Consider the following 54935-nt stretch of genomic DNA (forward strand, 5'->3'; position numbering starts at 1 on the left):
GCCTCATCCGGGAGTACCTGCCCAAAGGCATCGAGATCACCAGCCACCAGCCCTACCTCGACGCCATCGCCGACGAACTCAACGACCGACCCCGCGCCACCCTGGGCTACCTCACACCACGAGAAGTATTCACCAAACTACTCAACGACAATGTTGCTACCACCGCTTGACACCAAGCGAGCCTTTTGTTGGTTGACCCCTATGGGGAGCTGCGGGTGGTCGCTTCGACGAGCGAGGCAAGCCAACTGGTGGGGATCCTGCAACTCGAAGCCGACGCGGGTCCGTGCATTGAATGCTTCAGGACGGGAAAAGAGGTCGCCGTCGAGAACATTGACTCCCTCGCCGGGCGGTGGCCAGTGTTCAGGACTGCGGCGGCAAGCCAGGGGTTCCACTCCGTCCATGCAATTCCGTTGCGGGTGCGCGATCAGACTGTTGGCGCGATGGGGTTGTTTGGCCGGACGGCTCGCGTGCTGACCGAAGGAGAATCGGTCATCGGGCAGGCTCTGGCGGACGTTGCAACAGTAGGTCTGCTCCAGGCGCGCACCCTCCGCGAAAGCGCCGAAATCAATAGCCAGTTGCAGCGAGCGCTGCACAGTCGCGTCGTGATTGAGCAGGCGAAAGATGTCATCTCCCAGACGGCCGGCCTAAACATGAATGAGGCCTTCGTTCGTTTGCGCGGGTACTCAAGATCAAATCGGCTGAGTCTCCAGGAGACGGCCTGTAGGGTCGTCGACAGATCCCTCACTCTGTAGGATTGCCGGCACTCTGCAGCAGATTGGGGTTCGCCGCTTAGTTCTTGCGCAGGACGAAGAAGATAAAGCTAAGGAACGAGTCCCGCTCCTTCAACGGTGAAGGGATGAGCTCCGGAGGCGTGTCAGCGGCGTAGGGCGGCTCGCTTATTGCTTCGATGTGGAATCCGGCGCTGGTGAAAGCATCAGTCATTGCGTGCAGTGGTCGGTGCCAATACGTCAGGACAGCCGGTTTTCCGTTGAACACAAATTCATCCGAGTATCTCGTGGGCTTGAAGTAGTCGGTGCCTGGGTTATTCCATGGAAAGAGGATCGGATGGTTGACCGACATGATGAGTCTGCCACCTGGCCGTAGCACGCGTCGGACTTCCCTCAGCGGGCCCGCCCAATCTTCCAGATAGTGGAAGACCAAGGATGCGACAACATCGTCGAACGCGTTATCGTCGAAGGGTAAAGGCTGACCCAGATCGGCCACAACTAGGTCAGTTGTTTCGCCGAGTCTGTCTTTGGCCAGACTGACCATCGCATGACTGGCGTCAAATCCGGTCACCGCGGCACCGCGATCGACGAGGGCTTTGGCTAATGCTCCGGAGCCACACCCGGCGTCAAGAATGCGACGGTTACGAACATCGCCTGCGAGCTGTAGCGTCGCCGGTCGTTCATAGAATGCGTTGAGCAAACTGGTTTCATTCTCGGCCGAGTATGCCTCGGCAAAGGTGTCGTAATTGGTGTCCTGCGACATGGATTCCTCATACTTTCGGAAGGGGGATCACGATCGTAGATTACTTCCCGTCGGTCACGGCTCAGGCTCGTAACCGACAAGCCAGTGGAGGCCATGACGGTCGATGACCTGGCCATCTGAAGCGCCCCACGGCTTCGGAGCAAGCGGGTCAATCACCTTGCCGCCGTCGGCAAGTTTGTTGAACCACCCATGGAGTATGTCAGGTTGAGCTGTCCCCAACAAGGACAGCATGAGTCCTTCGAACCGCACACTCGTTCCTCCCTCTGGGGCGTCGGATCCCGCGAGAACGACGACGCCGTCAAGGACCCCGTGAGCTATCGCCCCAGGCGGGCCGTCCAGCCGGCCGAAATCCTCAAGGGTATGGAGCGATAGTTCACCGCCGAAGACACCCGCGTAGAAGGTGAGGGCTTCACGGGCGGTACCGGGGAAATTGATGTAGATCTGCGGGCCGGTCATGGACCCATCCTAAGGACGACCTCGGTGTGAACAGGCAGGCACGCCGTGCCACCCATTCCTTGCTCTAACTGTTCAGGGTAGCGAGCAGCGGACTCATCCGGTAGGGGATCGGCTGGCGGAGAAACATGCTGGTTCTGGTTCGCAAGATCCCTGGGCAGAGACGGATCTCCTCTGACACCCGGTACAGGTCGTCCGGGTCGCGTGCAACCACACGACACAGGAGGTCGGTCTCTCCCGCAGGTGCTAGACACTCGATGATCTCTGGAATAGCACGGAGGCCTTCCACCGCGACATCGATCCTGTGCTGATCGAGCTCTGCGGCTACATGCGCCGATATGAAGAGGCCGAGGGCCTCGGGAACGATACGCACACTGTGATCCCTGAGGGCCCCCTGCCGCTCATACCGCTCCAGACGGGCCTGGACGGTGCCACGTGCTAGGCCTGTACGGTGGGCGATGGCCAGCACGGTCATTCTGGAATCAGCGTCGAGCGCCTCCAGGACAGCACGATCAATTGCGTCCCGGATGGGGCGCTGGTCTTTGAGGCTGACCATTGGTTCTCCTTCCTTCGATGCAGTCAGGATGACTAGGGTTATCGGACCTGTGGTTCCTATCTTAGTCAAATTGACTACTGAAAACTTCGACTGTTGCTCAGACAGATGGACTTGGTGCTCAATAGAAGACAGAACGGTCAAGGAGGACATCCCCTTCCTCGGCTGAGGAGCAACCAGCGAGTACACCCCTCAAGGTTGCGGGAAACGTGCTCCCATAAAGAGCGCATCCAGTCTGCCGCGACATCCCTGCTGCGGACTCTTTGTAACGGGGCAGCAACAGCACCACGGATTAGATGGGCAGGGTGGTGCTGGCGGGCGTGCGGGAACCCCGCGTGAAGTGGGTCACAACGGGCAGTACCATCAGTACAGCGGCCTGTCGGTCGGGTGTCTCTTCTGAAACTGGGGTAACGGATTGAATTCGAGTCTTGATGCATTAACGAGCGGTTGGATGTGATGCTGGAGCCCCGTTTCACCCTGACAAGGGAGCCAACCTTTCTTCGCCTACGGTGGGCACCAGGCATCACCATGTATGGCCGTGATGTCAGGTCGACCATCAGTGCGGTGGATGCTGTGTCGACGATGCAGAAACAGCCACTCCTGGTGCACATCGGGTCGATGACCCGGATCACCCCAGCAGCCCGCCAGCTACTCATCGACGACACCTGCTCGACCCGCACCGCCGTTCTGGGCATAGACCCCATTGCCATGGTCATCACCGCGTTCGCCTACACCTCCGCGACACCGACCCAGTACTTCACCTCGGAGGACGAGGCGGTCGCCTGGCTTCAGGAGGCAGCCCACTAGTGGCGGGCGGCGTTCCCAACCTATTGGCCCGAAGGGCCGGATAATCCTGGCGGAGAAAGCAGCCACTGGACGGCGGCGGCGGAACTTTCGAAGTACTGGGTTGGGTAGTTGGGTTCGTGCACCGCGGTAAAGAAAGTAGTGATCGCGCGGTCCACGGCGGTGAGACCGACAATGGCCAACGCAGACACCTTGAGTTCAGTTGCGAAAGCCTGCAGGGCCGGTCTGCTCAGCGAGACCATATTGTTGAGGTGGACCAGCATCGGCGGGCGCACCGATGGCGACAGCTGTGCAACACGGTCCATGAGACTGCGGGCGTCCTGTTCGGTCACAGTGTGTCCCTCAGCCCACTCCACATGCAGGTAACCGCCGTCACGAAAACTTAGTGAAAACGGCTGAGGGCCCTCTTCTTCGGTCATCACATGTCCTGTCTGCTGTCTCGCGGCCTCGCCGATAGTGAAATGCTACGTTGAATCCGGTCGAATGAGGCGGCTGCGGGGTCTACCCATCGAACGTACCGGCTGACATGCTTGACCCGTCATCCTAGGGAGAGGTGCATGGCAAAACTTATCTACTCGATGATCACTTCTCTAGACGGCTATGCCGAAGCGGCCGACGGTAACCTTGGCCGGGGGGCCGAGGACGAGGAGGTACACACCTTCATCGGCGACCTTTTTCGCCCCGTCCGCACCTTCCTCTACGGCCGTCGCATCTACGAGACGATGGTCTTTTGGGAGACCGCGCACACCGAGCCCGACGCTCCACCGCACATTGTTCAGTACGCCCACGACTGGCAGGCCGCGGAAAAGGTCGTGTATTCAACCACCCTGGAGTCGGTGTCCAGCGCGAAGACCAGGATCGAGCGGACGTTCGACCCGGACGTGGTGCGCACGCTCAAAGCCGAGTCTGATCACGACCTGAGTGTTGACGGCCCCCATCTGGCTGCCCAGGCCATCACAGCCGGCCTCGTCGACGAATATCACCTGTTCATCACCACGAGCGTCGTCGGCGGTGGCAAACGGTTCTTTCCCGACGGCGTGCGCCTCGATCTCGATCTGGTCGAAGAACGCGCATTCGACAGCGGGCTGATCTACGCGCGCTACGTGGCACGCTAGGCAGGACGGGCCAGCGACACAGCGGGGGATGTCGAGACGTGTCCTTCGCGGTCATCCCATAGACTGCGGCTATCGTCCGTCCCGATGGAAGGAGCCGCGTGCTCGTCACCGTCACCTCGACCGCGCCCAACGCCTCCACTTTGAGCCACCTCCTCCACAAGCACCCTGACCGGGCGCAGGAGTTTGCGCTCAGCGTGGGCACGGCACACGTGTTCTACCCGGAGGCATCTGACAAGCGCTGCACCGTCGCCATGCTCCTTGAGGTCGATCCCATAGGTCTGGTCCGCAACAAGCGTTTCCGTGGACGGGACTCCGCAACTCTCGCCCGGTACGTCAATGACCGGCCCTATGCCTCGTCGTCGATGGTTGCTGTTGCGATTGGCCGGGTGTTCCGCACGGCGATGAACGGCACGAGCGAATCGTTCCCTGAACTCGCCTCCTCCCCGTTGCCCCTGGAGATCACGGTCGCCGCACTACCGGCGCGTGGTCGTGAAACCGAAGGTCTTGTGGCACAACTGTTCGAGCCCCTCGGCTGGCAGGTTGACGAGACGGCGGTACCGCTGGACCCCGATTTTCCCCAGTGGGGTGCTTCACCGTACGTCGACCTCGTCTTGCGCGGCAACGTGAGGGTCAGCGAAGCGCTCCGACACCTGTATGTTCTCCTTCCAGTACTCGACGACGCCAAGCACTACTGGGTGTCCGAGGACGAGGTTGGCAAGCTGCTTCGCGCCGGAGACGGCTGGCTGTCCGATCACCCGCTGCGCGAGCTCATCACGCACCGGTATCTGGCACACCAGCGTTCGATGATTGATGAGGCGGGGGAGTTGCTGGCCGCGCAGTCCAGGCTCAGCGCGCTCGATGACATCCCGGCCATTGCTGCCACCGTCGCGGCAGATGACCCGCGCCCGGCCCCGCTGGCACTGCAGCGCGCAGACGCGGTGGTCACTGCGCTGCGCGACGTCGGAGCGCGGACAGTCGCAGACGTGGGGTGCGGGGAGGGGACGCTGCTCAAACGACTGGTCGCTGACCCCGTTCTCACGGCGGTGATCGGCGCTGATGTCTCCTCGACCGCGCTCGCCCGGGCCGAACGGACGCTCAACCTCCGGGAGGCGAGTGATCGTCAGCGGGCGAGGGTGCGGTTGATCCAGTCCTCGGTTACCTATCAGGACGACCGCATCGCAGGCCTCGATGCCCTGATTCTGATGGAGGTCGTCGAGCACCTGGACCCGGAACGCCTGCCCGCCCTGGAATCCTCGGTGTTTGCCGCCGCTGCCCCACAGACGGTGATCGTCACAACACCGAACAGCGAATACAACACGCTGTTCGACTCACTACCCGCCGGAACGTTTCGGCACGCCGACCATCGGTTCGAATGGTCGCGGGCCGAGTTTTCGGCGTGGGCGGAGGAAATAGGGGCAAGGAACGGGTATGGAGTCGAGTACCGCACTGTTGGCCATGTCCACCCCACCCTTGGCGCAGCCACCCAGCTCGCGCTCTTCCGAAAGGTGACAGACCGATGACCACCCTACCCATCCCCGCGATGTCGCTCATCCTGCTCATCGGCACCTCCGGTTCCGGAAAGTCCACGTTTGCTGCCGCGCACTTCGAACCCTTCGAGACAGTGTCGAGTGACTTTTTCCGTGGGCTAGTCTCCAACGACCCGAATGACCAGGCGTCGACGTCTGCCGCTTTCGAAGCGCTCCACTTTGTGATTGGGAAACGGCTTGACGCAGGACTGCTGACCGTGGTCGACGCCACAAACGTCCAGCCCGAAGCGCGACGGTCCCTCATCAGGCTCGCCCGCGAGCATGATGTGCTGCCCGTCGCCGTCGTCCTCGATGTGCCGCAGGCGGTGTGTGTCGAACGGAACGCTGCACGCCCCGACCGATCCTTCGGCGCCGCAGTGGTGAAGCGCCAGCACGACCAGCTCCGGCGGTCCCTGAAGCACCTCGGTAAGGAGGGATTCCGGCGGGTTCACGTCTTGTCGGGCGCCGACGAGGTTGCTGCAGCGAGGTTCGTCCGTGAATCCCTGCTCAACAACCGCAGCGAGGAGCACGGTCCGTTCGATGCCATCGGTGATGTCCACGGCTGCCGGTCCGAACTCGAGAGTCTGCTGGGGAAGCTCGGATATGGTGTTATCCGCGACGTAGCGGGACGCCCCATCGACGCCTCCCATCCGGAGGGGCGCCGTGCCATTTTCCTCGGTGACCTTGTTGACCGTGGCCCGGATTCTCCCGGCGTGCTCCGGCTGGTGATGGGAATGGTCGACGCCGGGCACGCTTTGGCCGTACCCGGCAATCACGAAGCGAAACTGGTCCGCGCCCTGGAAGGCAAAAAGGTTCAAGTCAGCCATGGGCTGGCCGAGACGCTGGCCCAGCTGGCTCAGGAATCGGAGGAGTTCCGGCGCGAGGTGCTGCGCTTCTGTCGGGATCTCGTGTCGCATCTGGTGCTCGACGACGGGCGCCTGGTGGTGGCCCATGCCGGCCTGATTGAGAAGTATCACGGGCGGGCGTCGGGCCGCGTGCGGGCCTTTGCGCTGTTCGGCGATACCACGGGGGAGACCGACGAGTATGGGCTGCCTGTCCGGCTGCCTTGGGCGGACGCGTACCGGGGGCGCGCGACCGTCCTCTACGGTCACGTTCCCACCCTTGAAGCCGAATGGGTGAACGGCACCATGTGCCTCGACACTGGCTGCGTTTTCGGGGGAAAACTCAGTGCACTGCGCTATCCCGAAAAAGAAGTCGTCGACGTGCCGGCTGACCAAATCTGGTATGAGCCGACGGTGCCCTTGGTGCGACGCGAAACTGCCGGTGACGGTTCAGGCAGCGGTGGGCGGCAACGCGAACCTGGTCTCCTGCGGATTGACGACGTCCTCGGCAAGCAGATCATCGAGACGAGAGCGTTCGGGAAGGTGGGCATCCGCGAGGAGAATGCCGCCGGCGCGCTGGAAGTTATGAGCCGGTTCGCCACCGATCCTCGCCGTCTCGTATACCTCCCCCCGACGATGAGCCCACCGAACGTGTCGGCCCGCGGCAACGTCCTGGAGCATCCGGCTGAGGCTTTCGCCGCGTACCGAAGCGAAGGTCTCACCCAACTGATCTGCGAGGAGAAGCACATGGGATCCCGTGCGGTGGTGCTACTGACCCGCGATCCCAAGCGGTTTGGCGGACCAGAGGGTTGGCGCGGTGCGGTCCACACACGCACGGGCCGTCCATTCTTCGACGAGCCAACCACTGAAGAGTTCCTGTCCCGGCTCGATCGCGCGGTCGAGAGTGCCGGCCTGTGGGCCACTCTGGAGGCGTCGTGGCTCCTGTTCGATGCGGAGTTGCTGCCATGGTCGTTCAAGGCCGAGGGCATGATCCGGGAACAATACGCGAGTGTTGCGGCGGCCGCCACGGCCGCGCTTCCCGCTGCCGTGCAGGTCCTTGAGGTCGCTGCCCGGCGCGGTGTGGACGTTGGCGACCTGTTGGCCCGGACCCGGCGTCGCGCTGCGAATGCTGAGGCTTACTGGGAGGCGTACCGGCGGTACAGCCAGCCCGTGTCCGGTCTGGACGGTGTGCAGCTCGCGCCGTTCCAGTTGCTCGCATCCGAGGGTGCAAGCCATCTCGGCCGCGACCATCTGTGGCACCTCGCCGTCGCCGAGAAGCTAGCTGTGGCCGACGGGAGGCTGATTCGCCGCACCCGCCATATCGCCGTCGATCTGGACTCGCCCGGTTCCGAAGAGGCCGCAACAGCCTGGTGGGAGGAGCTCACCACCGCCGGTGGCGAGGGAATGGTCGTCAAACCCGCCGCTGGTCTTGCCCGCGGAACCCGGTCACTCGCGCAGCCGGGCATCAAGGTGCGCGGCGCCGAGTACCTGCGGATCATCTATGGACCCGACTACCTCGAGCCCGCAAACCTCGCCCGGCTCCGCGACCGCGACGTCGGGCACAAGCGATCCATGGCGCTCCGGGAGTACGCGCTGGGAGTGGAAGCAATCGAAAGGTTTGTTGCCGACGAACCGCTCTGGCGGGTGCATCAGGCAGTATTCGGGGTTCTTGCCATGGAGTCAGAATCTGTGGATCCACGCCTCTGATCCCTTCACCACCCTCCGCGCGTCGGCGTATGCCCCGCCCGTGCATCGTCGGGCATTGCCATGTCGGCACGGATGCCGAGGAGCCGGATCGGGCGGTCGGCGTCGAGTGCGCCGGCGAGCTCCAGCGCCCGGGCAAGGACTTCGTTGTGGTTGGAGGTTTGTGGGATCTTCTTCGCGTGGGTCTTCGTGAAGAACGGAGCGTACCGAACCTTCAGAGTCAGCCCAACGACAGGCCGGCCTTCGGATTCAACATCCTCAAGGACCCGGGCCGTCAGAACCCTCGCGGCATCAGCCACCTGACTCTGCTCCGTCAGGTCCTCTTGGAAGGTCGTCTCCCGGCTATGACCGCGGGCAACCCACGGAGTGTCGTCGACGACGTCGTCGCCGTCCCCGCGGCCCAGCTCCGCATACCAGGGACCCATCCTGGGACCGAACTCCGGGACGAGGGCTGTCGGATCGGACGCCGCGAGCTCAGCGACCGTGGTGATGCCGAGGGTGGCCAGCCGGCCTGAGACCCTGGATCCAACGCCCCAGAGGTCCTTGGTAGGCCTGCCACCCATGACAGCGAGCCAGTTCACTGCAGTAAGACGGAAGACCCCTGCCGGTTTGCCAAAGTTGGTGGCAACCTTGGCGCGGACCAGTGTGTCACCGATACCGACACTGCAATGCAGTTGTGTTCGCTCGAGGACCGCTGACTGGATCTGGCGGGCGTAGGCTTCCGGGTCCCCAGTGGTAACACCGACAAAGGCTTCATCCCAACCCAATACCTGCACGGTGGCGCCCGCCTGGTCGCGCAGGGTGGCCATAACTGTCTCGGACGCTGCGAGGTAGGCGACCTGGTCGACGGGCAGGAGCACGGCGTCGGGCACCTTCCGGGCAGCTATCCGCAAAGGCATTCCGGATCCTACGCCGAACGCCCTGGCTTCGTAGGAGGCGGTCGACACCACCGCCCGTTCCGTGGGGTCGCCCCGCCCACCCACAATGATCGGCCTGCCTGCCAGCTCCGGGCGGCGGAGCACTTCGACCGCGGCGACGAACTGGTCGAGATCAACGTGCAGGACCCACGGGATTCCGCTCACGTCACCAGTGTGCCCCAGCTTCGACGGACGAGCACCAGCTTTCAGCGAGAACTTGGCGGACCCGGAGCCGCGTTACCCTCCGAGGTTGCTGATGGTGAAAGCCGTGAGGAACCCGACGGCGGTGATGAGGCCAGTCAGGAGGTGGTGTTCCTCGAATGCCTCAGGAATCATGGTGTCAGCGATCATCGCCAGTATGGCTCCGGCGGCGATGCCGGTGATTGCCGCGACCAGTCCGTCCGGGGCGTTCTGTAGCGCCGCAAAACCAATCAGCGCAGAGATGCCGGAAAGTACTGCGATCCCTCCCCAGACACCGAAAACGTATCCCGCGCTGCGTCCGGCCTTCTTCATGCCGGCAGCGCTGGACAGGCCTTCTGGAAAGTTTGAAATGAAAACCGCAGCGAGCATGGCCGGATTGACTGCGCCCACGGTGGCAACACCGACACCAAGAACCACCGATTCGGGGACCCCGTCAAGGAGCGCGCCAATGGCGATGGCAGTCCCGCTCCCGGTCTGTTCATCCTCAGAGGGTTGGTGGCCGCCGGATCGTTTGCGATGTTTCGCTCCTGCTCGTGCAAGGAGAGCGTTCGCCCCCACATAGGCCAGGGCCCCAACCAGGAATCCCGTCAGTGTCGGCAGCAGACCGCCGAGCCTCACTGCTTCATCCATGAGATCAAACGCCAGGGCGGAAATCAGTACCCCAGCGCCGAAGGCCATGATGGACGAGATGATTTTCGCCTGAATGGTCCACTTCCATGCCACGGCGCAACCAAACACCAGGGCGGCCCCTCCCGCCAGGCCCCAGATCAGGGCCATCAACCACGTTGGCATTTTTGCTTCCTTCTCCTGAGGACAACGACGAGCTTCAAGCCCACACTATGCGCATCCCAGACCAGCAGAAGCTGCCTGCTCCGCTAGACGGCGCTAGGGCCGAGCGGACCCCTTGACCCGGGTGGGGATGCGGGTGCTGACTCCTTCAGCTCAACAAAGAAGGTATGCGTGTTGGTTTCCCCGATATTTGATCCGACATGGTCTTGGGCAGGCAACCAGCGGACGGCTCCGGACGGAAGTTCAACTTCGATGGACCTCCCCTGAGTGGAGATACGGCGCCTGAAATCGCTTGCAGTGATCATCACGCTGTCGGGGTGACTGTGCTCCGTGGTGACGTTTCCGGGGAAGTCCATGTATTCGAGGACACGGACCCGCTCATTCTCGAAGACAACGCGATAATTGTCAGGATTTGTTTCGACGGGATCCTTTGCCATGGACGGCAACTTACGCTCGTCGGAGAAGAGTGGCAAGACGGCGCCTGAACGACATCGGCACGGGCCGTAAACCCGTGAAGACGAAACTGACCCGGCAGAACACGCCGTCGAACCCCGCCCCCATCCAACGACAGAACTAGGCACTCAGAGCCGAACTGCTCACCCTCAGGACCGGCAAACAGGGACCAAAACCAAAGTGTCCACGCGCGCACTTTCAAAGGATTCCCCGGGATGGTGGCCCGCAACACCAAGACGAACGGCCCCCGCCTACCCAACAGATTCTGGGATCGGGCTGCACATCGTGCTGTAGCGCTCTTGCACGGCAGCGTAGGCACCTTTGATCCCCCTGACCCATTCAGGGCATCCCAGTCTCTTTGTCAACAGGGGGTGTCGCGGCTGGGAGGACGAGTATTTCTGCGATGCGTCGTCGATCGATGCCAGTGACCTGAAGGGTTACGCCGTCGACTTCGACGGTGTCGCCTTGTTGGGCGAGCCGACCGAGGCGGTCGAGGACGAAACCGGCGACCGTGTCCCACGTTCCGCGGGGCAGCTCGATGCCGGTTGCCTCGGCGAAGTCCTGCAGATTGAGTCGACCGTCGACGGAGCCGCCGTCTTCTGCGAGCTTCATCGGCGCGGTATCGGTGTCGTATTCGTCGAAGATCTCACCTACGACTTCCTCGACGAGGTCTTCGAGGGTGACGATGCCGTCCGTGCCGCCGTACTCGTCGATGACAACCGCGATGTGGGTGTTCTGTGCGCGGAGTTTTGTCAGGGTCGGAAGGACCCGAGCAGTGGCGGGCAGAAACGGAATAGGCCTGATGACCTGGGTCACTGGCGTGTTCAGGCCTTGCGATGCAACGTCATAAAGGTCGCGGACGTGCACGAAGCCGACGATGTCGTCCAGGGACTGGTCGACGACCGGGTACCGGGAGAACGGCAGCTCCTGGATGCGTGCGATGGCTTCTCCGACAGAACCACCACTGCTCACGGCGACTACTTCGGGTCGGGGACGCATCACCTCGCTAATCTGTCGGTCACGGAGCGAGAGCACGTCGTCGAGGATGCGGCGTTCGTCCTCGGGTAACCCTTCATGATTGGTCACGATGTCGCGGAGCTCCTTCTCGGACATACCTTTGCTGGTCTGGTTTGGATCGCCGCCGAGCAGTCGGACGACCGCGTCCGTCGACACGGACAGCAACCAGATCACCGGCTGCATGAGCTGGGCGAAACTGTTCAGCACCGGCGCTACTGCATATGCGAACTGTGCGTTGCGTTGGATCGCGATCCGTTTCGGGACCAATTCGCCGAGCACGAGCGACAGGTAAGCGACTAGCAAGGTGAGTAGGATCGTGGCGAGCGTGAGTGCTGTCGGCTCATTCAACCCGAGCATCACCATCAGTGGCGCGATCGACGGCGCGATGGACGACGCACCATAAGCGGCGGACGCGAATCCGGCGACCGTAACGCCGATCTGCACCGCAGACAGGAACGTGTTGGGATTACGAGCAAGCGTGGCAACCTTCTCTCCTCGCTTGCCCCGCCTGGCTATCGCGTTGACCTGGCTCTCACGCAGCGTCACTAACGCCATCTCGGTAGCCGCGAACACGCCGCCGGTCAACACGAAAACCACGACCAAGGCGATGTTAAGCAGCAACTCTGCGCTCATCGAACCCCTCCGGCAGTCCTGGCCACGTCATTCATGTCCGGCGGGTCGACGCGGCACCGCCGTCTCCGCTGAAGGGTATTGGCTGCCAATGACACACTGGGTGCGCTCAGAATGTACTTCGTCTGTGCAGAACGGGGCATCTTCATCACTATTGGCCTGACGTTTCCGGTCCGTCCGGGCACCATTCGGGCAGTGCTTCGGTGGAAGCCCCGATGGGGCAGGGGTCAAAGGTAAAGATGATGAGCGTTCCAAGGACAAGGATGGTTGCTGAGCAGGTAACCAGCACGGTTTTCAGCATGAGGCGCGTCTGGGCGGTGTCGGCGTAGTCGTTGATGATGACTCGGAGGCCGTTGGTGCCGTGCAGCATGGCGAGCCAGAGCATGGTGAGGTCGAACCACTGCCAGAAAGGATTGGCCCATTTCCCGGCGACGAAGGCGAAGTCAATTTGTTGGATACCGTCGCCGAGGACGAGGTTGACGAAAAGGTGGACGAAAATCAGGACCAGAAGGAGTGCCCCGGACCATCGCATGAACAGCCATGCCAGAAGCTCAAAGTTGCTACTTGTGACCGGTTGGCGGCGGTCGGAGTTGATGGGGGTGCCTGGAGGGGAGCTCACGACTGAAGGCCCAGACCGCACACGCCGAGTTCTTGGAGGATGTCATCGACGACCTGCCCGGGGGAGTGGCTGGCGTCGATGACGATGAAGGACGGAAAGGTTTGAAGCGCTCGGTAGGCGTTGTCGAACATAGTGAGGTGCTCGAGCGTTTCGGTGTCCGCGGCCCGGCTACTCACCCTGGCGTGCGCGGTGTCCGCGTGGACGTCGAAGTAGAAAACAACATCTGGGGTGGGGAGGAATCTGAGGAGTGTGGGCAGTAGCCAGCCCGGGCGTAGGCCTCTTACACGCCTCAGCGCGAGCTGACAGTAAAGGTACCGGTCCATGATGACTACCCGAGAGTTGTTCCTTGCGCGCAAGTGTGAAATCACCACGTTTACGCAGCGGATACCGGTTTCTATCGCGTCAAGCAGTACCTCTGGCGGGTGGATGTTGTTTCGGTAGCACCACTCGGTGATGCTTCGGCGGCCTGATTGGTTGGTTGTGAAGATCGCTGGATATGTTGCCGCAGTGAGTCGTTCGGCAAGTAGTTTCCCTGCCGTTGTTTTACCTGCCCCATCAACCCCGGTGAGGACAATGATCATCGCTGATGGCTTTCTTGTCTGGCGCACCTAGTGACCGATTTCGTCTTGGTTCTCGGCGTGGTTTTGTTTCTCCACGCTTGGCATTTGTGGAAGCAGCGCGTCGTCGCAACCAGTAAGGAACACGGTCCCGATCAGGAGAAGAATAGTGCCAAGAAGGGCTGCCGTCCGTGGTTTCATGGTGTTCCCTTGTGGAAGCGCCCGTCGTTAGGAGCGAAAAAGTTGAGCAGCGCACCAATCTCTTGGTGTGCAAGGGAGGGGTGGCGGAAGTGTTGATGTTTTTCCACTGTGTAGTGGGTCCGTCGGCCTGACTTGATGCGGTGGATATAGCCGCCCTCTTCAAGTTCCCCCAGGATGTGGAGCGTTCCGCGCGGGGTAATCCCGACCGTTTCGGCGATGTCTTGCACCAGCATGTCGGGGTTTCTGGCCACGGTGATCAGGACGTGACCGTGATTGGTCAGAAAGGTCCAAGGCGGACGGCGGGTGGGGGCAACGCCTTGGTCAACTGCCTCACGGGCCGGTCTTTCCTCAGCGGGATTCGTTGCCCTAGTAGGTGACATTCGAGAGGTCCTTTCCGTGGACGCCGGTGTATCATTCCCCGTCCAGTGTGTGCTGTTGTACTGGGCATCATCTCTCAGGCACAGGATTCTCATCCCGCGTGTCAGCGCCGCGGGCAGGTCGATCGGCGTGACGACGACGGCGGCATGTGCCCGGTGAGCGGCACGGGCCAAGGCCGTAGCTCTGGCTGGCCGGGAGCGTCTGAAGGAGCTGGCGCTGTGCCACACCACACGTGGGGGACCGGAGAATCCTGCCGCTTCAAGTATTTGCTGTGCTTGGGCGACGAGGGTTTCAGCGTCGCGGAGTGCTCGGTGATACATTCTGGCCACGATCGCTGGGTCGGTGGTGAACGCCGGCCGTTGGATGGGCACTAGAAGAAGTAGAGGCCAGTCTTGCTCTGAAGCTATTCCGACCGAAGTATGAGCCACGCTTGTTGCATGCGATTTATGGGTGATGATGGCGACGATGGGGCGACGCGGGTGGAGCACGACCGTAGTCATCGTGGACCTCCGTCCTTGGTTGAGGGTTCGCGGTCCTCTTCGACCTCGCTGTCCATTTCTGTAGCATCTGTAGCGCCGGCTCTGGTGTCGGTGCGCTCGTCGGCGTGCGCTCTGGTGCGGCGCCGCTGCCATACCGGTTCCAAAGCGGCGTTCTCTTTTTTGGTGGCCACCCGGAACGGAGGGTCGGCGGGCTGGGGGAAAGCTTGCCTGCCCTGCCCGCGGGTGGCGCGGAGGCTAGCCACGATGGAGACCGTGAGGATGGTTGCAACCACAGCCAGCGAGATGGTCGTGGGGATGTAGAACAGATCGATCTTGAGGAGCATCTTGATGCCGACCCAGATCAGCACCAGGGCCAACCCGATTTTAAGATAAATGAAACGGTGGATCAGGTCGGCCAGCAGGAAGTACATGGCGCGAAGACCCAGTATCGCGAAGGCGTTGGCGGTGAAGACCAGGAACACCTCGTCAGTCACTGCGAAAATCGCAGGAATCGAGTCGACGGCAAATACCACGTCGGTGACCTCAATCAACACCAAAACCGCCAGAAGCGGTGTGGCCAGCAGGACACCGTTACGGCGCACCAGCAGTTTCTGTCCGTGATAGGCCTCGGTCATGGGAATCCACCGGCGGAATAGTCGCAGGACAGCAGACTTCTCAGGATCAAGGTGTTCATTGCGCTGTCGGATCATCCGGTACCCGGTGTAGAGCAGGAAGGCGGCAAAGATATAGAGGATCCACGCGAAGTTCTGGATGAGTACGGCGCCGGCGGCGATGAAGACTGCTCGGAAGATCAGGGCGCCCAGCACGCCCAAGAACAACACTCGGTGCTGAAACTCCCGTGGGACGGCAAAGTAGCTGAAAATGATGGCCCACACGAAGACGTTATCTACCGAGAGGGACTTCTCGATGAGGTAACCCGCAAAATACTGTTGGCCGAACTCGGCGCCCCAGTTCATCCACACCAGCACACCAAACGCTACCCCGAACGCCACCCATACACCGGACCAGACGGCTGCCTCCCGCACGCCAATGACATGGGCTTTGCGGTGAGCAAAAAGGTCAACGGCAAGCATGACGACGATGAAGCCAAGTACCGCGGCCCATACCCAGAATGGGACATCCATTAAAAATCCTCCGATCGATTCGATCGGAGGTCTTTCCCAGCCTGTAAAGGGCTTTGCGCGCCGGGCCGTTGAGAGCCGTAATGACGACGGGGCAACTAGGGGATACTCCCCTCCGTGTACTGAATAAGTGAACCACGCTTCATCTATCAGCGTCAAGGATCAGCTTTGAATCGTGAAACATGCGCGCGTGGCGGTGCGTCTGCGGTGACCGCGTTCCCTGGTGGTGGTGGTAGGCCTGCGGTTCTGGAGCTAACGATGGGCCAACGCGAGGCTGTGACGAGGGCGATGGCGACCCGGTATGGGCGTTCGGGGCGGGCTGGGAAGAAGAACAATCTGGCTCCGTTGTGCTGGGCGGTGCAGGGCACGACGTGCGGACGGCTGCTGCCGGATCTGCTGCCGGATCTGGTGCCGCAGCTGTGACGGCACGGTTGATTCGATGTCAACGACGACACCGCCACTGCGTCGGTGCGGATTTCACCCGCAACGATCGACCGTCGGTAGCGGACGGTCGGCGAGAGCGGTGGGGCTCATCCGATGGTCTGGCCCGCAGGGGACCGAAATGACAGCGTCGAATCCCCGCCGAGGATCGAAGCGGACTTCTGAATGCTGAAGTGGCTGTCAGCAGAGGCGAAAACGGGGTGCTGGCTCGCAGTTGGGAGGCAAGCACGTTGAGAGCGCGGATCCCGCTCTCAAAGGCATCCAGACGGGCTGCAGGGGGGATGGATCTTCCACCTGGCACACCATCTATTCATCACCCGTGGGCCAGGGGACTTCAGGCGAAAGATCACCGGATCCCCAACGCCAGCAAGACGCCGGGCGAGAACCCGTCCAGCAGTGGTTTTGCCGGCACCATCAATACCCCGCGAAGACTAGGCTCAATGCTATGGACCACTCAATGAGCCTCTCCCAGCACGTGAACGCCCCTGCAGATAAGGTTTGGGCTGTTATCTCTGACATTCCCAACTCGGCCGCGACCCTGTCCGGCATCGACTCGGTTCAGATGCTCAGCGACGGCCCGTACGGCGAGGGGACGCGTTGGAAAGAAACCCGCACCATGATGGGCAAGTCCGAAACCGTTGAACTGTGGGTTTCGCAGGCCGACCCACCGCGGAGCACCACGGTCAAGGGGCTGCAGAGCGGCGCGGACTACACCTCACGCATGACCCTGGTGGATCGCGACGGCGGCACGGACCTCACCATGACGTTCGGCGCTGACCTGATTAATCCATCCCGGATGAACAAGTTGGCGATGGCTGTCTTCGGGAAACTTGGCATGACCATGACGCGTAAGGCCCTTGCCAGGGATCTGGCGGAGATTGCGGCGAAGGCCGAGTCTCTCTAATCCCCGCCTCCCTGGGTTGAGTCAACACGAATGACCTGTTTCCGGGCGGAAAACAGTCATTCGTGTTGACTCAACCCAGGTGTGTGGGAGGCGGGTGGGATGGTGTCCCTAGTCGTGCAGGATGGTCTGGTACAGATTGTGGTCTTGCCATTGTCCGGCGATCTTGAGGTATCGAGGCGCCATCCCGATGAGGTTGAATCCCGCTTTCAGGAGCACTCTCTGGGACCCGACGTTGTGGAGCAGCGTACTGGCTTCGATGCGGTGCATCTGAAAATCCTCACGAGCAAGCTGCACAATTGCCTGTACTGCGGCCGACGCCAGTCCGCGGCCTGCGTAGTCGCGATCGACCCAGTAACCGAGCCCACCGCTTTGGAAGGGGCCGCGAACAATCCCGGCCAAGGTGAAACGACCTACCAGTGTGTCGCCGGCAAAGATGCCAAACGGGTACGATTCGCCGGTGTCATGGGCCGCGAGCCGACTGGCAATGTCGGCGGCCTGCCACCACTCGGTGAAATAGTCCTCGGAGCGCTCAGGCTCCCACTGCACAAGGTACTGGCGGTTACGCACGTACGCTAACGCAAGAGCAGAGGCATCGTCGGGGCGCAGGAGCCGCAGGCTGACATTTTCACCGAGTTGGCGCGGTTCAATCATCGGTCAACCCTAATCCAGCTGAGCAGGGGAATCAGTCGATCGAGAACTCCCGTGCCATCATCCGTGTCGGTTCAGTGAGCCCCACGAAACCGAACTGCGCATAGAGTCCGTGCGCATCGCCAGTCGAGAGGAGAATGCGTTTCACCTGGACCGAATCGAGGTCCGCGACGATGCCTGCAGCCAGCATTTTTCCGATACCCAGTCCTCTCGCCTCGGCAGCCACGAAGACGTCGCATAACCAGGCGAACGTGACGCCGTCAGTCACCGCGCGACCGTAGGCAACCTGGGCGCCGGTCTCGTCGTCGTACACGCCGTAGTTCCGCGAGGCCGCGATTGCCGCTTCCTGAGTTGCGCGGCTCCGACCCACCGCCCAGTAGGACTGTTCGCTAAGCCAACGGTGGACGAGGGCCCGATCAATTCGGTCGGTCGAGGTGGAGAAAGTGTGCCGAACGGTCATGGCAACACTGTAGCGGGGCTCCGCCCTCGGACGAGAGCTTACTGGGGCCGACTCTGATGCTTGAGGGCGATCCGCGTTCGACGCCGGAAGGAATGACCGCACTCGGCAAGACACCCGAGGGGAGACAATTCCTCGTGGACTCGACTGTGGCGTGGTCCTAGTCCACGTCGCCGCTGGCGCAGACCCGCAGGGGGCCGGACTGGCAGCGCACCGCGCCAGGGAGGCCCACAGCGACGCCGGCTGACCCTCCGGCGGCCGGGCCGCTTAGCTCAACGTCAATCCGTGCTCACCCAACGCCTGCTCGATGATGTGAAGTGCCTTGGGCCCGACGCCGTGCAGACGGGCAAGTTCGGCTCGTGGGACTGCGGCGACTTCTCGGAGTGAGTCGTATCCGGCCTCGTGCAACGCGCGCGTTGCCGGCATTCCGATCGTGGGCAGGCCGTCAAGTGGTGTAGTCATTTACCCAGGCCCCGGCACCTAACGGCGTTTCTGGCTGAGCCGCGCCAGAAGGTGCTCCTCAGCATCGGCTCCGGGCCGGATGCCGGTGGGAATCCTGAACAGGAAGAACAGTCCCAGCACCCACCACAGCCCGAAGAGGATCCACGGTGGAGGGGTAAGGGCGGCAGGCATACCCGGCAGGTACAGACTCAAGAGGCCAACACAGAGAATCACCGCGGCGAACCCGATCAGGATGCCACCGTTGCCAGCTCCACCGACCCGCAACGGCCGATCCATGGCCGGTTCCCTGCGGCGCAGAATGATGAACACGATGGCAACCAGCAGGTAGGCAATGACAATGCTTGGAGCGCCGGAGTCCACCAGCCAGACCAGCATCGCTTCACCGAAGAAGGGGGCCAGGAAGGACAGGCCGCCGATGAACAGCAGCGCGTTGGAGGGCGTGCGGTACTTCGGATGCAGTTTCCCGAACCAGGCCGGCAACATCCCGGAGCGGGCCATCGAGTACATCAACCGGGACGCCCCCAGGAGCAGCGAGTTCCATGATGTGAGGATGCCCGCGATGCCGCCAGCGATGAGCACTTTCGCCATCACGTCGCTGCCGAACAAGGCACCCATCGCGTCCGCCGTCGCAATGTCTGCCTGGGCGATGTCAGCGGCGGGCATCGCCGACGACGTCGTCAACACCGTCATGACGTACCAGATGGTTGCCAGGACTACTGCGATAACCACTAACCGGCCGATCTGCCGTGGTGGAATGTTCACTTCCTCTGCCGACTGCGGGATCACATCGAAGCCAACAAACAGGAAGGGCACCACCACCAGGACAGCGAAGTAGCCGCCCATCCCACCAGTGAAGAACGGCTCCATGTTCTCCGCGGACCCGCCGGTAAAGGATCCGAAAACGAGCATCAGGCCGATGATCAGTAGCAACAGCACCACGAAGGTCTGCGCCACGCCGGCCAGCTTCACGCCACGGATGTTGACCCCGGTGATGACGACGGCGGCGACGGCGCCAACCAGCGCCCAGGTCAGATGCACCTGGCTACCGGCGATCTCCCACAGCGGCACCTGGTTGAGGTTGGGGAAAAGATAGAGTGCGGTGCGGGGGAGCGCCACTGCCTCAAAGGCAACAATGGTGACATACCCGCCGGTGATGGCCCACGACCCGATGAAGGACCAGCGGGGTCCCATCCCGCGGAGCAGGAAGTTGTGTTCGCCGCCAGCTTTGGGCATTGCCGCAGTGAGCTCCGCGTAGGTCAGACCGACGACCGCCATGATGACGCCACCGGTGATCATGGCGAGCGTGGCGCCCATGGTGCCGGCGTCGGCAATCCAACCGCCGGTCAGCACCACCCAACCAAACCTGATCATCGCACCAAACCCCAGCGCCAAGGCGTCCCAGTTGCCGAGGACTTTCAGGAGGGAGGTGTCAGTCGGTGCGGTACTAATAGGGCCTCTTCTTGGTGCTTGTCCATTGGCGGTTAGGAATACACTAATCCCCGCGGGTCCAACGACCTGCAGCGTGCTCAAACATTACCGCGAGGGAGGTCCGCGGAGCCCGGCCGGCGAGGCAACCCATCCGGTGTTGTCACGCCGAATAGCCAATAAGTCTCTCCAAGCTGCGGCACCCTCAGTGAAAATGTCTGAGGGGGATGGCATTATTTTCAGTAAAGGCGGCGGTACCCTCCGCCAACCGTTTAACCATGGGGGAAACATGGCCAACAGTCTCGCTTCAACTACGCCCGGGGATGCCTCCGAGCGGACGGCGCACCAGGACGCACTGCCAACAAACGCGGACGTCAGCAACGACCGGGTTCCGCACCTGCCGCCCTATGCACTGGAGTTCCATCCCGATCACTGGCCCTGAACCGACCGGCCAGCACCGAGGCTTTCCTCACGATCATGAATGTGGGAGAGTTCGATCTACGATCCAGACCGGGGGGACGATCGATGAAACGGACCATTCGAATGGCGGCGGCTATCGCCGTGGGTAGCTCCATGGCGCTGACGGGTTGTGGCCAGCAGACTGTCAGCCCCAATCTGCCGGCCTTTGCGACGATCGACGACGCGTACGACGCCGTCGATCGGGTTCTTGACTGTGAGCCGGACCCCGCAGGCCTGCCGATCGTCCCGATGGGGGACGGGGTCGAGCTGACATCCGACCAGATACTGTGCGCCGAACACCTGCAAATCGATCTCTATCCCGACGGCGACTCCCTGCAGCAAAGTCATGACATCTGGGCCACCTCGCACCAGGGGGCAGTTCACCTCGTGCGGGGCGGCAACTGGATGGTCGTCGACGTTTCGGAGGCCGCAGTGGGGGAGCCTTCCGCCAGGGATTTCGAAGCCCTCGCGGAGGAACTGGGAGGCCAGCACCTGGTGGTCGGGTCAAACTGAGCGTGAGCCGTACGGTGCACGCCCACGCCTTGGGCGCTGAACGCTAAAGTCTCACTTTCCCTGGAGTGACCCAATGAATTCATCGGCCTGCCGGAGGTTCCGGGCGAGCTTCTCTCGCTTTTTCTTAGCCTCCCCGATGTAGTGGAGGAGTTGCGCACGGTCCGACGGATCAGGGTTCTCTAGAGCCAGGCGACTGAGCGTGTCGAGCAGATGGGCCATTTCTTCCAGGGTGAATCCCAGTGGCTTCATGGACCGGATGACCAGCAGTCGGGCCAGATCGGTTTCGGTGTAAACACGGAAGCCCCCATCAGTCCGGGTGGTGGCGGGCAGCAGGCCGACGTCGTCGTAATGTCTGATGGTCCGGAGCGACAGGCCCGTCTTTTCGGCCAGTTCGCCAATATGCATGGTCCGTTCGCCCGCCGGCGCGTCAGGATCGAAGGTCATGAACCTACCCGTCTCAAAATCGATTTAAACCCTACCCTTACGTTACGGTAAAGTTTTGGCTGTAGGGGTGCCGCGGCCGGAGGGTCTCCGCCTGCACCCCGTCCTTCCACCACCACGGTACCTGCGCGCCGCTGCGCCCGCAGAATCCTCACCGAAGGCCCCACTGGCCTTCACAATGAACGGAGCCGGTATGGCTACGAGAACGACCGCTGCCGAACCAGCGCCTACCCCCGAGCAGCTTCAGTCGGTACGGGACACGCTGAGATCTCCCCGCCGGCTGAAGACCGAGGTGCTGGCCGGGCTGGTAGTTGCCCTCGCGTTGATTCCAGAGGCGATTGCCTTCTCGATTATCGCCGGAGTGGACCCGCGGATCGGCCTCTTCGCCTCGTTCACCATGGCTGTATCCATCGCATTCCTCGGTGGTCGCCCCGCCATGATCAGCGCCGCAACCGGTGCCATCGCGTTGGTCATCGCGCCGCTGGTCGCCAGCCACGGGGTTGACTACTTCGTTGCCGCGGTAATCCTGGCAGGAATCTTTCAGGTCATTCTTGGACTCTCTGGCGTGGCGCGGCTGATGCGCTTTATTCCCCGCTCGGTGATGGTGGGGTTTGTCAACGCCCTGGCCATCCTGATCTTCATGTCCCAGGTACCTGAACTCGTCGGTGTTCCCTGGCTCGTCTACCCGCTGGTTGCTCTGGGCCTGGCCATCGTGTTTGGGTTGCCGAAACTGACCACAGCCCTTCCTGCACCCCTGGTAGCCATCGCGGCGCTGACCCTGATCACCGTGTTCGCCGCCATCGCGGTTCCTACAGTGGGAGACAAGGGTGAACTGCCGGACAGCCTGCCGTCCCTCTTCATCCCCAACGTTCCGCTGACGTTCGAAACCTTGCAGATCATCGGCCCGTTCGCGTTGGCGATGGCGTTTGTCGGGTTGCTGGAATCACTCATGACCGCGAAGCTGGTGGACGATGTCACCGACACCCGGTCAAACAAGACCCGTGAATCGTGGGGGCAGGGCGCAGCGAACATTATCACCGGATTCTTCGGCGGGATGGGCGGCTGCGCGATGATCGGCCAAACCATGATCAATGTGAAGGCCTCCGGGGCACGGACACGCATCTCCACCTTCCTGGCCGGGTTCTTCCTGCTAATGCTGGTTGTCGTGTTGGGCGAGATTGTCGCCTTCATCCCGATGGCTGCGCTGGTCGCGGTGATGATCTTCGTGTCGGTGGCGACGTTCGACTGGCACAGCATCAAACCTTCAACCTTGCGGATTATGCCGAAAAGTGAAACCTCCGTCATGGTCTCGACCGTGGTGGTTGTGGTTGCTACCCATAACCTGGCCATTGGCGTGGGAGTGGGCGTCCTCGTCGCGATGGTCCTTTTCGCCCGGCGCGTGGCTCACTTCGTCACCGTTGACCGAACCGTTGCCGACGTCGACGGCGAGCCGGTTGCCACCTACACGGTCACTGGCGAACTGTTCTTCGCATCCTCCAACGACCTGTACACCCAGTTCAGCTACGCGCTGGACCCGGCGCGCGTGGTAATCGACATGAGCGGCTCCCATCTCTGGGACGCCTCAACGATTGCTTCACTGGACTCGATTGTTGCAAAGTACGACCGCCACGGAACGCGGGTAACCGTGTCGGGGCTTAACGATTCAAGTGTGCTTATGCGCGAACGGCTCGGCGGAAAGTTCGGGGCAGGACACTAGGTCGCCCCATACACCACAGGAAAGCCGGCACCAAGGTGCCGGCTTTCCTGTGGTCGATACGGTGAGGCCGCGCTATGAGTTGGATTCTGGCCGACGGCGATCGGCGCCCAGCCGGGAGTCGTCCGTCCCAGGAGCGGTAACTGATTCGTCCGTGGGGTTGTTCGGTTCCTGATACACATCGGGGATCCCGTCGCCGTCGTCGTCGACCCTCTCCTCGGCCTCGATGACGCGGTAGTGCTTATTGCGCGCCCGCAGGATCACTGACGCGACCAGGGCGGCAAGGATGGAAGCGGAAAGGATTCCCACCTTGGCGTGGTCGTTGGTTGACCCATCGGGTGCGAAGCTCAGATCAGCGATCAGCAGGGACACGGTGAAGCCGATCCCGGCCAGCAAGGCTACTCCTATCAAGTCCACCCAACGCAGGGCCGGGTCCAGGTTCACCTTGGTGAGTTTGGTGAGGAGCCAGGTGGTCCCGACAATGCCGATCGGCTTGCCGAGCACTAGACCCACGATGATCCCGAGCGCCACTGGATCGGTGACCGCCGAGACGAATCCGTCCCAACCACCAACTGTGACGCCGGCCGAGAAGAAGGCGAACACGGGGACGGCGAAGCCAGCGGAGAGTGGACGGATCCGGTGTTCGAAGAGTTCGGCCAGGCCCGGGCCCGCGTCCGGTCCGGCGGTGGACTTCCGGTGCAGGACGGGCACTGCGAAGCCGAGCAGAACACCGGCGACGGTCGCGTGGATGCCGCCGGCATGGACGAGTGCCCACACGATAAAGCCGATGGGCAGCAGGATGAACCAGGCCGCGGCCGGCTTCAGATGGAAGAACTCGCGATACTTCTGGGCCAGCACTGCATACAACGCGAACGGGATCAGGGCCAGGAGCAGGGGAGTGACCTGGATGTCGTCAGAGTAGAACACGGCGATAATGGAGATGGCGATCAGGTCATCGACGACGGCGAGCGTCAACAGAAAGATTCTGAGTGCGCTGGGCAGGTGCGAGCCGACGATCGCCAGGACGGCGACTGCGAACGCAATATCGGTGGCAGTCGGAATGGCCCAGCCGCGGAGCGTGTCGGGGCTGAAGATGTTGATGCCCACGTAAACCAGGGCAGGAACGGCGACGCCGCCGACTGCAGCAGCGACCGGAACTATTGCTTTGGCGGGGCTGCGGAGGTCACCGGCAACGAATTCCCGTTTGAGTTCGAGCCCGACGAGGAAGAAGAACACGGCCAGCAGGCCGTCAGCTGCCCAGGCTCCCAAACTCAATTCGAGATGCCACGGTTCGTAGCCGAAGGTGAAGTCGCGGAGGGCGAAGTAGCTATCTGACGCCGGGGAGTTGGCCCAGATAATCGCGGCGGTAGCGGTGATGACCAGCAAAATGCCACCTACTGTTTCCTTGCGGAGAATTTCACCGACTCTCAGTGACTCGGAATATGTGCCGCGGCTGAGAATCCCGGGCGTGCGCTTGGGATCGGGCTCGGCGGTGGGGTCTGCCATGGGTGAGGCTCCTGGATTGGGGTCGACAAAATTATTGCCGACCAGACTTCCCGGCTCACCTTCGGCCAAGTCTACCGGTTCCAGCAGGAAAGCCGCTCCACGGCGGCCCTCGCGCATCTGTGGTGCGAGCCTATCAGCGGCGCTGACTGTCCCTGCGTGCGGCAATCCGGCGGGCCAAATCCGAGGCGGCCAGGACGGCGACGGTGATGGAGATGGCGATCAGCGCCAGCATAAAGTACAGGCCTACGAGGGTGGCCATGGGGGATTGGGCTTCGCGCAGCATTGCCAATCCACCCACCAGACCGATCGACCAGAAGGCGGCCACACCGGCCAGGACCAGGACTGCCGGCAGCCAATCCCGATTGGCGCGCAGCCACCGGGTCGTGTGCCTGACGAGCCGGGTGATTTTGTCCATGCCTCATACTGCGCTCTGCGCCGACGCGGGCGCGGGTGGGACACGTGTCGGCTCGGTCACGTTTCGGTGTCTTGATCGAGACGGAACGGCGGATACTCATCGCGCATGAGTGCTCCGTAGGCGAGAACACGATAAGACCACCGGTTCAGTCCCAGAATAAGAGCGAAGAGTGGACGCGGATACTTGCCGGTGAAGAGGAGCGTCACCACGGCGACCAGCACCAGCAACCCCAGCAAAGAGAGGCCACCCGTCGCGTCATACTCACCGCTCTGCAGCTGCCACCCCCAGGTGGCGGTGCCGGTAATCGCGGAGACGATCAGTAAGTGCGGGATGAGCAGCAGCCACGATTTGACGAGCACCAGCCCCCGGGAGAGGTGGTCCGGGTACTCGACGACGACGTCGGCCGGGTAGTTGGTCCTCGCCAGAGTGAAAGGCGGATACTGATCGGTGCCTGCGGCTGCATACGCGTAGAAGGCCACCCGCCAATTCCAGCGCATGACTCCCACAGCGAAGTTGAAGAGTGGGCGTGGGTAGCGGCCGGTGATGAGGATGGCGAACCACGCGACGATGCTGATGACAGCGAAAGCGAACCAAAGGAAGAAGAGCAGAAAGAAGTGGGGGATGGCGAGGAACCATTTCACCAGCCACATCCAGCGGGATATGCCGGGATCCAGCCGACCCATCAGGTGCACCGGGTAGGGAGCAGTAGCGCCGGCTGCCGCGCTCGATGGTTCGGCCAGCGGGCCCGGTACGGGTCCCGCGCGCGACGGATCCTGAGGGTCCTCGTTCCGGCCCAAGCCCATGGCGCCCACAATGAGGAGTGGCAAGCCGATTGCGAGAACGACGAGACCGATAATGAGAATGGCCGCTCCTGCGGGACGGATCAGTTCGGATCGGAAGCCGGCCTGCAAGTCTGCGGAGAAGCCCGGCGAGGCGTCGGCATTCATGACCACAACAGTCCAGTTGCCGGCCGCGATGTTCCAGGTGAGTTCCTGTTCCCCCGGCCCCGAGGCCGAGGCAGCCCAGAACTCCTGGGCGCCGGGTGCCTCAGGAGTCGCTGACCCTGAGATGTTGCGGTACACCGGCCGGAACGGGTCAAAGTCAACGTCCCTGAGTACCGTATGGTTCACCCCGGCGAGATACTCGTCCACTTCATCCTGCGGGGCGATGCCGATGAAGATTTCCCCGCCAGGATCGGACGCCGCAGCGCGGAGCCTGAGCGTGCCGACGTCGAACGGCAGACGCTCCGCTGTGCCTTCGCCGAACGCTTCCAGACGGGGTGATGCGAGCGCATACGTGGCGACCGCGTACCGCTCTGTGGCCGAGGTGAAGTACCCGTCGTCCCGCTGGTCAGATGCCACCCAGGCAACGGCGACGCCACCAGCAGCGATTGTCGATCCGAGGATCGACAGGATGATCCCGATCACCAGCATTGTGATAGCGCCTGCCCTGTTCATGGAAGGCTCCCCTCGTACCGAACGGTTTGTACCGTTGCCTGCAGTCGCCTAAGAGTGGGTGGCCCTAACAATCGTCGATAGGGTCTAAGGTCCCGAAAACCCGGGCGCCCACGTGAATGATGTGTCGTGGCTTCGTTCAGTCCTCAAGGCAATTGGGACTGCCCCTGCTGACGGGTAACCTGGCCGCGGGGGATCATACGGTTTTCAATCTTGGGGGCTGGTTTCAGGCTATGTTCAGCTGGCCCTGAGGGTCTTTGTGCCCTGTCGGTCGAGTTGCGGTGACCCTATCGTCAACACATGACAAACCAACGATCTTTGCCGTCGGTTGAGGTACTGGAGCCGAAAACCTGTTGGGAACTCTTGCGAAGTGCGTCGGTAGGACGCCTTGCGGTCTGGGTAGGAGACCACCCAGACATCTTCCCCGTGAACTACAAAGTGGACCATGGCAGTGTGGTGTTCAGGACCGGCGAAGGGACGAAACTACGGGCAGCACTCGGGAAAACCCCGGTAGCGCTGGAGACGGACGGCGTGCTGGCAGACGCGACGATCGCGTGGAGCGTGGTGGTGAAAGGCAACGCAGCCCCGGTCGAACCCACACCGGACCTCCTTGACTCCGTCGGCCTCCTTCTCTTCCCCTGGCAGGCCGGTCAGAAAGACCACTTCGTCCGCGTAGCCCCCACATCAATGACCGGACGCCTGTTCTCGGTGGTTTCCCCCCTGATGTGGTGGAGCCCGCTGAGCGACGATCTGCGTGCCCAACTCGAAGAATTGAATGGAGAATCACCATGAAAGCGCTTATCTACGGCGGTCCCGGCGTCAAGACGTGGACTGACGTTCCGGACCGCCAGCTTCTTCATTCCACCGATGCGATAGTCCGCATCGAAACAACCACCATTTGTGGCACAGACCTGCACATCCTGAAGGGGGATGTGCCAGCGGTCAGTGTTGGACGGATCCTCGGTCATGAAGGTGTTGGCACGGTGACTGAGGTGGGCAGTTCGGTAGTGGAAATTCAGCCGGGTGACCGGGTGATCGTTTCCTGCATCAAGTCCTGCGGGCATTGCAGCAACTGCAAAAAGGGTCTCTATTCCCATTGCCTCGGTGACGAGGGACAGTCAGGAGTCGGATGGGTCCTCGGCCACCTCATCGACGGAACCCAAGCAGAGTTCGTCAGGGTGCCCTATGCAGACAATTCCCTGCACAAAGTACCCGGGGGGATCAGCGACGACGAGGCCGTGATGCTCTCTGATATCTTGCCGACTGGGTTCGAAATGGGTATTCAGGCGGGCCGCGTCACACCCGGCGACGTGGTGGCGGTTGTCGGCGCTGGACCCATAGGGCTAGCCGCAATTGCCACAGCTGGCCTCCACGGTGCAGCGACGATCGTTGCGATCGATCCGGACGCTGGCCGTCTTGCCAAGGCAACGAGTTTCGGTGCCACTCATGTGGTCAACCCCGATCTGGCCGACTGGACAGACCAGGTGATGTCCCTCACTGACGGTGCTGGTGTGGACGTGGCGATAGAGGCGGTGGGACTTTCCTCCACCTTCGAGATGGCTTTGTCATTGGTGCGCCCCGGCGGCAACGTCGCAAATATAGGGGTGCACGGCAAGTCCGTCGAATTACCCCTTCAGGATCTATGGATTCAAAACATCACGATCAGCATGGGGTTGGTGAACACTAGTTCAACGCAGATGTTGCTACGCCTTGTGGCGCAGCACAAGCTCCCCGCCGCGATGTTCGCAACCCACCACTTCCCGTTAGAGAACATTATTGACGCCTACGACGCCTTCGCGAACGCAGCAGATACTCACGCGTTGAAGGTAGTTCTCAGCCGGGATGCAACCCTGCAGCAGTCCATCCGTGACGGGTAAGGAACCTCCCGGAGCATTCCATCTGATCACCAGGTTCCCTTTGGTCTCAACAACCCTGTTCGTCGGAGCATGTGTTGGGGCCCTCGTTATCGGAGGACAACCAACTACCGCGCAGTTGACTGCAAGCGTCTATGCTCTCGCGGTGGCATTGTTCCGCGCCGTCACTATGGTCAGGGAACTATTCCATGGACGATTGGGAATCGATCTGTTGGCTGTTGCAGCAATCGGTTCAACAGTCGCGGTTGGCGAATATGTTGCCTCTCTGATTGTCGTACTCATGCTGACCGGAGGCGAGGCCTTGGAGGACTTCGCCCAGGGTCGGGCAACCAAGGAGCTTCGCGCACTGCTTGACCGTTCGCCGCGCACCGCGCACCGTGAGAGGCCGGGGCGTCCACCGCAGGACATCCCGGTGGAGGACGTGGTTCCAGGGGATCTTCTTCTGGTCCGACCTGCCGAGACTGTGCCGGTCGACGGAACCATAACTTCCGACACAGGGATTTTTGACGAGGCCGCCCTGACCGGCGAGAGTCTTCCCGTTGAACGGGTCAGGGGTGAATCTTTGCTCAGTGGCACTGTCAATGGAGCAGATGCAGTGCGCATGGTGGCAACTGCCACCGCATCAGATTCCCAATACAGCCAGATCGTAGCGCTCGTCCAGGCGGCAGCGGCGAGCCGGGCTCCTATGGTTCGGATGGCCGATCACTATGCCGTTCCCTTCACCGCTTTCGCCTTCGTGCTGGCTGGTCTGGCTTGGTTCCTCAGCAAGGACCCTGCCCGCTTTGCCGAGGTTTTGGTAGTCGCAACGCCTTGTCCGCTGCTGATCGCCGCTCCCGTAGCCTTCCTCGCTGGAACCAGCCGGGCTGCCCGCGCCGGAATCATCATCAAAAATGCGGGAACGCTTGAGCGGCTCAGCCGGGTCCGGACGGCCGTGTTCGACAAGACCGGCACCCTTACTACCGGGCATCCATCGCTCCTGAAAGTGCAGGTTGCCGGCGGATCCGAAGGCGGCTTTTCCAAGGATCGCCTCTTGCAGCTTGCAGCCTCGGCAGAGCAGTATTCTTCGCATGTTCTCGCGGCTTCCGTTATTGAGGCAGCATCGGCGCGCGGGCTGGCGCTCTTGCCGGCAGCAAACGCGAGCGAACACGCCACCGATGGGGTGAGCGCCGAATGCGGCCCGTACACAGTGGTTGTTGGCAAACCAGCCTTCGTCCGTGCTCAGACAGAGGGATTCGACACCGTCGGTCTGGTCAGCGGTCAGCTGGGGATCTACGTTGGAGTTGAAGGGTTGTATGCCGGGGCACTGATCATGAGCGATCCCTTGCGATCCAACGCCGTGCAGACGCTGGCCGCACTCAGATCGTTAGGCCTCGCTGAAACCGTGCTCCTCACTGGTGATGCCGCGTCCACAGCTGAACACATCGCCGTGGAAGCGGGGATCACACGGTTTGTCGCCGACTGTCTTCCCGGCGATAAAGTACTCCACGTGTCCTCGCTATCACTGCGGCCGGTCATGATGGTGGGGGACGGGGTCAACGACACCCCTGTTCTGGCCGCGGCCGACGTGGGGATTGCAATGGGTGCCAAAGGATCCACCGCGGCCAGCGAGTCGGCGGACGTGGTCCTGATGCTCGATGACCTGTCAAAAGTCGCTACGGCCGTCGATATTGGCCAGCACACGATTCGGGTGGCCAAAACGAGCATTTGGACCGGGATTGTCCTCAGCGTCGCCCTGATGATCGCCGCGTCCTTTGGCTTGCTGCCCGCAGTTACAGGTGCCCTACTCCAAGAGCTTGTCGATCTGGCAACCATCCTCAATGCGTTGCGCGCCCTCGGGGGACATGGCCGCGACCGTCCCGAGCGGACGTGAGCTAATAGCGGTCCGGCTCGTCGCCCAGTTGAAAATGCCGACCGTGAATATTCGTAGGAATGATCTCTACATAGGTGTACTTCCTGGTCGGAATCCACGGTTTGAGCGGCAACTGGTCAACCCTATCGATTTCTGACTGGGCATCGATCACTCTAGCCACTCCTTTCACGACGACGCTGCGCGCTTCGGCGGCATTGATCTCGTCCACTTCGAAGGCGACCCGATTGTTCACCGTCAGCTCTGCGAGTTTGGTCCCAGGGTTGGTCCTGAAAAGAAGCTTCCTGTCATGGGCAAGAAAATTAAGGGGATAGATGTCAGGGTCCCCCAACACGCTGACCGCCAATCGACCGTGCTGATTGCGTTCAAGTACGCGCCACGAGTCCTCAACGGAAAGGGTAGTTCCTGGACGCTCGTCACTTTCCATTGGTGTTCTCCTTAGTGTTTCGTGCGGGCTCGTTCTGAGGTACAACCAGAACCGGGCAATGTGCATGCGCAGCGCAGGCCTTGCTCACGGATCCAATGGGGTGGTTGAGGAAGCCCCCCGATCCCCGGCGACCCACCACTAGCAACTGCGCGGATCGGCTCTGCTCAATCAGGGATTCGGCCGCTTCGTCGAAGCTGACTGAAATGGAAAGGTCGGCGGGCCTGGTGGTGCCGAAGGCCCGTTCCAGCGCCTGCTCAACTAACAACTCAACAGACTCACTCAGTTGAGAGGTGAAACGGTTGGGTTCGGTTTCAAAACGTGACGCCACGAGTCTGTTGGATTTTTCGATACAGGAGATTACTTCGAGTGGTGCCTTCATCATCTCAGCCATCCGCCCGGCGACTTGCAGCGCGTTCGACGAGTACTCCGATCCGTCTACTCCAACAATGATCCGATCAGAATGCGGTAGTGAATTCATAGGGCCAGCTTGCTCTCCGGGATGCAGCTGCGCTAGGGCCGAAGGGCATGGATGCCGTTGGACATTTTGCCGAGGTGAAGGAGCGTTCCGCCACTCAGTGACACCAAACGGGCGGAGGAGTATCTTGGTCCGCATGGAGCCGAATCCCTACCTCAGTCTGGTGCATCGGCTGGAACACAGCGACGGTCTGGAGCGGGCGGTCGGCCTGATAGACCCGCTTGCATCCCGGCTGGTGGCGTCCGAGTCCAGCCGGCGACTCTTCCATGGGGACGCGACCGGCGTCCCCCTCCACCCCGTGTTTACCGACGTTCCGTTTGGCGCCTGGTTCATGGCCGATTTCCTTGACAGCTATTCTGATCCCGGGACACAACGGGCAGCTACCCGACTGGTGGGCCTGGGAGTCATCTCTGCCGCTCCCACGGCCCTCACCGGGTGGGCTGAGTGGGCCCTTTCCGACCCTGCCACCCGGCGGGTGGGGGTGGTTCACGCATCGGTCAACGCCATCGCCGTCCTCATCTTCACCGGATCCTGGGTGGCCAGGTTGCGCAACAAGCACGGCGTGGGCGTGGGCTTGGCGCGGTTGGGCAGCGCCTTCCTGATTGTCGGCGGGTTCCGGACGGTTCACTGACCCAGCTGATCGCTGCACGTGGCCGGGCGGGGGAGCTGGCCGAGGGTAGCCACCGAATCGGCGGCAAGCTCCCGGCCCAGGTTCCACCCCAGCCAGTCATCGGTGGTCTCGGGAACGGGTTGCAGGGCGATCACACACTGGGCCACCTCCTCGGGCAGTCCCGCCACGACAGCCGGTGAGGCGTCGGCACCCAGGCTGGCCAGGTAGGCGACATCCAGTTTGCCGGTCACCTCGAAACGGGTGATGTTCTGCTGGGCGACCCACGCCTCAGGGTTAGCCACACCGATGGCCAGCAGGAGGGCAGCCCCGGAGGCGAGCGCTGCCCTGGGTAGCCACCACCCGGACAGCCGCACCCCGGCCGCCAGGACGAACACCACCAGCAGACCAAGCCACACCTCGAACGCGTCGACCAGGACCCGCAGCACGGTGAAACCGTAGGCCTGTTGGTACACGGACATCCTGAACAGGGCCGAGGCGACGACCACCAGGGTGAGGACCGCCAGCGTCCCCAGCACGACGCGCAGCAGCAGACGGTCCCGGGTGTTGGCCCGCGGCGCCTTCCGCACGGCCAGCGCGATGGTGGCGAGCGTCAGCGCCGTCGCCACGGTCAGTTGAGCGAATCCCTGGTGGACGTAGTCCGCATAGCTGAGACCGGTGGTGTTCTGCACAAACTCATGTCCGCCCCACATCGCCGACGCCTGGGCGATCACGAAGACCGCGAATACTGCCACGACTACCCCGACGGGGATCAGCCATTCCCAGGCCCGGCTGACCGGGCGGCCCGCCCCGACACCAGCTTTCTCCACCAGGGGCGGGTTGATGGCCAGATAGCAGCCGGCCAGCACCACGCCGCCGACGACGAACCAGACGAAGGCGCGCAGGACGAGGTTGTCGGCGAGCCGCACGTCGGGAAGGACAGTGGACACCCAGGACCCGAACACCGCGTCGCCCGAAGCGAACAGGCCGCCGAAGACGACGAGCGCCACGAGTGAGATGGCGATGGTCCGCAGCATCGGCCACAGCATCCGGTGCCTGGTGGTGGCGGACATGGTGCGGCCCAGCAGAGGGAGACCGCGGATGCCGCTGAGCACCCACGCGATTCCGCCGGCACAGATCGGTAGGACACGTTTGGCGTCGGTGAGGGAGGTGGTGACGAGCACTCCCGCGGCGAGCACCGCGAGAATGGCCAACCATTCGGCGTCGCGCAGGAGCACGAGCGAGCCCAGTCCCAGGCACAGCGCCGTTGCGGCGAGGGTCCAGGGGCGACGACGGTATACCGAGAGGGAGAGCATCAGGCCGCCGGAGGCCAGCAGGATCAGCAGGGTGCCCAGGCCCAGGCCGCGGTCCGGCAGCACGACGGCGGCCAGGGCACCGATCGCGAGTGCCAGGAACACCGGCAGGGGAGCAGTCCGCAGCCCGCGCTCAGGCCAGAGTCGCTCGGTGCTGGACATCAGCGGTGGGGCGTCGGCGGCACCGGGTGTCGAGGGAGTTCCCTGGGCAGGGTAGGGGTAGCCAGCAGTGGTCACGGCGGTCTCCTTGAGGTGGGTGATGCTGGCGGGGGGCGGCGCTTCGGGGGTAGCTGACGGGGTGGCGGCTGGCGGGGCTGCGCCCCGGGGATTCCTGGGGAGCAGCACGAGGATCCGTGCGCCGCCGGACCCGGGGGTGGGTGGCAGGGCGGCGATGGACCCGCCATGCAGTTGGGCAACCCAACTGGCGATGGCCAGGCCCAGCCCGGTGCCCCCGCTGCTGTCGTCGCCCACCCCGAATCGGGTGAACACCCGCTGGGCCTGCTCCACCGGGATGCCGGGGCCGTCGTCGGTGACTTCAAGCGACCACCGGTCCCCGTCGCCGGCGGCGGCAGCCAGGTGAACCGTGCCGTTGGACGGACTGTGCCGGACCGCGTTGTCGAGCAGGTTCGCGACCACCTGGGCCAGGCGTGCGGAGTCGGCGGTCACCACCAGATCGGGTGGGTCGACCGACGTCGTCAGCTTGATCGACCGGCCGCCGACCGCTACTTCGTTGACGGCTTGATCGAGGAGATCGGCCACGCGAACCGGCGCCAAATCGAGATCGGCAGCGCCGCCATCCACCCGGCTCACGTCGAGGAGGTCGGTGACCAGCGCGCTGAGCCGCTCGGATTGTGTCAGTGCTGACTGCAGGACGGCATCGTCCGGACTGACCACCCCATCGACAAGGTTCTCCAGCAGTGCCCGCTGAGCAGCGAGCGGTGTCCGCAGTTCGTGGGACACTGTCGCGATGAGTTGCCTGCGCTGCTGTTCGTCGCTGGCAAGGTCGGCGGCCATCGTGTTAAACGCCCGGGCCAGGATGCCCACCTCATCCGCGGAGGTAGCGGTGACGCGCGCCGTGTAGTCGCCCGTCGCCATCCGGCCCGCAGCCCGCGTCATCTCCCGCAGCGGGGATGTCATCCCCCGCGCCAGCCACTGGGTCATTCCCAGCGCCGCCGCCAGGGTTGCCGGGAGGGTCAGCCACCCCGGGACGCCTGCCCGCACGCCCACCTGAAGGACCACGACGGCGGCGATGATGCTTAGCGCCACCAGCAAACCGATCTTGACCTTGATGGAGGCCACACCATCGAGGGGGCGCCGGGCGCGAGGAGTATTGCCGGTCATGGTCACTGCTCCAGGGCGTAGCCGACACCGTGCACGGTCCGGACCCGAGACGGCCCCACCTTGGCACGCAGCGACTTCACATGGCTGTCGAGGGTGCGGGTGCCGCGGGCGTCCGCCCACCCCCACACCTCGGTCATCAGGGCTTCGCGGGTGCGCACGGTCCCCGGCTGTTCGGCGAGCATCGCAAGGAGGTCAAACTCCAGGGGTGTGAGGTGGACGTCCTCCGCGGCGACCTGCACCCGTCGGGTGCCCCGATGCAGTACCAGGTCTCCGACGGTCAGTTCGGGGCCGCGGGTGAGAGCCAGTTCCGTGGCCCGGTCGACGCGGCGCAGGAGGGCCCGAACCCTGGCGACCACCTCGCGCATCCGGAACGGCTTGAGCACATAGTCATCGGCTCCCACTCCGAGACCGATCAGGACATCAGTCTCGTCCGCTTTGGCGGTGAGCATCAGGACGGGGATGGGCCGGCGGACCTGGATCCGCCGGCAGACCTCAAGGCCGTCGAAGCCGGGAAGCATCACATCGAGAATGGCCAGATCCGGTTCCCGCTCCGTGTAGGCGGCGATCGCTCCCGGTCCGTCGAACGCACTGACCACCGTGAAGCCTTCGGCGACCAACCGGTCGGTGAGTGCCTGGTTGATGGTCGGGTCGTCTTCGACGACCAGCACTGTGTGGGGGGTCCCGCTGCCCTGTTTCATGTTCCTGAGCCTACAAGCGTGGATCTGGTCGAGGTGGGGCTGACATGTGGAGAACCTGTGAAGGTGTGACGGAGCCGTTCCGGTGGCGGCCACCAGCAATAACGGGCCGATAACGCACCCGTAACTGCCCGGGGCCTATCTTGCCTCTGGAACTGTATCTGCCAGCATGCCGTGGATGGCTGAGCCATCCGTCTGAAGGAGAGACCATGTCAACCGATCAACCCGATCCGCTCGACCGGATCATCGCTAATTCACGCCCGCAACAGGGCCAGCCCCCGGCGGAGCTGAACGAGCCGGGCAACTATCTGGTGTTCGACCGGATGGGCTCCGCGGACCCGGTCACCGACGCCAGCGCGGTCTTCACCATGGGGGAAAGTGGGCGGCTCGGCGTCAGCGACCCGGACACGGTGCTGGGCATTGTGGTCGGCGCAGTGGATCCGGTCACCACGCAGGACGTCGAGGCACAGGTGTCAGCCCTGAAACTGGACGACGCCGGCGCGGGCGGCACGTCCTACATCCCTGACTGGACGCCGGTCGCTCCGACTCCCGTCCTCGCCCCGGCGAAGGTGTCCCCCCAGATTGTCCGGCGCAATGGGGCACGGGTGCGGCCGGAGTGGGTGATTGACCCCGACGCGCGGTCGCCCTACTACCCCAATGCCTATCCCTTCTCGGTGGTCGGCAGGATCTTCGTCTGGGCTGACGCGGCCACCCCCAACTGGAGTTGGTGGGGGACCGCCTCACTGCTCGGAGTCCGCACCATTCTGACCGCCAGCCATGTGGTCCCGTGGGGGTCAGGGAACTGGAAGGCCCTGTTCGTGCCAGCGTTCTACGACGGCGCCTCGATCCACGGCACGTGGGCGGCATCCTGGGTGACGAACGCCCAGGGTTACAGTTCCCATGCCCAGGGTGACGATATGGCGGTGATGCGCCTCGACGTCCCCCTGGGCAACAATCTGGGCTGGTTTGGGTTCCGAACCTACAATTCCGGGTGGGAGGACCAGAGCGTGTGGACCCTCCCCGGCTACCCGTGGGACAAGGACAACGGGAACCGGCCCTGGCTGCACCTGAACTTTCCCATCATTGACGACGACAACGACGGCGCCGGCGTCGAGCTGGAGTATCAGGCCGACACCGAGGGCGGTCAGAGCGGTGCGCCGGTGTTCGCCTGGTTCAACGGATCAGCCGACGTCGTGGGCACCCACTCGGGCGGTGAGAACAACTTCGGTGAACCACGTCAGAACGTCGCTGCCGGCGGCAACGCCCTGACAAACCTTTTGCATTGGGCCAGGAACACCTGGCCCTAGCGGTTAGCCGGTGTCAGAGTGCCGCCGCGACAGCGCCTCACCGGCATCTGTTCATTTCCCTCCATAGGGTGCAAGATCATCTCAAGTCGGTGTTCGCGAAGGTGGGGGTCCGCAGCCGCGGCGAGCTCCTTGCCCGGGTGCGCCCCGACGCTCCTGAAAGTCCCGCCACCACCGCCCAGCAGTTCGCCCGGCTCTAAACCGGCGCCGGGCTACCAGAGTGGAGGTGAAGCATGAGCACTACATCAGACGGCGGGTCGGTCGTGTCAGCTGACGAGCAAGAGACCGGGTTGAAGCGGGTCCTTGGACCGAAGCTCCTCCTGCTGTTTATTGTCGGTGACATCCTCGGAGCGGGGATCTACGCGGTCACCGGCACCATGGCGGGCACGGTGGGCGGGATTGTCTGGCTGCCCTTCCTGCTGGCCTTCGTCGTCGCCACCATGACCGCCTTCTCCTACCTCGAGTTGGTGACCCAGTATCCGCAGGCAGCCGGGGCCGCGCTCTACACGCACAAGGCCTTCGGGATCCACTTCGTCACCTTCCTGGTGGCGTTCGCCGTCGTCTGTTCGGGGATCACCAGCGCCTCGACGTCAGCGAATGTCCTTGCACAGAACCTCTTCGGCGGTCTTGAGGTGAATGGGTGGATGGAGTTGCCGGGTCAGGGACTGGTGACCGCCGTCGCCATGGGGTTCATGGTGTTGCTCGCGCTGATCAATCTCCGGGGGGTGGGTGAAAGCGTGAAGTTCAATGTGGTGCTCACCCTCGTGGAAATGATCGCCCTGTGCATGGTGATCGGGGTCGGTTTCTATGTGATGGCGCAGGGCACCGGGAATTTCGGGCAAGTGGTGGTGTTCACCGACTTCCAGGACAAGGGATTGTTCCTTGCCGTCACCGCCGCCACCTCGATAGCGTTCTTTGCCATGGTCGGTTTTGAGGACTCCGTGAACATGGTCGAGGAGACCAGGAACCCCGAACGGATCTTTCCCCGCGCGATGCTCACCGGTCTGGGGATCGCGGTGATCCTCTACATGCTGGTGGCCGTCACCGTGGTGAGCGTCCTGACTCCCACCGAAATTGAGGGCATCAGGGAGGCAGAGGGAGCTGCCCTGCTGGAGGTGGTGCAGAAGGGGTCACCGGATTTCCCCATCGACCGGATTTTCCCGTTCCTCGCGGTCTTCGCCGTGGCCAACACCGCGCTGATCAACATGTTGATGGCGAGCCGCCTGATCTATGGTCTGGCCCGGCAATCTGTTCTCCCGCGGCCCCTCGGAGCGGTGCTCCCCGGGCGGCGGACCCCCTGGGCGGGTATCGCCTTCTCAACCGTCCTGGCCCTGGGACTGATCTGGTATGTCACCAGTGACCCGGACAGCAACATCGTCGCCAACCTGTCAGGGACGACGGCGTTCCTGCTGCTCTGTGTCTTCACCGTGGTGAACGTCGCCTGCGTGGTGCTCCGGAGCAAACGGGACCGGTCGCGGAAGGTCTTCTTCACCTCGCCGGGCCCGCTGCCCCTGGTAGCTGCCGTCCTGTGCGCTTTCCTCGCTGGCCCCTGGGTGGACCGGGACCCGGTCCAGTACCAGATTGCCGGGGGCCTGATGCTGATCGGCGTCGTACTGTGGTTCATCACCTGGCTCATCAACCGGAAGACGAACGTCGGCGATACCTGAGCCAGATCCCTGAGCTAGCTCCCCGGACCTGAACCCCGGGCTAGCGGGCTATCACCAGGGCGAGCTCCGCCCAGTCGGTGGTGTACCGGGGGGAGGAATACCTCCGGCTCATCGTCCAGTCCGCTGGGGCGCTCAGCCCGGCCCGCCCCAGCCCAATACTGGTTGCCCCGAACTTATCGGTCACCCGGCCAAGGAGCTCGCCGATGTTGCGGCGCTCATGCACCGTCACAAAGGCATCGAACTGCGGCTGATACCCGGCGGGGGAAAGGTCGGTGAGCATCACTCCGGCCCGGGCGTAGGGCACGCCTTCCACCAGATGCCCGTCCAGGGCGCCGACTGCCGCCCGCGTCAGGACCACAGGATCCGCCGTCGGCGCGGGCAGCCTGACGGTGACGGAGGGGAAGGAGGAGGCACTGCGGTGGAAGTGTGATGTGCCGGCGAACACGGTCATGCTCTGGGTCAGCTGGTTCGCCCGGGCCAGCCGCACCGCCGCCGCCTGCGCGTAGAGGCTCATCACCTGGTGCATACCGGGGACGGTGGTCACCGGCGTGGAGAACGAGCGGGAGAAGATCATCTGCAGTTTGTCGGCTCGTTCAGTGTCCAACTCGATGCAGGGGGTGCCGCGCAGCTCCAGGATGGTGCGCTGCATGAGGACGGAGAATTTCCGGCGCATCAGCAGCGGATCGGCGGCCCTGAGGTCGGCGATGGTGAGCACGCCGAGAGCATTGAGGCGTTTGCCGAGACGACCCGCGATACCCCAGACCCCCGTCACCGGGACGCGCGCCATAATGTGGTCGACGTGAGCGGCGGGCATGGTGTCCAGGTTGCACACACCGCCCATGGCTGGGTTCTGTTTCGCTACCCGGTTGGCAAACTTGGCGAGAGTTTTGGTGGGAGCGATCCCCACGCACACGGGCAGCCCGGTATGCAGCGCCATGGCGGTGCGGATGGCCCCGCCCTGATTGGAAAGCACCTGCGGCGACCCTACCAGGCCGAGGAACGATTCATCGATGGAATAGACCTCCTGCCAGGCGGCGAAGCGCCCCATCAACTCCATCGCCCGGGAGCTGAGGTCCCCGTACAACTCATAGTTACTGGACCGCTGGATGAGCCCCCAGCCAGGGGCCTGCGCAGCGATCTTGAACCAGGGTTCGCCCAGTGGAATGCCGAGGGCTTTCGCCTCGGAGGATCGCGCGACCACGCAGCCGTCGTTGTTGGACAGGACGACGACGGGAACCCCGGCGAGCCGGGGGTCGAACACTCTCTCGCAGCTGACGTAGAAGCTGTTGACATCCACCAGTGCTATCCGGGCCGGCCTCCTTCGGCCGGTCGTGGCCGCCGACGGGTGGTGCCCGGGGCGGTCCTGTGGCGGCTGACGGACGCCCGCCGCTACACGTAGTGCAGACAGCGGGTCACCACGCCCCACACCGTCAGGTCGGAGAGTTCGGCGACAGCGATGTCCGGATAGTCGCGGTTGTCGGCCTTGAGGACGACGCCGGTGGAGACCAGCTGCAGCCGTTTGATGGTCAGTTCGCCGTCCAGGATTGCCACGACCACGGACCCGTGCTGCGGGGATAGCGACCGGTCGACGATCAGCTCGTCTCCGTCGTTGATGCCGGCGTCGGACATACTGTCACCGGAGACCCGAACGATGAACGTGCAGGTGGTGTCCCTGATGAGGTGTTTGTTCAGGTCGATTCCGCCGTCGTAGTAGTCCTGGGCGGGAGAGGGGAATCCGGCGGGGACGGCGACCGGGCTGATGTCAGTGAGGTGTCCGGGCGGGGTTCCGTGCAACGGCGCAATGTGGGCTACAACGGTCACGGCGAATTCCTTGAATAGAACATATCTTCGAACAAAGTAAGCGTAGCACCTTCGCGTCGTGAGGAGGCGTGACACAGTGCTAGATTTCACGAGGACGCGGCGACGTCCCGGGGGCATCCGGCCCGCCGGGCCGCCGACGGTAAATGGAGTAGGACACGAACGATGGACTGGATCTGGTTCCCCGCGATTGCAGTAGTTGCCGCGGGATTCGGCTTCGCCGGTGGGTGGACGGCGCTGTCCATCGACCGCAGGCGCCGCCAACCCGAGGCTGCCCCCAGCCGTGATGCCGAAGTGGTTGAGCCTGCCCGGGCGCGGGAAGCTGATTGGTCGGTGTACTGGCAGAAGGACAACATCTGGGTGTTGACCAATTCCGGATCCGCGAAGGCGACAGCGGTTGACGTCCAGTTTGAGCAGTTCGCGGTCGAGTCGTCGAACCTGCGGAGCACCATGGCGACGTCGGGGGAAGCCTCCTTCAGCGGGTATCTCAGGGGCAAGAAGCCGGTGGTGCTCATCTCCTGGACCACCGAGGACAACGAACAGCGTGGACCGGCCCGGCGTGCAATCCCGCTGCAGGGCAACCGCCGCTGGCAGGACTGGTGAGTAGTCCCGGCACCCGGGTGCCGGGACAGCTCACGCCGGGTCGAGGACGCGACCCACAATCCACGCATGCTTGCCGACCTGGCGGCTGCGGCTGAACCCGAACTGGCACCAGCCCTGGGCGGCGCCGTCGTCGTCGAACACCACCGCCGCGTGCGCGCGGTCGGTGAAGACCCGCTCCTTTTTGGCTTCACGGTGGTCCAGCCCTTTCTGGACGCTTTCCGGGTGGAAGCCGATGCACCAGCACCCGCCGAAAACCCCGCTGTTGCGTTCCATCAGTTCAGCAAAAGCATCCCACGTTGAGGCGTCCAGCGGGCGGGTGGTGAGGGCCATGGCGTGCACTCCGTATCAGTCGAGGGTTGCGATCCTTTCCCGGAAATCCGCTTCAGCGGCGCGTTGAATCGAATGTTCTGCCTCGTGAAGCACCCCGTAGGCAAAGGTGTTGTCACCGGCGCGGCGGGCAGCCCGGGAGACCTTGAGGAGGAACTGCTGGAACAGCACGCTGTCGTGGTGCGTTCCCAGGATGTCCTGGATCTTTTCGGATGACTTCATTGACTTGCCCATCTGCGCGCCAAAGCTGAACCCCGAAGACCCATCGACGGACCTGAGCGCGTATCGCAGCCGCTTGGATTTCTTTCGCACATCATGCAGCCGCTCAAGCTGCGCGTCCAGGTCGGTCTCCCGGTTCGCCTGTCGAGCTAACTCCAGCACCCGGGCCTGCTGGCGTTTGACGGCCGGGGGCAGCAGCGACGCGGCCTTGCCGCCGTTCTTTTTGCCGCCCTTCAATGGGAGGCTGGACGTGAAGTCGTCGAGCGCATCCAGGGTGGTGAAGTAGTCGGTGGAGTTCAGTGACCGCAGCACCCGGGCCAGAGCTTTCTGGTGCTGCGCGGCTGACATTTTCTCAAGGCGCCTGATCACATGCCGCGGGATTGTTCCCGGTGGCTGCCGCGCGACTCCCTTCCTGACCAGGTCCTGCATCACCTCGGCATCCCGGGCAGCACTGAGTGTTCCGCCCATCAGTTTGAGCCGTTCCTCGAGGCGATCGGCTCGCTCAGCGTCGAGAAGCGGACGGTAGGTCTTGAGCATGCTGCGCAGGGTGCGGGATCTGACCCGCAGCTGGTGCAGGGACCCTTCCTCGTTGCGGCGGAACCGGAGATCCCAGACCAGCAGGTCCGCGGCGGCCCGGCGGAAGGAGGCGGTGAGGACATTCCTGACGGAGCCCGGCTTGCCCTCGGCGTGGGAGCTTTCGGGGATGCCGCCCAGGGCAGTGGCGAGTTTCGGCCCGCCGAGGCTGGGCGAGGCGCCTGCATTCAGCAGGCAGTCCTCGACGGCGTCCGCTACCCCGGCCTGTTCGTCGTCGGGGTAGGCATCGGCGCCCACCACCTCGGCCTCCCATTCCCGCCAGGACCGGGTGGCCCCCGTGGTCAGGTCTTCCGAGTCGACCAAATCATCGCAGATCTCGATCAGGGGGCTGCCAGCCGACCCGATCAGCGTGGTGATGGTGCGGGTGGTGGTGAGGCGCGCCACCGGGATGAGGGGGTGGGTCCTGACATGGACCCGCACCAGGTCAAGCACCTCCGCTGGCACAGCCTCGTCGGCGGCCGCCAGCGGAACGTGGACTTCGAGCCGGTGCGGGGCCGCCGGAAACTTGATGTGCCACCCTTCATCCGCACCGCCGTGTCGGCGCCGCAGGGTGATCCCGTAACGGAGCAGGTCGCGGGTCGCGAGGTCGTAGTAGACCGCCTCAAGCACCACGGTGCCGCCGTCATCCACCCGGGCCACCCCGGTGATGCCTGCGAGGTCGGGGACTGAATCCTCCGGCCCGACGTCGTACTTGCGTTCAATCTCCAGCGCTTCGCTGCGTTTCATACCCCCATTATCGCGCCCGGAGCTCCGGGCGCTACGAGCTGGTGGCATGGGTGCTGCCGGAGCGATGCCCTGAGGTGGACAGCAGGTCGTTGAAGCGTTGCTGTGTTTCCCTGACGTCCCGCGAGGTTCCGCCGGACCGAAGGATCCTGTCGATTTCCGCGTCTGCTTCCCGGAGCAGCCGGAGGAGGCTCTCGTCGGCTCCGTCCTCACTCAACTGGGTGATCGTTAGTTCGTTTGAAAAGCTCATGGCTGGTCTCCTGCCGGTGACAAAGGTTCATCCCGCGCAATTTATGCTGCGGGGCGACTGATGCTGTGCCGGAAAGGAGATCCTCTGATGATGCGGCGCGACAGGATGGCGCGGAGTTCGGAGCGGGTGGCCGATTCCTCCGGGGCAGCCAGAGGCGGCGCCGGGAGGAGCGAGGGTGTCTGTTGCCGATCGGATCTGACCACGGGATACCTCAGCGTGCGGGCTCGCCGTGCGGTCAGACGGTGACGAATATGCTCACAGCAGACGGTAACCGAGGCCGTCTAGGGCTGAGAATACCTCACGAAGCTCGCTGCGCGGCTCATTCGAACCGGGAAGGATCGCCCATGCCGTACCGCACCACCTCGGCGGTGCCGCTGGAAAAGTCGATGACGGTGGTGGGTTCGGCCCCGCAATCCCCGGATTCGATGACCGCGTCCACCTGATGATCGAGCTCTTCCTTGATTTCCCAGCCCTGGGTCAGGGGTGCCTCCTGGGCGGGGAGCAGAAGGGTGCTGGACAGCAACGGCTCGCCGAGCTCCTCAAGCAGGGCCTGGACCATCCGGTGGTTCGGGATGCGGACGCCGACGGTCTTCTTCTTCGGGTGGAGGAGCCGGCGGGGGACCTCCTTGGTGGCGGGCAGGATGAAGGTGTAGCTGCCCGGCGTCACCGCCTTGATGCTGCGGAACACGTCGTTGTCGATGTGCACGAACTGTCCCAGCTGCGAAAAATCCTTGCAGACCAGGGTGAAGTGATGCTTGCTGTCCAGCTTCCTGATCGACCGGATCCGGTCCAGAGCATCCTTGTTGCCCAGCTGGGCGCCCAGGGCGTAGCAGGAGTCGGTGGGGTAGGCGATCAGCCCACCGGACCTGACGACGTCGACAATCTGCCCTATCGCGCGCGGCTGCGGATCCTCGGGATGCACATCGAAAAATTTGGCCATGCGAAGAGCATACGTCGGCGCGGCCCGGTCAGGTGATCCCCAACTGGAACCAGCCAGCCCAGCCCGTTGATGCGTTCCACCAGGTGCTGTAGACAACGCTGTCCGATCCGACGACGAACACGTCCAGGTGCTCGGTCACCCGGGACACGGCGGCCACCTGGCTGCCGGGCTTGGCAACGCCGCCCGAAATGTTGAACCAACCGGCCCACCCCGATGTGTCATGCCACCAGGTGCTGTAGATCCTGTTGTCGGTGCCGACGGTGAACAGGTCGAGGTGGTTGGAATACCGGGCTACCGCGGTCACCGGCGACCCAGCCGACGCGACACCACCGGACACCTGGAACCACGCACCCCAGCCGGTCCTGGCGCTCCACCAGGTGGACATGATCTTCCCGTCCGGGGCGGTGGTGAACAGGTCCAGATGATCGGGGTGCCGTGCCACGACGTTGACCGTGGCGTCGGGCCGGGCCAGCTGCCCGCCGACCTGGAACCAGCGGGACCAGCCGCTGCGTTCGTCCCACCAGCAGCTCCAGACCCGGTTGTCGGTGCCGACCGTGAACAGGTCGAGGTGGAACGGGTACCTGGCGATGGCCGTGACGGTTGCCCCGTTGGCCGCGACCCCACCGGAGATCTGGAACCAGGTGGACCAGCCGGTCCGTACATTCCACCAGATGGACATGATTCTGCCGTCCGAGGCGGTGGTGAACACGTCAAGGTGATCGGCGTACCGGGCCAGGACATTCACCGTCGACCCGGCGCGGGCTACCAGCGTTCCCAGCTGGAACCAGTTGGACCAGCCGCCGGAGGAACTCCACCACGCGCTGTATACCCGGTTGTCGGTGCCCACGGTAAACAGGTCAAGATGTCCTGCGTAGCGGGCGACGGCGGTCACCGGCGACCCTGCGCCGCCCGGTGACGCGAACCCGCCCATCAGGTGGAACCAGCCAGCCCACCCGCTGCTCTGATCCCACCAGTTGGACATGGTGCGCCCATCGGACCCCACAGCGAAGACATCAAGGTGCTCCGGGTACCTGTCGATCACGGTGATCGGGGTTTTCGCCCGGGCCGTCAACGCTCCCAGCGGCCCGATCCGGTTCCAGATCACCTGCCGGCAGATCCGGCAGAACGGCACCCCCAGGTCCCGCATCTTGCAGGCAAACTCCGGCCGGAACGCACCACAGTGGTAGTAGTGCGCGCCCTCGAAGGTGCCGACGGTCCCGGCGGCAACCGGGCTGGGCCGTGAATCGACCGTGCTGCAGTCCGGGTTGGTCATGGTGGGGATTGCTGTGGCGGCGTTAACCGCCCACCGCCATTTGAGGGTGGCCCGGTTCCGGTTGATCGTGACGTTGGGTTCGCCGGGCTCCGGGCCGGGATGATGGTCGTGGCCTGTCTCGTTGCCGCCGGCATAGTAGGGATACTCGTCGGCCAGCCCGAACGCTGTGTGACCCATCTCGTGGATACCGATTTCGGTGGCATTGCTGGCCAGCGAGTAGGTGCCGATGGACCCGCCGCTTCCCCCGTGGACGGTCGAATTGACGATCACCAGCACCGTGGTGAACTCCGGCACCTGTGCCGCTGCGACGCTCAGCGCCGTCCCTGAATTGCAGAGCAGCAGCCGCCTGATGCCGTTCCCTCCGAAGGTCGCGTCAAAGTAGGTCCGCGCAGTGGCGCCGGTGCCACCCGGTCCCACCGGATCGTCGGCTCCGGAGTCGGTGGAGGACACGTTGACCCGGAAGATGTTGATGGCCGGCGCCAGTTCGTTGAACGGTGGAGTGCCCAGGAACGCGTTGGCGAGTGCGGTGCAGGCGGCATCGAAGGCGGCCTGTTCTGCGGCCCGGAACCCGTCGCCCAGGAGCACCACGTTGAACGCGCGGTTGCGGGGTGCTGAGCCCCGGATCTGGGTGGTCCCCATGATGACTCCGTCGGCGGTAGTCATTCCGTTTCACCCCGTCCCTCGATGGCGAAGCTGGTGATTTCCGTGACGCGGGAGGCTCCGAGCCGTCGCCCGTCGCCCCCGTCGCCCGGCGGTTCAGCCCCCCGGCCGCCGGTGTCCTCCGGATCCGGCTCGGCGATGTCGATCAGCGCGATGCTGCGTGCAGCCTCCGGCGCCGGGACGACGACGGTAAACGCGCCGCTGGGCCGCTCCACCTGCACCCGGGTGATCGGTTCACCGGGAGTCTCAGGGAACACCTCGGCGCTCTGAAGGTCGCCGGTCCGCACGGGGACACGGGTTAGTGGCGCGTCCTGGGCGTCGCGTACCTCGGCGTACCGTCCGGCACGAAGGTCGGGGTGCGCATCGAAACCGGTGACCGCCACGTTAACCGGCTGCTGGAGGATCAGGCGGACGTCGTCGCCGTCGTACTCGAAGATCAAGCGGATGGCTCCGGGGGCGGATTCTGGGATGTCAGTCATGAGGGATCTTCTTTCGCGGGAGGTCTTCTCCCTATCGTCCCGCCGGCGACGTTACTGGGCTGTTACCGCAGCCGGGGTGCGGACGGCCCGTCGACCGGTAACACAGCAGTAACGCGAGCGGCGGTACGTTGGGCCTTTATCCCCGACATCCTCAGAGGTAGAGTGCCACCATGATTGATTCTGAGTCCTCAGGCAGCAGGTCCCGCGGGCAGGAACCGGAAACCACTGGCCGTTTCATAGTTGTTTTTGCCGACGCAGAGCAGGATGCATCGGGCCTGCTGCGTTCGGCAGGCGGCATGGCCAATGTTGCCGACTCCCGCGATTTTGGTACCCGGGCGGCGACTTCCGCCGAGACGGAAGGCGCCGACGCCACCGTCTTTTCCCGGCTGGGGGTTGCTGTGGTGTCCGCTGACCCGCAGCAGGCCCGGTCGCTGCGCACGTCTTCCGACGAGGGCGCCATCATTTCTGTGTCTCCCGAACTGATCCACCACGTGCTGACCGAGAACGCGGGGGGAGCGTCGGCGTCGTTCCAGGACACCCCGCAGCTCACCTGGGGGTTGCAGGCGGTAGGTGCCGACACGTCGCCCTATAGCGGTGAGGGCATCCGCGTCGCCGTCCTTGACACCGGCTTCGAATCGGACCATCCGGACTTTACCGGCCGGCAGATCACCGTTGAGTCGTTTATCCCGGGTGAAACAGCCCAGGACGGGCACGGCCACGGGACCCATTGCATCGGCACGTCGTGCGGGCCGCGGTCGCCGTCCGACGGCCCGGCGTACGGCGTCGCCTACGAGGCTGAGATCTACGCGGGGAAGGTCCTGGGAGATTCAGGGTCAGGCAGCGACGGCGGCATCATCGCCGGGATTGACTGGGCCATGGCCAACGACTGCACCGTGATTTCGATGTCGCTCGGCGCCGATATAGCACAGGTGCACCCGCCCTACACGGCGGTGGGCCGCCGGGCACTCGATCAGGGGCACCTGATCCTTGCGGCGGCGGGGAACAACGCCGACCGCCGGCAGGGGGACTTCGGCTTTGTCGGTGCTCCGGCCAACAGCCCGTTCATCATGGCCGTGGGTGCGCTGGACCAGCAACTGGAGATGGCGTTCTTCTCTGCCCGGACCCTCCCGGTTCGGGGCGGCCAGGTTGATGTTGCCGGCCCAGGGTTCCAGGTGTATTCCTCCTGGCTGATGCCGGATCGCTACAACACCATCAGTGGAACGTCGATGGCCACGCCGCACGCTGCTGGGATTGCGGCGCTGTGGGCACAGGCCTCAGGGTTCCGCGGTCGCGAACTCTGGTCACTGATGGTTCAGGAGAGCCAGCGGCTGCTGCAGGCGTCAGTGGACGTTGGCTCCGGCCAGGTGATGGCGCCGCAGGAATAAGTCAAATGAACTTCACCGTCACCGTCGATGACCAGCACCGTCCCGCGATCCAGGAGGTCGCGGAACGGTTGCGGTCCTGCGGCATGGAGGTCGACCGGGTGCTCGACCAGGTGGGAATGATTACCGGGTCAGCCTCCGAGGACTGCCGGCCGGAGATGGAGGCGGTCGAGGGAGTGTCCTCGGTGGACGGCGAGGCGCGTTACCTGTTGCCGCCGCCCGACAGCGAGATTCAGTAGCTCGTCCTGTTGACCCTACTGGCCGCTGGGTTCGGGCGTGCTCGCAGCCTTCCCACCGACGTCGTCGAGCACGTTCTGCGCCTGCCGGTCCACCAGGCCGGTGAACAGTTGCTGCGCGGCGCCGAAGGTGATGGCCCAGGCTACGATCTGTGCCGGGTTATCGAGGTCACTCAACCCGGGGACGAATCCGCCCCGCATCAGCTGCAGTCCCAACACGGCAGTCAGGGCGCCGGCCGGCAGTTTGAGGATTGCTAAAGCCAAGGGGAGGCCATATGGGGTGGAGGTGCCGCGGACATGGCGGAGGGACGCCGCGCCGGAGACCGCCGCGGCGATCAGCCCAAACGACTCGATGAAGAAGACGTCCCAGGGGCGGGGCCGGTTGCCGGTGGGGCAGGCCGTACCCTCCGAGGGCTCAAAGCACAGGCGTAGTTCCTCCGGTCGAATCCACCCGGCGATCGCGAGTGCGCTCGCCAGGACGGTCAGCACCAGCGCTCCCATGATCAGCACATTGCGGAAGCTTCGGACCCGGGAGAACTCCTCGCGGGACTCCAGGCAGGAGGCCCTGAACGCGGCTACCAGGGTCATCCGCCCCGATTCCTCCAGCGGGGCCGCAGCCGCGGCGGTGACCACCTCCTCCACCGCCGTCCGGTGCGGGTCGCCCCGGGACAGGTGGTGCCGGGCATGCGCCTGGATGCCCGGCAGCTGCGACTGCACGTAGCCCAGCGGTGCCCGGAGCAGGAGCGCCACCTGCGCTGCGTCCAGCTGACTGAGGACCCGTTCCACCACGGCGCCATTGAAGGAGGTCTGGATGGCCGGGGATTTCTTCTCCGCCACCACGATGGCCTCGTTGAGGTGCCGGGCGATGGCGTCATCGAGGGCCGCCTTGGCGCTTCCCTGACCCGCCGGGTCGTTCGCCGGGGGATCGGAGAGCCTGATCCACTCGGCGAGGGTCCGTAGCTGGGCGGCCAGGGTGATGGCCTGCTCCCGCCATGTGCGGTTGGTCGGCGGTGGGAGGGTCGAGGGTAGCGGCGGTTGCGGCGAGGCTGCGGGGACTGACATGGCTCACCCTATTCGTACGACGGGCGCAAGCCGACGCCGAAGCCGGGGCTGGGCTCCGGCAGGAGGGGCTCCGGGGTCTGCAGCAGGGGGCGGATGAGTTCGGTGATCCGTGCCGACGGCCTCACCCCGCACTCCCGCTTCAACGTGGTCAGGTAGGTGCGGTAACTCCTGATGGCCAGGCCGTGGTTCCCGGCTGCCAGATGGACGCGCAGCAAGGTCCGCTGCACGCTTTCCAACAACGGGTCAAGCGCGACGGCGGCGGTTGCCGCGTCGAGGGCGGCCGGCAGCTGCCCATCCGCCAGATACGTGTCGGCAAGGGTTTCGAGGGTTGAAAGGCGCTGCCGGAAGAGCCGGTCCTGGTCAGCCCGAAGCCAGTCTTCATCCCAGCCGGGCAGCAGTTCGGCGGCACGCAGTTCGGCCGCCAGCCCGGGCGGGACTGCCACCCCACTGTCCGCAAGGTCCACGCGTCCCAGGAGCTGGTCGACGTCGATGATGATGCCCGGGCAAAGGGCCAACGGGTCACTCACCGGGTGAAGCAATCCGGGTAGCTGGTGGGCAATGTTCCAGAGGCACGCCCGCAGGCTGCCGGAGGCTTGTGCATCGGTACGGTCCGGCCACAGCAGGCCGGCGATGTAGCATCGTCGTCGGCCGCCACGCAGCGCAAGCGCGGCAATCAGGCGCTGCTGGCGGAAGGCAACGGTGACCGGCTGATGATCCCGTTCAAGACACCAGTACCCCAACAATTTCAAGTTCCACTGGACCGGAATGTTCGTCGACATGTCCCGTCCCCACTTCCTGCTTGAAAGGGGAGAGGCGTCCCCTATCCGCTGAAACGGTTGACCGCTGTCAAGTGCTAGGATCCTCAGACTTCAGGGGGTTGTCAATGATCCCGGCAACAGCTCACCCGTACATGATTATCCGTCCTTCCGGGGTCCCGTCCGGGTGTGTTTTCTGGCGTCCTCCGGGGAGGGTCCTAGCGGATGTCGCGGATGATGTTGGTGATCCGGGCGGTGGAGAGGCGGCGGCCGTGGTCGTCGGTCATCACCACCTCATGGGTGGTCAGGGTGCGGCCCAGATGAACGGCTGTCGCGGTGCCGGTCACCAGGCCCGATGACGCGGACCGGTGGTGGGTGGCGCTGATCTCGATGCCCATGGCCTGGCGGTCCCGGCCGGCGTGCAGGCCTGCGGCGAAGGACCCCAGGGTCTCGGCGAGCACCAGGTGCGCCCCGCCATGCAGGATGCCCGCCACCTGCTCGTTTCCCTCGACCGGCATGGTGGCCACGAGGCGGCCGGGAGTCATCTCGGTGAAGACGATGCCCATCTTCGCCGCGAGCCGTCCAATGCCGTGGCCGCTGAGCCAGTCGTGCATCTCCTCGGGCACGCCCGCCGATTTCAGCTCGGCGGCGAACGGGTTGACGGTCGGTTCCGGTCCGGACGACTCCGGAGTGTAATTGTGGGTCATGGGAACTAGGCTGGCACCTGTGAGTCAAACAACCAAACCCGACGTTCCCGTAGCCGCCGCGACTCTGACGGACGCCCCGCCGACGGCGCAGATGCCGGCCGACGGTACCCGTAAACGCCTCCTCGTGATTGACGGCCACTCGATGGCCTACCGGGCGTTCTATGCCCTGCCCGCCGAGAATTTCTCCACCGACACGGGTCAGCACACCAACGCCGTCTACGGGTTCACGGCAATGCTGATCAACCTGATCCGGGACCAAAAGCCCACTCACGTGGCGGTGGCACTGGATCTGAACACACCGACGTTCAGAACGGAGGAATACACCGAGTACAAGGCCGGGCGTGCCAAGACTCCCACGGAATTCCACGGCCAGGTGGACCTGATCATCAAGGTGATGCAGGCCATGCACATTCCCACCCTCTCCATGGAGGGGTACGAGGCCGACGACATCATTGCCACCCTGTCGGTCCGCGCCGCCGCCGAGGGCTGGGATGTTCAGGTGGTCAGTGGCGACCGTGACGCGTTCCAGCTGGTCAATGACCGGGTAACGGTCCTGTACCCCAAGCAGGGTGTCACCAACATCCCGCAGATGGATGCTCAGGCTGTGGAGGAGAAGTACCTCGTGCCGCCGGACCAGTACTCCGATCTGGCCGCGCTGGTCGGGGAGACGGCCGACAACCTGCCGGGCGTACCCGGAGTCGGGCCGAAAACGGCAGCCAAGTGGATTAAACTCTATGGCGGGCTGGACGGCATCCTCGAGAACCTTGACGCCATCAAGGGGAAGGTGGGCGACTCACTCCGGGAGAACATTGAGCTGGTCAAACGGAACCGGCGGCTGAACCACCTGCTCCGTGACCTTGACCTGCCGGTCGAACTGGACACGATGGTGTCCAGGACCCCTGACCGTCCGGCCGTCGAGGAGCTGTTCGACTCCCTCCAGTTCAACGTCCTCCGGAAGCGCCTGTTCGACCTGTTCGGTGAGGAAGACGCCGCGGAGGCCCATGATGAGATGACCCCGCCGGAGCACGTGGTCCTCGGCGACGCCGCGGCCCTCACCGGGTGGTTCAACGCCACCAATCAAGCCATCGCTGCAGTCCAGCTGGTGACCCAGTCGACCACCGGGAACGACGACGTCGTCGGGCTGGCCATCGTGACCTCCACGGGCGCCGCGTACCTGGAGTTGGAGACGCTGGATGCTGAGGCTGAGCAGGTGCTCGCCGGCTGGCTGGCCGACCTCGCTGCGCCCAAGGTGGTCCACGACTTTAAGGCCGCCTACAAGCTGCTGGCCGTCCGCGGGCTGAAGCTCGCCGGAGTGGTGGACGATACGGCCATCTCCGGTTACCTGATCCAGCCCGACCGCCGGGCGTACGACCTCGGCGACCTGAGCCAGTCGCACCTGAGGATGTCGATCGCGCCCCCCGCGGAGTCGACCGGGGGACAGCTTGCGCTGCAGCTGGAGGAAGAGGATGTGGCGTCACCCGCCGTCGCCCGCGCCTTCGCCGCCCTCCAGCTGAGCGAATACTTCGCCGGCCAGCTGGTGGAGCGCGGTGCGAACCAGCTGCTCGGCGGTCTTGAACTGCCCCTGGCCGAGGTGCTCGCGGAGATGGAGCTGACCGGTGTGCCGGTGGCGATGGACCGCCTCGACCGGCTGTTCGACGACTTCTCGGCGACCATGAGCACCACCAGCGCCGAGGCGTTCAGGATTATCGGCAAGGAGATCAACCTGGGCTCGCCCAAGCAGCTCCAGGCGGTCCTGTTCGACGAACTGGAACTACCGAAGACCAAGAAGATCAAGACCGGCTACTCCACCGACGCCGATGCGCTGACCGACCTGATCGTGAAGACCGGGCACCCGTTCCTCGAACAGCTCCTGGCGCACCGCGACGCGTCCAAACTCCGGCAGACGGTCGAGGGGTTGCGCAAGTCGGTGGCCGACGACGGCAGGATCCACACCACGTACGTGCAGACCATCGCGGCCACGGGACGGCTGTCCTCGACGAACCCGAATCTGCAGAACATCCCGGTGCGCTCTGACGAGGGCCGCCGGATCCGGGAGGTCTTCGTCGTCGGCGACGGGTTTGACTGCTTGATGACCGCCGACTACTCCCAGATCGAGATGCGCATCATGGCGCACCTGTCCGGCGATGAGGGTCTGATCCAGGCATTCCGCGACGGCGAGGACCTGCACCGGTTTGTCGGCGCTCACATTTTCAACGTCGAACCCGCCGATGTCACCAGCGCGATGCGGTCCAAGGTCAAGGCCATGTCCTACGGCCTGGTCTACGGGCTGAGCTCGTTCGGGCTGTCCAAGCAGTTGGCCATCTCGGTCGATGAGGCCCGCACGCTGATGGGCGACTACTTCGACCGGTTCGGTGCCGTCCGCGACTACCTGCGCGGCGTGGTGGAACAGGCCCGGATCGACGGCTTCACGTCGACCATCGAAGGGCGCCGCCGGTACCTGCCCGACCTCTCCAGCGACAACCGTCAGCTCCGGGAAATGGCTGAACGGGCCGCGTTGAACGCCCCCATCCAGGGGTCGGCCGCCGACATCATCAAGAAGGCGATGCTCGGCGTCGACGCTGAACTGCGCCGGCAGGGCCTCTCCTCGCGGATGCTGCTCCAGGTGCACGATGAGCTGGTCCTGGAAATCGCGCCCGGCGAGCGGGACACGGTGGAACTGCTGGTACGCGAACAGATGGGATCCGCGGCGGACCTGACGGTGCCGCTGGACGTGTCGGTCGGCGTCGGGGCGAGCTGGCACGAGGCAGCCCACTAGGCCGTGCTGGTGCCTGGCGCCCCGCCGCACTAGGCTGGTGGATCGTGACTGAAACCCAGGACTCCGCCGCCCCGTCTCCACTGCGCATCGACACCTTCACTGTGACCGCTGACACTGATTACTCCGCCGACAGCGCGCTGGCCCAGTGGTTCGAGGCAGTCCGATTCGGGTTCCACGAAACGCGGACCGAGCCGGAGGACCTGGCCACCTACGCCGAGGCGTTCACGTCCGACAGCCGCACCCTCTGGGGCGCCTACGACGACGCAGCCAGCGCCCACGCGTGGGACGCCAGCATTCCGGTGGCCACCTACGCCACCATGGTCAACTCCCTCAACGTCGGCAACGGCCAGCTGATTGACGCGCACCAGATCACCGCCGTCACCGTCCGCCCGACCCACCGCCGTCGCGGGCTGCTGCGCACCATGATGACCACCGACCTGCAGGCCGCCGCCTCCAAGGGCCTTGCCATCGCGGCGCTGACCGCTTCGGAGGCGACCATCTACGGCAGGTTCGGGTTCGGCGCGGCGACGTTCACCCGCAATGTCGAGGTGGATGTCAAGGAACGGTTTGCCCTGCGCACCGCTGCCTATGGCGTGACCGAAATGGTGGCGCCAGCCTCCGCGGCGGCCCTGTCGGAGCAGATTTTCGCCCGATTCCACCATGTGACCACCGGCTCGGTGGGCCGCCAGTTCGCTTACCCCCAGCGGGCATCCGGGCGGTGGGGCGAGGAACGGCCCACCGAAGACAAGGGCGTCCGCGCCGCCGTCCATTACGACGACGACGGCCGGCCCGACGGGTTCGTCTCCTACAAGTTCGCTGGCTGGGGGACCACCCCGTACACGATGAAGATCGTCGACCTGGTTGCCGCCTCCGACGCCGCTTACCTTGAGCTGTGGCGCTACCTCGGCTCGATTGACCTGGTGCAACGGATCACCTTCGATCTTGCCCCGGTCAACGACCCCCTGCCCTGGGCCCTGCAGGATCGCCGGTGCTACAAACTGGTGGGCGACGAGGACGTCCTCTGGCTGCGCATCCTCGACCCGGTCGCCGCACTCGAGGCCCGCGGCTATCAGGGTGCCGGGACGGTCACCCTGGAAATCGTTGACCCGCTGGGGTATGCCGCAGGCCGTTTCAGGTTGACGGCTGACAACGGAGCGGGGTCGGTCGCCCGGCTCGACGACGACGCCCCCGTCCAGCTGCGCGTCGACATCGCGGCGCTCGGCTCAATCTACCTGGGTGGTGTGCCGGCGCAGACGCTGGCCGCCGCGGGGCACATCACCGAACAGGGTGACGAGGGGCAGGGCGGGGTCGCCGCCGTCGACCGGATCTTCCAGACCCCCACCAGCCCGTACTGCATCACCCACTTCTAACATCCGCCCCCCGCGCGCCCCATCCAGCATCTCCTTATCCCACGCCCTCCCCACCCCCTTTCCGCCGCAGAGTCAGCTGTGGCGGGTCGGAGGGTCGATGAGTCGCCACAGCTGACTCTTCGGCAGAGGGTGGGGAGTCACTTTGACCTGTGTTGGCGCAAACGGCTAGACTGGACGGGCGTGTAATGCGCACTGCGAAACGGGTTATCCAGCAATATTTGATGACCTGTTCTCTCTCCAAAAGTCCACTTCCGGACGGGTACCACTTGGATCAGCAGAGTTTCCTGTTGTCTTCGTGTCGCCCGCCGGATCAACTAATCATCCACAACGGAGTCCCAACTACATGACCATCACCACCACCGAGAAGCCAGGTGCACCGCAGGTCGCGATCAACGACATCGGCACCGCTGAGGACTTCCTCGCAGCCATTGACGCCACCATCAAGTACTTCAACGACGGAGACCTCGTTGAAGGAACGGTT

At 63.8% G+C, this 54935-nt stretch carries 58 protein-coding genes and 1 pseudogene (1 of these 59 running past the window's edge); 24 read left to right on the forward strand and 35 right to left on the reverse strand.

Annotated elements, in window-relative coordinates; translation table 11 throughout:
* Both IWX62_RS10470 and IWX62_RS10475 read left to right on the forward strand, forming a co-directional pair.
* Nucleotides 1-170 (forward strand): annotated as a pseudogene (locus IWX62_RS10470) (IS30 family transposase); the annotation flags it as partial.
* A gap of 18 nt (nucleotides 171-188) precedes the next feature.
* Complete coding sequence (locus IWX62_RS10475) at nucleotides 189-752, forward strand: GAF and ANTAR domain-containing protein (RefSeq protein ID WP_333483362.1); 564 nt, start codon at nucleotides 189-191, stop codon at nucleotides 750-752.
* A gap of 37 nt (nucleotides 753-789) precedes the next feature.
* Here IWX62_RS10475 and IWX62_RS10480 read toward each other — a convergent pair whose 3' ends face one another.
* The 3 genes from IWX62_RS10480 to IWX62_RS10490 all read right to left on the reverse strand — a co-directional run bounded on the left by IWX62_RS10480 (nucleotide 790) and on the right by IWX62_RS10490 (nucleotide 2500).
* Nucleotides 790-1491, reverse strand: coding sequence for a class I SAM-dependent methyltransferase (locus IWX62_RS10480; RefSeq protein WP_196841366.1), 702 nt, complete (start codon nucleotides 1489-1491; stop codon nucleotides 790-792).
* 54 nt (nucleotides 1492-1545) lie between these two features.
* Entirely contained in the window at nucleotides 1546-1947 is a 402-nt protein-coding gene (locus IWX62_RS10485; protein ID WP_196841367.1) for a VOC family protein, read from the reverse strand.
* Between the two features lie 64 nt (nucleotides 1948-2011).
* Nucleotides 2012-2500 (reverse strand): Lrp/AsnC family transcriptional regulator, encoded by a 489-nt coding sequence (locus IWX62_RS10490; protein WP_196841368.1) that lies wholly within the window; start codon nucleotides 2498-2500, stop codon nucleotides 2012-2014.
* A 453-nt stretch (nucleotides 2501-2953) separates the two neighbouring features.
* Between IWX62_RS10490 and IWX62_RS10495 the strand changes: the two genes are divergently transcribed.
* Nucleotides 2954-3304, forward strand: a complete 351-nt coding sequence (locus tag IWX62_RS10495) for a DUF7793 family protein (RefSeq protein WP_196841369.1) — start codon at nucleotides 2954-2956, stop codon at nucleotides 3302-3304.
* Nucleotides 3305-3324: 20 nt separating this feature from the next.
* On the opposite strand, the gene IWX62_RS10500 is transcribed toward IWX62_RS10495, so the two are convergent.
* Nucleotides 3325-3720: a DUF7793 family protein gene (locus IWX62_RS10500; protein ID WP_196841370.1), complete on the reverse strand. Its 396-nt coding sequence runs from the start codon at nucleotides 3718-3720 to the stop codon at nucleotides 3325-3327.
* A 138-nt stretch (nucleotides 3721-3858) separates the two neighbouring features.
* Here IWX62_RS10500 and IWX62_RS10505 point away from each other — a divergent pair, with 138 nt between their 5' ends.
* The 3 genes from IWX62_RS10505 (at nucleotide 3859) to IWX62_RS10515 (ending at nucleotide 8491) form a co-directional block, all read left to right on the forward strand.
* On the forward strand, nucleotides 3859-4416 hold the full coding sequence (locus tag IWX62_RS10505) for a dihydrofolate reductase family protein (protein WP_196841371.1): 558 nt from the start codon (nucleotides 3859-3861) through the stop codon (nucleotides 4414-4416).
* A gap of 98 nt (nucleotides 4417-4514) precedes the next feature.
* Complete coding sequence (locus tag IWX62_RS10510) at nucleotides 4515-5936, forward strand: 3' terminal RNA ribose 2'-O-methyltransferase Hen1 (protein ID WP_196841372.1); 1422 nt, start codon at nucleotides 4515-4517, stop codon at nucleotides 5934-5936.
* Nucleotides 5933-8491 carry a polynucleotide kinase-phosphatase gene (locus IWX62_RS10515; RefSeq protein ID WP_196841373.1) on the forward strand — a complete coding sequence of 853 codons (2559 nt, stop codon included), beginning with the start codon at nucleotides 5933-5935 and terminating at the stop codon, nucleotides 8489-8491. Before IWX62_RS10510 ends, IWX62_RS10515 begins: the two co-directional genes overlap by 4 nt.
* 5 nt (nucleotides 8492-8496) lie before the next feature.
* On the opposite strand, the gene IWX62_RS10520 is transcribed toward IWX62_RS10515, so the two are convergent.
* From IWX62_RS10520 to IWX62_RS10555, 8 genes are all read right to left on the reverse strand, one after another.
* A complete protein-coding gene (locus IWX62_RS10520; protein WP_196841374.1) occupies nucleotides 8497-9570 on the reverse strand; it encodes a DNA polymerase IV in 1074 nt (357 codons plus the stop codon).
* A 72-nt stretch (nucleotides 9571-9642) separates the two neighbouring features.
* A complete protein-coding gene (locus IWX62_RS10525; RefSeq protein WP_196841375.1) occupies nucleotides 9643-10398 on the reverse strand; it encodes a ZIP family metal transporter in 756 nt (251 codons plus the stop codon).
* 83 nt (nucleotides 10399-10481) lie between these two features.
* On the reverse strand, nucleotides 10482-10832 hold the full coding sequence (locus IWX62_RS10530; RefSeq protein ID WP_196841376.1) for a cytoplasmic protein: 351 nt from the start codon (nucleotides 10830-10832) through the stop codon (nucleotides 10482-10484).
* A 355-nt stretch (nucleotides 10833-11187) separates the two neighbouring features.
* Entirely contained in the window at nucleotides 11188-12498 is a 1311-nt protein-coding gene (locus tag IWX62_RS10535) for a hemolysin family protein (RefSeq protein WP_196841377.1), read from the reverse strand.
* 148 nt (nucleotides 12499-12646) lie between these two features.
* Nucleotides 12647-13114, reverse strand: a complete 468-nt coding sequence (locus tag IWX62_RS10540) for a succinate dehydrogenase hydrophobic membrane anchor subunit (RefSeq protein ID WP_196841378.1) — start codon at nucleotides 13112-13114, stop codon at nucleotides 12647-12649.
* A complete protein-coding gene (locus IWX62_RS10545) occupies nucleotides 13111-13695 on the reverse strand; it encodes a dTMP kinase (RefSeq protein WP_196841379.1) in 585 nt (194 codons plus the stop codon). The genes IWX62_RS10540 and IWX62_RS10545 overlap by 4 nt, the downstream gene beginning before the upstream one ends.
* 173 nt (nucleotides 13696-13868) lie before the next feature.
* The gene (locus IWX62_RS10550) at nucleotides 13869-14252 is read right to left on the reverse strand and encodes a helix-turn-helix transcriptional regulator (RefSeq protein ID WP_196841380.1); all 384 of its coding nucleotides are present in this window, start codon (nucleotides 14250-14252) and stop codon (nucleotides 13869-13871) included.
* A 494-nt stretch (nucleotides 14253-14746) separates the two neighbouring features.
* A complete protein-coding gene (locus IWX62_RS10555) occupies nucleotides 14747-15874 on the reverse strand; it encodes a TerC family protein (protein WP_196841381.1) in 1128 nt (375 codons plus the stop codon).
* A gap of 255 nt (nucleotides 15875-16129) precedes the next feature.
* On the opposite strand from IWX62_RS10555, the gene IWX62_RS10560 reads away from it, so the two are divergent.
* Complete coding sequence (locus IWX62_RS10560; RefSeq protein ID WP_196841382.1) at nucleotides 16130-16294, forward strand: hypothetical protein; 165 nt, start codon at nucleotides 16130-16132, stop codon at nucleotides 16292-16294.
* 463 nt (nucleotides 16295-16757) lie between these two features.
* Nucleotides 16758-17216 carry an SRPBCC family protein gene (locus IWX62_RS10570; RefSeq protein WP_196841383.1) on the forward strand — a complete coding sequence of 153 codons (459 nt, stop codon included), beginning with the start codon at nucleotides 16758-16760 and terminating at the stop codon, nucleotides 17214-17216.
* A 108-nt stretch (nucleotides 17217-17324) separates the two neighbouring features.
* Here the strand turns inward: IWX62_RS10570 and IWX62_RS10575 are convergent, their stop codons facing one another.
* From IWX62_RS10575 to IWX62_RS10590, 4 genes are all read right to left on the reverse strand, one after another.
* Entirely contained in the window at nucleotides 17325-17867 is a 543-nt protein-coding gene (locus tag IWX62_RS10575; protein ID WP_196841384.1) for a GNAT family N-acetyltransferase, read from the reverse strand.
* A gap of 31 nt (nucleotides 17868-17898) precedes the next feature.
* On the reverse strand, nucleotides 17899-18324 hold the full coding sequence (locus IWX62_RS10580) for a GNAT family N-acetyltransferase (RefSeq protein WP_196841385.1): 426 nt from the start codon (nucleotides 18322-18324) through the stop codon (nucleotides 17899-17901).
* 264 nt (nucleotides 18325-18588) lie between these two features.
* On the reverse strand, nucleotides 18589-18783 hold the full coding sequence (locus tag IWX62_RS10585; RefSeq protein WP_196841386.1) for a helix-hairpin-helix domain-containing protein: 195 nt from the start codon (nucleotides 18781-18783) through the stop codon (nucleotides 18589-18591).
* An 18-nt stretch (nucleotides 18784-18801) separates the two neighbouring features.
* Nucleotides 18802-20232 (reverse strand): APC family permease, encoded by a 1431-nt coding sequence (locus IWX62_RS10590; protein WP_196841491.1) that lies wholly within the window; start codon nucleotides 20230-20232, stop codon nucleotides 18802-18804.
* Between the two features lie 265 nt (nucleotides 20233-20497).
* Here IWX62_RS10590 and IWX62_RS10595 point away from each other — a divergent pair, with 265 nt between their 5' ends.
* Together IWX62_RS10595 and IWX62_RS10600 are read left to right on the forward strand one after the other, a co-directional pair.
* Nucleotides 20498-20650, forward strand: a complete 153-nt coding sequence (locus IWX62_RS10595; RefSeq protein WP_196841387.1) for a hypothetical protein — start codon at nucleotides 20498-20500, stop codon at nucleotides 20648-20650.
* Nucleotides 20651-20733: 83 nt separating this feature from the next.
* Nucleotides 20734-21180: a hypothetical protein gene (locus IWX62_RS10600; RefSeq protein ID WP_196841388.1), complete on the forward strand. Its 447-nt coding sequence runs from the start codon at nucleotides 20734-20736 to the stop codon at nucleotides 21178-21180.
* A 51-nt stretch (nucleotides 21181-21231) separates the two neighbouring features.
* Here IWX62_RS10600 and IWX62_RS10605 read toward each other — a convergent pair whose 3' ends face one another.
* Entirely contained in the window at nucleotides 21232-21624 is a 393-nt protein-coding gene (locus IWX62_RS10605) for a helix-turn-helix domain-containing protein (RefSeq protein ID WP_333483365.1), read from the reverse strand.
* Between the two features lie 190 nt (nucleotides 21625-21814).
* Between IWX62_RS10605 and IWX62_RS10610 the strand changes: the two genes are divergently transcribed.
* Nucleotides 21815-23338 (forward strand): SulP family inorganic anion transporter, encoded by a 1524-nt coding sequence (locus IWX62_RS10610; protein ID WP_196841389.1) that lies wholly within the window; start codon nucleotides 21815-21817, stop codon nucleotides 23336-23338.
* 72 nt (nucleotides 23339-23410) lie between these two features.
* Here IWX62_RS10610 and nhaA read toward each other — a convergent pair whose 3' ends face one another.
* From nhaA to IWX62_RS10625, 3 genes are all read right to left on the reverse strand, one after another.
* Nucleotides 23411-24841: a Na+/H+ antiporter NhaA gene (gene nhaA, locus IWX62_RS10615; protein WP_196841390.1), complete on the reverse strand. Its 1431-nt coding sequence runs from the start codon at nucleotides 24839-24841 to the stop codon at nucleotides 23411-23413.
* A 133-nt stretch (nucleotides 24842-24974) separates the two neighbouring features.
* Nucleotides 24975-25256 (reverse strand): hypothetical protein, encoded by a 282-nt coding sequence (locus IWX62_RS10620; RefSeq protein WP_196841391.1) that lies wholly within the window; start codon nucleotides 25254-25256, stop codon nucleotides 24975-24977.
* 56 nt (nucleotides 25257-25312) lie between these two features.
* The gene (locus IWX62_RS10625; RefSeq protein WP_196841392.1) at nucleotides 25313-26713 is read right to left on the reverse strand and encodes a DUF4389 domain-containing protein; all 1401 of its coding nucleotides are present in this window, start codon (nucleotides 26711-26713) and stop codon (nucleotides 25313-25315) included.
* Between the two features lie 297 nt (nucleotides 26714-27010).
* Between IWX62_RS10625 and IWX62_RS10630 the strand changes: the two genes are divergently transcribed.
* From IWX62_RS10630 to IWX62_RS10640, 3 genes are read left to right on the forward strand one after another with little or no spacing between them, the layout of a single operon-like run.
* Entirely contained in the window at nucleotides 27011-27502 is a 492-nt protein-coding gene (locus tag IWX62_RS10630) for a pyridoxamine 5'-phosphate oxidase family protein (protein WP_196841393.1), read from the forward strand.
* Nucleotides 27499-28587 (forward strand): zinc-dependent alcohol dehydrogenase family protein, encoded by a 1089-nt coding sequence (locus IWX62_RS10635; protein ID WP_196841394.1) that lies wholly within the window; start codon nucleotides 27499-27501, stop codon nucleotides 28585-28587. Before IWX62_RS10630 ends, IWX62_RS10635 begins: the two co-directional genes overlap by 4 nt.
* Nucleotides 28553-30454 carry a heavy metal translocating P-type ATPase gene (locus IWX62_RS10640; protein ID WP_196841395.1) on the forward strand — a complete coding sequence of 634 codons (1902 nt, stop codon included), beginning with the start codon at nucleotides 28553-28555 and terminating at the stop codon, nucleotides 30452-30454. Before IWX62_RS10635 ends, IWX62_RS10640 begins: the two co-directional genes overlap by 35 nt.
* A 1-nt stretch (nucleotide 30455) precedes the next feature.
* Here the strand turns inward: IWX62_RS10640 and IWX62_RS10645 are convergent, their stop codons facing one another.
* Both IWX62_RS10645 and IWX62_RS10650 read right to left on the reverse strand, forming a co-directional pair.
* Nucleotides 30456-30878: a pyridoxamine 5'-phosphate oxidase family protein gene (locus tag IWX62_RS10645; protein ID WP_196841396.1), complete on the reverse strand. Its 423-nt coding sequence runs from the start codon at nucleotides 30876-30878 to the stop codon at nucleotides 30456-30458.
* Nucleotides 30868-31356 (reverse strand): universal stress protein, encoded by a 489-nt coding sequence (locus tag IWX62_RS10650; RefSeq protein ID WP_196841397.1) that lies wholly within the window; start codon nucleotides 31354-31356, stop codon nucleotides 30868-30870. Before IWX62_RS10650 ends, IWX62_RS10645 begins: the two co-directional genes overlap by 11 nt.
* Before the next feature lie 133 nt (nucleotides 31357-31489).
* Between IWX62_RS10650 and IWX62_RS10655 the strand changes: the two genes are divergently transcribed.
* Complete coding sequence (locus tag IWX62_RS10655) at nucleotides 31490-31984, forward strand: DUF2231 domain-containing protein (RefSeq protein ID WP_196841398.1); 495 nt, start codon at nucleotides 31490-31492, stop codon at nucleotides 31982-31984.
* Here the strand turns inward: IWX62_RS10655 and IWX62_RS10660 are convergent.
* The gene (locus tag IWX62_RS10660) at nucleotides 31978-34614 is read right to left on the reverse strand and encodes a DUF4153 domain-containing protein (protein ID WP_196841399.1); all 2637 of its coding nucleotides are present in this window, start codon (nucleotides 34612-34614) and stop codon (nucleotides 31978-31980) included. The genes IWX62_RS10655 and IWX62_RS10660 overlap by 7 nt on opposite strands.
* A gap of 2 nt (nucleotides 34615-34616) precedes the next feature.
* Entirely contained in the window at nucleotides 34617-35312 is a 696-nt protein-coding gene (locus IWX62_RS10665) for a response regulator (RefSeq protein WP_196841400.1), read from the reverse strand.
* 206 nt (nucleotides 35313-35518) lie between these two features.
* Between IWX62_RS10665 and IWX62_RS10670 the strand changes: the two genes are divergently transcribed.
* The 3 genes from IWX62_RS10670 to IWX62_RS10675 all read left to right on the forward strand — a co-directional run bounded on the left by IWX62_RS10670 (nucleotide 35519) and on the right by IWX62_RS10675 (nucleotide 38280).
* Complete coding sequence (locus IWX62_RS10670) at nucleotides 35519-36616, forward strand: trypsin-like serine peptidase (protein ID WP_196841401.1); 1098 nt, start codon at nucleotides 35519-35521, stop codon at nucleotides 36614-36616.
* 68 nt (nucleotides 36617-36684) lie between these two features.
* The gene (locus IWX62_RS16290; protein ID WP_333483366.1) at nucleotides 36685-36813 is read left to right on the forward strand and encodes a hypothetical protein; all 129 of its coding nucleotides are present in this window, start codon (nucleotides 36685-36687) and stop codon (nucleotides 36811-36813) included.
* 33 nt (nucleotides 36814-36846) lie between these two features.
* The gene (locus tag IWX62_RS10675) at nucleotides 36847-38280 is read left to right on the forward strand and encodes an APC family permease (protein WP_196841402.1); all 1434 of its coding nucleotides are present in this window, start codon (nucleotides 36847-36849) and stop codon (nucleotides 38278-38280) included.
* A 40-nt stretch (nucleotides 38281-38320) separates the two neighbouring features.
* Here IWX62_RS10675 and IWX62_RS10680 read toward each other — a convergent pair whose 3' ends face one another.
* Together IWX62_RS10680 and IWX62_RS10685 are read right to left on the reverse strand one after the other, a co-directional pair.
* Entirely contained in the window at nucleotides 38321-39586 is a 1266-nt protein-coding gene (locus tag IWX62_RS10680; RefSeq protein ID WP_442859254.1) for a Y-family DNA polymerase, read from the reverse strand.
* Between the two features lie 83 nt (nucleotides 39587-39669).
* Entirely contained in the window at nucleotides 39670-40101 is a 432-nt protein-coding gene (locus tag IWX62_RS10685) for a LexA family protein (RefSeq protein WP_333483368.1), read from the reverse strand.
* Nucleotides 40102-40263: 162 nt separating this feature from the next.
* Between IWX62_RS10685 and IWX62_RS10690 the strand changes: the two genes are divergently transcribed.
* Entirely contained in the window at nucleotides 40264-40701 is a 438-nt protein-coding gene (locus IWX62_RS10690) for a hypothetical protein (RefSeq protein ID WP_196841404.1), read from the forward strand.
* 30 nt (nucleotides 40702-40731) lie between these two features.
* Here the strand turns inward: IWX62_RS10690 and IWX62_RS10695 are convergent, their stop codons facing one another.
* The 6 genes from IWX62_RS10695 to IWX62_RS10720 all read right to left on the reverse strand — a co-directional run bounded on the left by IWX62_RS10695 (nucleotide 40732) and on the right by IWX62_RS10720 (nucleotide 46166).
* Nucleotides 40732-41031, reverse strand: a complete 300-nt coding sequence (locus IWX62_RS10695) for a hypothetical protein (RefSeq protein ID WP_196841405.1) — start codon at nucleotides 41029-41031, stop codon at nucleotides 40732-40734.
* A 15-nt stretch (nucleotides 41032-41046) separates the two neighbouring features.
* The gene (locus IWX62_RS10700; protein WP_196841406.1) at nucleotides 41047-42567 is read right to left on the reverse strand and encodes a CYTH and CHAD domain-containing protein; all 1521 of its coding nucleotides are present in this window, start codon (nucleotides 42565-42567) and stop codon (nucleotides 41047-41049) included.
* A 31-nt stretch (nucleotides 42568-42598) separates the two neighbouring features.
* A complete protein-coding gene (locus IWX62_RS10705) occupies nucleotides 42599-42814 on the reverse strand; it encodes a hypothetical protein (protein WP_196841407.1) in 216 nt (71 codons plus the stop codon).
* Nucleotides 42815-43133: 319 nt separating this feature from the next.
* Nucleotides 43134-43754, reverse strand: coding sequence for an L-threonylcarbamoyladenylate synthase (locus IWX62_RS10710; RefSeq protein ID WP_196841408.1), 621 nt, complete (start codon nucleotides 43752-43754; stop codon nucleotides 43134-43136).
* A gap of 28 nt (nucleotides 43755-43782) precedes the next feature.
* The gene (locus tag IWX62_RS10715) at nucleotides 43783-45690 is read right to left on the reverse strand and encodes a M64 family metallopeptidase (protein WP_196841409.1); all 1908 of its coding nucleotides are present in this window, start codon (nucleotides 45688-45690) and stop codon (nucleotides 43783-43785) included.
* The gene (locus IWX62_RS10720) at nucleotides 45687-46166 is read right to left on the reverse strand and encodes a hypothetical protein (protein WP_196841410.1); all 480 of its coding nucleotides are present in this window, start codon (nucleotides 46164-46166) and stop codon (nucleotides 45687-45689) included. The genes IWX62_RS10715 and IWX62_RS10720 overlap by 4 nt, the downstream gene beginning before the upstream one ends.
* Before the next feature lie 170 nt (nucleotides 46167-46336).
* Between IWX62_RS10720 and IWX62_RS10725 the strand changes: the two genes are divergently transcribed.
* A complete protein-coding gene (locus tag IWX62_RS10725; RefSeq protein WP_196841411.1) occupies nucleotides 46337-47551 on the forward strand; it encodes a S8 family serine peptidase in 1215 nt (404 codons plus the stop codon).
* Between the two features lie 5 nt (nucleotides 47552-47556).
* Nucleotides 47557-47787, forward strand: coding sequence for a hypothetical protein (locus tag IWX62_RS10730; protein WP_196841412.1), 231 nt, complete (start codon nucleotides 47557-47559; stop codon nucleotides 47785-47787).
* Between the two features lie 15 nt (nucleotides 47788-47802).
* Here the strand turns inward: IWX62_RS10730 and IWX62_RS10735 are convergent, their stop codons facing one another.
* The 3 genes from IWX62_RS10735 to IWX62_RS10745 form a co-directional block, all read right to left on the reverse strand.
* Nucleotides 47803-48846: a hypothetical protein gene (locus IWX62_RS10735; RefSeq protein WP_196841413.1), complete on the reverse strand. Its 1044-nt coding sequence runs from the start codon at nucleotides 48844-48846 to the stop codon at nucleotides 47803-47805.
* Between the two features lie 8 nt (nucleotides 48847-48854).
* Nucleotides 48855-49625 carry an AfsR/SARP family transcriptional regulator gene (locus IWX62_RS10740; RefSeq protein WP_196841414.1) on the reverse strand — a complete coding sequence of 257 codons (771 nt, stop codon included), beginning with the start codon at nucleotides 49623-49625 and terminating at the stop codon, nucleotides 48855-48857.
* Between the two features lie 194 nt (nucleotides 49626-49819).
* Nucleotides 49820-50308 (reverse strand): PaaI family thioesterase, encoded by a 489-nt coding sequence (locus tag IWX62_RS10745; RefSeq protein ID WP_196841415.1) that lies wholly within the window; start codon nucleotides 50306-50308, stop codon nucleotides 49820-49822.
* A gap of 142 nt (nucleotides 50309-50450) precedes the next feature.
* Here IWX62_RS10745 and polA point away from each other — a divergent pair, with 142 nt between their 5' ends.
* From polA to rpsA, 3 genes are all read left to right on the forward strand, one after another.
* The gene (gene polA, locus IWX62_RS10750) at nucleotides 50451-53084 is read left to right on the forward strand and encodes a DNA polymerase I (protein ID WP_442859255.1); all 2634 of its coding nucleotides are present in this window, start codon (nucleotides 50451-50453) and stop codon (nucleotides 53082-53084) included.
* A gap of 44 nt (nucleotides 53085-53128) precedes the next feature.
* A complete protein-coding gene (locus tag IWX62_RS10755) occupies nucleotides 53129-54454 on the forward strand; it encodes a GNAT family N-acetyltransferase (protein ID WP_196841416.1) in 1326 nt (441 codons plus the stop codon).
* 343 nt (nucleotides 54455-54797) lie between these two features.
* Nucleotides 54798-54935 carry the 5' end (the start) of a 30S ribosomal protein S1 gene (gene rpsA, locus IWX62_RS10760; protein ID WP_196841417.1) on the forward strand. Its footprint extends 1365 nt past the window's final position, so only the first 138 of its 1503 coding nucleotides appear in the window; its start codon is at nucleotides 54798-54800; its stop codon lies beyond the right edge, outside the window.

The organism is Arthrobacter sp. CAN_A1 (genome assembly GCF_015751665.1).
Lineage (GTDB): Bacteria > Actinomycetota > Actinomycetes > Actinomycetales > Micrococcaceae > Arthrobacter_D.

Excerpts from the sequence above, each read along its gene's own strand:
- IWX62_RS10480 (WP_196841366.1), bottom strand. The coding sequence starts at position 1,491 with ATGTCGCAGGACACCAATTACGACACCTTTGCCGAGGCATACTCGGCC.
- IWX62_RS10485 (WP_196841367.1), bottom strand. The coding sequence starts at position 1,947 with ATGACCGGCCCGCAGATCTACATCAATTTCCCCGGTACCGCCCGTGAA.
- IWX62_RS10490 (WP_196841368.1), bottom strand. The coding sequence starts at position 2,500 with ATGGTCAGCCTCAAAGACCAGCGCCCCATCCGGGACGCAATTGATCGT.
- IWX62_RS10495 (WP_196841369.1), top strand. The coding sequence starts at position 2,954 with ATGCTGGAGCCCCGTTTCACCCTGACAAGGGAGCCAACCTTTCTTCGC.
- IWX62_RS10500 (WP_196841370.1), bottom strand. The coding sequence starts at position 3,720 with ATGACCGAAGAAGAGGGCCCTCAGCCGTTTTCACTAAGTTTTCGTGAC.
- IWX62_RS10505 (WP_196841371.1), top strand. The coding sequence starts at position 3,859 with ATGGCAAAACTTATCTACTCGATGATCACTTCTCTAGACGGCTATGCC.
- IWX62_RS10515 (WP_196841373.1), top strand. The coding sequence starts at position 5,933 with ATGACCACCCTACCCATCCCCGCGATGTCGCTCATCCTGCTCATCGGC.
- IWX62_RS10525 (WP_196841375.1), bottom strand. The coding sequence starts at position 10,398 with ATGCCAACGTGGTTGATGGCCCTGATCTGGGGCCTGGCGGGAGGGGCC.
- IWX62_RS10530 (WP_196841376.1), bottom strand. The coding sequence starts at position 10,832 with ATGGCAAAGGATCCCGTCGAAACAAATCCTGACAATTATCGCGTTGTC.
- IWX62_RS10535 (WP_196841377.1), bottom strand. The coding sequence starts at position 12,498 with ATGAGCGCAGAGTTGCTGCTTAACATCGCCTTGGTCGTGGTTTTCGTG.
- IWX62_RS10545 (WP_196841379.1), bottom strand. The coding sequence starts at position 13,695 with ATGATCATTGTCCTCACCGGGGTTGATGGGGCAGGTAAAACAACGGCA.
- IWX62_RS10550 (WP_196841380.1), bottom strand. The coding sequence starts at position 14,252 with ATGTCACCTACTAGGGCAACGAATCCCGCTGAGGAAAGACCGGCCCGT.
- IWX62_RS10555 (WP_196841381.1), bottom strand. The coding sequence starts at position 15,874 with ATGGATGTCCCATTCTGGGTATGGGCCGCGGTACTTGGCTTCATCGTC.
- IWX62_RS10560 (WP_196841382.1), top strand. The coding sequence starts at position 16,130 with ATGGGCCAACGCGAGGCTGTGACGAGGGCGATGGCGACCCGGTATGGG.
- IWX62_RS10570 (WP_196841383.1), top strand. The coding sequence starts at position 16,758 with ATGGACCACTCAATGAGCCTCTCCCAGCACGTGAACGCCCCTGCAGAT.
- IWX62_RS10575 (WP_196841384.1), bottom strand. The coding sequence starts at position 17,867 with ATGATTGAACCGCGCCAACTCGGTGAAAATGTCAGCCTGCGGCTCCTG.
- IWX62_RS10580 (WP_196841385.1), bottom strand. The coding sequence starts at position 18,324 with ATGACCGTTCGGCACACTTTCTCCACCTCGACCGACCGAATTGATCGG.
- IWX62_RS10585 (WP_196841386.1), bottom strand. The coding sequence starts at position 18,783 with ATGACTACACCACTTGACGGCCTGCCCACGATCGGAATGCCGGCAACG.
- IWX62_RS10595 (WP_196841387.1), top strand. The coding sequence starts at position 20,498 with ATGGCCAACAGTCTCGCTTCAACTACGCCCGGGGATGCCTCCGAGCGG.
- IWX62_RS10600 (WP_196841388.1), top strand. The coding sequence starts at position 20,734 with ATGAAACGGACCATTCGAATGGCGGCGGCTATCGCCGTGGGTAGCTCC.
- IWX62_RS10605 (WP_333483365.1), bottom strand. The coding sequence starts at position 21,624 with ATGACCTTCGATCCTGACGCGCCGGCGGGCGAACGGACCATGCATATT.
- IWX62_RS10610 (WP_196841389.1), top strand. The coding sequence starts at position 21,815 with ATGGCTACGAGAACGACCGCTGCCGAACCAGCGCCTACCCCCGAGCAG.
- nhaA (WP_196841390.1), bottom strand. The coding sequence starts at position 24,841 with ATGGCAGACCCCACCGCCGAGCCCGATCCCAAGCGCACGCCCGGGATT.
- IWX62_RS10620 (WP_196841391.1), bottom strand. The coding sequence starts at position 25,256 with ATGGACAAAATCACCCGGCTCGTCAGGCACACGACCCGGTGGCTGCGC.
- IWX62_RS10625 (WP_196841392.1), bottom strand. The coding sequence starts at position 26,713 with ATGAACAGGGCAGGCGCTATCACAATGCTGGTGATCGGGATCATCCTG.
- IWX62_RS10630 (WP_196841393.1), top strand. The coding sequence starts at position 27,011 with ATGACAAACCAACGATCTTTGCCGTCGGTTGAGGTACTGGAGCCGAAA.
- IWX62_RS10635 (WP_196841394.1), top strand. The coding sequence starts at position 27,499 with ATGAAAGCGCTTATCTACGGCGGTCCCGGCGTCAAGACGTGGACTGAC.
- IWX62_RS10640 (WP_196841395.1), top strand. The coding sequence starts at position 28,553 with ATGCAACCCTGCAGCAGTCCATCCGTGACGGGTAAGGAACCTCCCGGA.
- IWX62_RS10645 (WP_196841396.1), bottom strand. The coding sequence starts at position 30,878 with ATGGAAAGTGACGAGCGTCCAGGAACTACCCTTTCCGTTGAGGACTCG.
- IWX62_RS10650 (WP_196841397.1), bottom strand. The coding sequence starts at position 31,356 with ATGAATTCACTACCGCATTCTGATCGGATCATTGTTGGAGTAGACGGA.
- IWX62_RS10655 (WP_196841398.1), top strand. The coding sequence starts at position 31,490 with ATGGAGCCGAATCCCTACCTCAGTCTGGTGCATCGGCTGGAACACAGC.
- IWX62_RS10660 (WP_196841399.1), bottom strand. The coding sequence starts at position 34,614 with ATGACCGGCAATACTCCTCGCGCCCGGCGCCCCCTCGATGGTGTGGCC.
- IWX62_RS10665 (WP_196841400.1), bottom strand. The coding sequence starts at position 35,312 with ATGAAACAGGGCAGCGGGACCCCCCACACAGTGCTGGTCGTCGAAGAC.
- IWX62_RS10670 (WP_196841401.1), top strand. The coding sequence starts at position 35,519 with ATGTCAACCGATCAACCCGATCCGCTCGACCGGATCATCGCTAATTCA.
- IWX62_RS10675 (WP_196841402.1), top strand. The coding sequence starts at position 36,847 with ATGAGCACTACATCAGACGGCGGGTCGGTCGTGTCAGCTGACGAGCAA.
- IWX62_RS10690 (WP_196841404.1), top strand. The coding sequence starts at position 40,264 with ATGGACTGGATCTGGTTCCCCGCGATTGCAGTAGTTGCCGCGGGATTC.
- IWX62_RS10695 (WP_196841405.1), bottom strand. The coding sequence starts at position 41,031 with ATGGCCCTCACCACCCGCCCGCTGGACGCCTCAACGTGGGATGCTTTT.
- IWX62_RS10700 (WP_196841406.1), bottom strand. The coding sequence starts at position 42,567 with ATGAAACGCAGCGAAGCGCTGGAGATTGAACGCAAGTACGACGTCGGG.
- IWX62_RS10705 (WP_196841407.1), bottom strand. The coding sequence starts at position 42,814 with ATGAGCTTTTCAAACGAACTAACGATCACCCAGTTGAGTGAGGACGGA.
- IWX62_RS10710 (WP_196841408.1), bottom strand. The coding sequence starts at position 43,754 with ATGGCCAAATTTTTCGATGTGCATCCCGAGGATCCGCAGCCGCGCGCG.
- IWX62_RS10715 (WP_196841409.1), bottom strand. The coding sequence starts at position 45,690 with ATGACTACCGCCGACGGAGTCATCATGGGGACCACCCAGATCCGGGGC.
- IWX62_RS10720 (WP_196841410.1), bottom strand. The coding sequence starts at position 46,166 with ATGACTGACATCCCAGAATCCGCCCCCGGAGCCATCCGCTTGATCTTC.
- IWX62_RS10725 (WP_196841411.1), top strand. The coding sequence starts at position 46,337 with ATGATTGATTCTGAGTCCTCAGGCAGCAGGTCCCGCGGGCAGGAACCG.
- IWX62_RS10730 (WP_196841412.1), top strand. The coding sequence starts at position 47,557 with ATGAACTTCACCGTCACCGTCGATGACCAGCACCGTCCCGCGATCCAG.
- IWX62_RS10735 (WP_196841413.1), bottom strand. The coding sequence starts at position 48,846 with ATGTCAGTCCCCGCAGCCTCGCCGCAACCGCCGCTACCCTCGACCCTC.
- IWX62_RS10740 (WP_196841414.1), bottom strand. The coding sequence starts at position 49,625 with ATGTCGACGAACATTCCGGTCCAGTGGAACTTGAAATTGTTGGGGTAC.
- IWX62_RS10745 (WP_196841415.1), bottom strand. The coding sequence starts at position 50,308 with ATGACCCACAATTACACTCCGGAGTCGTCCGGACCGGAACCGACCGTC.
- polA (WP_442859255.1), top strand. The coding sequence starts at position 50,451 with ATGGCCTACCGGGCGTTCTATGCCCTGCCCGCCGAGAATTTCTCCACC.